Below are 57,500 nucleotides of genomic sequence, written 5' to 3'. Positions count from 1 at the left end.
TGGAGATGGTGGAGGCGTAGGTAGAAGGCCGTCCGATGCCCCGCTTTTCCAGCTCCGCAGTCAGTGACGCTTCGGTGTAGCGCGGCGGCGGTGAGGTTTCGTGGCCCACGGCCAGGATGTCCGAGGCGGTCAGGGCGTCACCCTTGGCGACGTTCGGCAGGCGCCGGGCCTCATCGGACTCGTCGTCTCCGCGGCTTTCGTCCTTGCCCTCTTCGTAGGCGGCCAGGAAGCCGGGGAAGGTGATGACCGTGCCGGAGGCGGAGAATTCCGCGTCCCTGCCGTCAGCTGCAACCGCACCGAGGCGGATCGTGGCCGTGGAGCCCTTCGCATCGGCCATCTGGGAGGCAACAGTGCGCTTCCAGATGAGCTCGTACAGGCGGAACTCGTCACCACTGAGTTGCTTGGCAACCTGGGCCGGAGTCCGGAAGGAGTCACCGGCAGGTCGGATGGCTTCGTGCGCTTCCTGGGCGTTGGCGGCCTTGTTGGCATAGACGCGGGGGCTCTGCGGCACGTACTCGGGGCCGTAAAGCTCAGCTGCCTGGCGCCGGGACGCTGTCAGGGCTTCGTCGCTCAAAGCCGACGAATCCGTACGCATATAAGTGATGTAGCCGTTTTCATACAGGCGCTGGGCAACCTGCATGGTGCTCTTGGACGAGAAGCGCAGTTTACGGCCGGCTTCCTGCTGCAAGGTGGACGTGGTGAACGGCGCGGCCGGCCTGCGGGTATACGGCTTGGTATCTACCGAACGAACACGGAAGTCCGCGTTTTCCAGGCCGGACGCCAGTGACGTGGCGAGTTCCTCGTTGAGGTGCACCACATTGGAGGAGGTGAGTTGGCCGTTGTCATTGAAGTCACGGCCACTGGCTACCTTTGAGCCATCCACTGCGGCGAGCTTGGCCTTGAAAGAGCCGGAATCCGCACCGAACTGACCAGTGAGGTCCCAGTACGACGCTGCACGGAAGGCCATGCGTTCACGTTCGCGGTCAACCACCATGCGGGTGACCACGGACTGCACACGGCCGGCCGAAAGCCCGCGGGCCACCTTCCGCCACAGGACCGGGGAGATTTCGTAGCCGTAGAGGCGGTCAAGGATTCGACGCGTCTCCTGGGCATCCACCAAAGCCGTATCGACGTCGCGCAGGTTGTCCATGGCGCGGTGGATGGCTTCCTTGGTGATTTCGCCGAAGGTCATGCGGTAAACGGGAACCTTGGGCTTCAGGACCTCCAGGAGGTGCCACGCGATGGCTTCGCCTTCGCGGTCCCCATCGGTTGCGAGGTAAAGCGCGTCAGCGTCTTTCAGCTGCGCCTTGAGCTCTGCGACCTTTTTCTTTTTGTCCGGGGAAACAACGTAGTACGGCTTGAAGTCGTTTTCGACGTCGACGGCGAACTTGCCCAGCGAGGTCTTCTTCAGTTCTGCAGGCAGGTCAGAGGGCTGCGGGAGGTCACGGATATGGCCGATCGAAGCCTCGACGATGAAGCCCTCGCCAAGATACTTGGCGATGGTCTTGCTTTTGGCTGGAGACTCCACAATCACGAGTTTCTTGCCGGTTTTTGCCTTGCTGGGCACGGTGCTCCTACAGAAAAAATGTGTCATTGGGCTGGTGCCCATACTGGCCTAGTTCACCATAGTTTGTAGAATCCTGCGTTGTTGCAGGGAAACCAGGGCGGTGGTGCGCGGACCCGGATGGGCTCCTACTGTCCGGGTGCTACGCGGTCATCCGGGATCATTGACCACAAGGTTGCCATACGTTCGGCACCTTCGGGTATTTGGGTAGGGTCCTCGAGTTCGTACTCACGCAGAATTTCACGGATCCGGTCCGAAAGCTCCTTGCGTTGCGGGTTGGTGAGGTACAGCAGGTTGCTCGCCAAAACCACGGCAGCAGGCTCTTCGCCGGAGCCACCCCGCTGGCGGCGTTCGCCACGGGCCCTGGCAAAAGCCGAAGCCCTCCGGCGGAACGCATCGAGCTCCAGGTCAACCACTGCGATTTCCGGGCTGGCTACGCTGCCTCCCGAGATGGTGAAGTCCGTCCCTGCGGCCTTCCAACGCCGTTCACGGGCGTCGCCCGCATTCTCTGCCGGAGCCACAATCCCCCACTTTTGGAGCGCACGGAGGTGGTAGCTCATTGCGCTGGGGGTCAGGCCGGTCCTTGCTGCGAGTTCGGTTGCAGTGTGGCTGACCTGGGTAGCGTAGAGCTCGGAGATGACCTCGATGCGGGCAGCGTGTGCAAGTGCGCGAATGGCCTTGGGATCGGTGATCTCAATCGTCTTTTCGGCGCGCTTGCGCCGGGGAACGTCGCCTGACGCTTGGGATGGCTGGTTGTTCGCAATCACTTCATCAGTGTAGTCAGCGTCACTTCCTTGCGGGCCGGCAGGCGGCACAGCGTCCTTTTTCATGCCGTGGCCTGCCCGGCCGAGGGAAGAAGGAACGAGTCGGGGACCAGGAAGCCGTCCAGGACGAGGTTGGTGACCTCCCGGAGCAGGCCTTCCCGGAAAGAACCCTCGTCGAAGTCTTCGCTGCCGCCCAGGAGGGCTACCAGCGCCGAGGCGATCTGCCCGACCGACAACTGTCCATCGCATGCCGAAACGAAGCCGGCGAGCTCGGTACTGAGCAAGTTGGTTCGGCGGAGGCCTGCGCCCTGGCGCAAGAGGATGACCCCGGGGTGCTCTGCTCCCGGACGCTGGTGGCGTTCCTCCGTGACGTCTTCCGCGACCACCAGATGAGCGTCCAGCAGCGGATTGGCCGCCACCCAGTCTGCGCGTTCCACGGCGGCGCCGAGGTGGGGTCCAATCGGCTGCTCGATGGCGTAGGTGATCTCTTCAAAGCGGTTGATGATGGCCCCCTCGGGGGACACCGGACGGCGGAGCCAGATCATGCCAAAGCCGATGCCCTCGACATTCCGCGACGCGAAGTCCTGCAGATATGCGGCGTAGGCCTCCTTATAGTGGCCGCCCTCACGGTTTTGTGAAGCGTCCTGAAGCCACGTTTCCGCGTACTGCTCCGGCCCAACCTGCTCGCGTTGAATGAACCAGACATCCAGACCCGAGTCATTCAGCCATGCTGTGGGACGGTCCTTCCAGTCAGACCCTGAGGTGACTTCCCAGTTACCGAGCATTTGGGCGGTCCCTCCCGGTTGGAGGACACGCGCCAGGGACTGGACCAGGGAAGCTACGATCTCGTCGCCGGGCAGGCCACCGTCCCGGTAAGTGAACTGCTCCGACGGCGATTCGCCGCCAGTCCGGGGCGTGATCACGAACGGTGGGTTGGACACCACCAAGCCGAACTGTTCCCCTTCCACAGGGTCAAGCAGCGATCCCAACCGCAGGCTTACCCGGCTCCCCAAATCGTCGGGATCCAGGTCCAACTCCCGCGCATTGAGGAGGAGGTTGAACCGGGTGAAGGCAAGGGCCCGCTCGGAGATGTCCGTGGCGGTCACATGGTCGCAATGGTGCAACAAGTGAAAGGTTTGGATGCCGCACCCGGTACCCAGGTCGAGCGCCCGCTCCGTGTGGTGCCTGACCGTGGTTTGGACAAGTGTCGTCGATGCGCGACCGATTCCCAGCACATGGTCGTGCCTCAGTACGCCCGGCTGCTGGTGGGCGGCGAGGTCGCTTGCCACCCAGAGGTCAGCGCCCCCGCTGCCGTCAGGGTTGGCATCCCAGCCGTAGGGCCGCAAGTCGACTTTGGCGTGGACCATCCCGGATTCTGCCGTGACCAGCCCCAGTTCCACCAGTCCTTGCACGCCGGTCCCGGGGACAGCGTCTTCCATTGCGGCGGTGGTTTGAGGGACGGCGAGCAGCCACAGCCGGACCACGGTGGTCAGCGCCCGCACCGCCGAATCTTCAGAGACAGCGAGCCGGTCGCTGGCCAACAATGCGGGGATGAGCTGATCCCTTCCCAGGGCATCTGACGCGGATTGACCCAACAGCTCAGCCACCCCGTCCACGGTGTAGGACATTGCGCGGAGGTCAGCGGCGAGCGCCGTGAGCAGTTCCGGACGGTCGCTGCGCGGAGCGTCGTCAATGTTGCCGGCTGTAAAGAAGGTAGCTGTCTCAGTCACCTTGCAAGTGTAGGTGCGGTAAACCGTGGCTGCGGATGCCAGCCCCACGCTATGTGGACAAAGATCGGTGTCCGAAGCCGGTAGCGTTGAGTTTATGCTCAACTTCTCCTCCACAAGGCGCCACGCGGGCCTTGTTGCCATCACTGCTGCAGTCCTCATGGCAGCCTGTGCTTGCCAGGCACCGGCCAACATCGCGGACGCGGACGTCCCAGCGTGGAAGGCGACTGCTCTCCCGGAAGCCAATGGTGTGGTGCTGGAGGACTCGGGAAAGATACTGAACCGGGACCCGCTGCTGAAGGAAGCGGCAAGTGTCCCCGCTGGAACCTACACCCTGACCATGGCGTGCGACGGGAGCGGCAAGGCCTACTTCGCGGTCTCCGCGGGCGGGAACAAGATCACCGACGCGGCCGCCGCATGCAACGGAAACCGTGACATCGTCAAGATCAAGGTGCCCGTTACCGGCCCCCTCAGCATCTCCACCAGCAGTGTCGACGCCCCGCTGATCTTCGCCTATCACCTGGCTCCCGCAACCAGTTAATCGAGCCCCGCCCCCTCGCGCACTAAAGCCTTCAGCCGCAAGCCATGCGGGCGTAAAGTCAGTGCATGGGGAGCAAGGCAGCTCGCTCGGTGATGGCACGGCGGTCGGCGAGGGCCGCCGTCGTACTTCTCATTGCGCTTGGCGGAAGCTTGGCGGGCTGCGAATACACCGGCGACGGCGGCCCGCAGGCAGATCCCAGCGCTACGGCAGGCAACGTGGTTCTGCCGCCCGATCCCGAGCTGGAAGAAACTGTCACCGGGGATGCGCTTCAAGAATGGGCGAAGTCGGCGCTGCCCGAATCCCAAGGGAAGTCGTTCTTCTCCAGCAGTGGTTACCTCAACGCCGGGGAGTCCAAATCGGAGCAGACGATGCAGTTGCCGGGCGGAACCTACGCAGTGACGCTGGCATGCCGCGGCACCCGACGGGTGATGTTTGCCGTCAAAGTGGGTGAAGCGGAGCTCGTGGACCTGACTCTGGGATGCGCAAATGCGCGGGTCAACGTGGTGCAGCTGGAAACGGACGCGGTGCTGTCCATCACGGTAGGATCCAGGTCGGAAGCCAACTTCGCCTACCGGGTGAGCAAACTGTAGCTCAGCCGGTCATGCGGCGTCGCAGCCCCCGGGGCAGCGCAGGGTTTCGGGGCTGGAAGCACAGTCGGCGCAATAGAGGGTCAGGGTGCGGCAGCTGGGGTTCGAGCAGTTCTCGAACTTGTTCGTCGGTGCTGAGCATCGGACGCATTCTCCAAGGGTTTTGGCTTCGTCGCTGAACTCAACGTGCATGCGCTTGTCGAACACATACAGGGAACCCTCCCAGAGCCCCTTGTCCTTGAACGTCTCGCCGTATCGGACGATTCCGCCATCCAGCTGATAGACCTCTTCGAAGCCGCGGTTAACCATCAAACTGGACAGAACTTCGCAGCGGATGCCCCCGGTGCAATACGTCACTACGGGCTTGTCCTTGAGGTGGTCGTACTTACCCGAATCGAGTTCTTTGATGAAGTCGTGGGTGGTGTCCACTTCCGGAACGATCGCATCCTTGAACTTGCCGATCTGCGCTTCGAAGGCGTTCCGCCCATCGAAGAACACCACGTCTTCGCCACTGGCCTTCTTGGCGTCTACCAAAGCGTGCAACTCCTCAGGCTGGAGGTGCTTGCCACCGCCAACTACACCGCCGGCGTCCACCTTGAGTTCGCCGGGTGCGCCGAAGGACACAATTTCGTCGCGCACTTTGACGCTCAGGCGCGGGAAGTCCGCGGCGCTGCCCTCCGACCATTTGAAGTCGATGTCGTGGAAGCCCCGGTACTCACGGGTCGTTTTAACGTACTGCTTCATGTTGTTGAGCTCGCCACCGACCGTGGCATTGATGCCATCCTTGGAGATAAGGATCCGGCCGGTCAGCCCGAGCTTTTCGCACAGGGCACGCTGCCACAGACGCACGGCGTCGGGGTCGGCAATCGGGGTAAATCCATAGAAGAGCACGATTCGGTTCAAAGCCACTATTCAAGGGTACTTGGTGCAGTAAAATCGGCCCTTCCTGACGCCCGGCTGCCCGTCTACCAGCGGGAAGTCACAATTGCATAAGCAACGTTCCTCCGGCTGGTATCGCTCTGTTGCTTCCCCGGGTGCTGGCATACTCTCTCTACATGAGTCCAGACGCCTTGGTTGAAGACATTGCGCACCTCTTGGAGGTCTGGGTAGCCGGCTGGTCCGGCTGCCGTGGCTATGAGAAACGCAAGGAGGGTCGTTTCCCTGCAGCCCTGCGAGCCGACAAAACCGGTGACTGGGAGTATTTCGCCCACGATCCCTCCGATGAAGAGTTCGCCGGCCTCGCGGCAAAGACCGCGGAATCACCGGCCCGCATCCTGACGGTCCTCACCAATGACGTCCAAAGGTACAAATTCCTCGCGGAACAGCACGGTCTCACGGTGACGTCCGCTTCCCAGACCATGATGATCGTGGACATGGAAACACAGGACGCCGAGGATCCCTGGCTTCCTGATGACGACCTGGAGCTTGCAGTGTCCGAGTCGAACGGCGTCCACCACGCGGTGGTCCACAGCGGCGAGAAAGTCGCAGCCAGTGGCCGGGTTTTCGTGGTGGACGGAACCGCTGTCTTTGACAAGATCGTCACCGAACCGGATTTCCAGCGAAGGGGGCTTGGGACCTTCATCATGAAAGCCCTCGCGGCCCAGGCGTATTCACACCAGGTGGAGAACGGGCTTCTCCTGGCTTCCCTGGACGGACAGAAACTGTATTCGCACCTTGGATGGGACGTCGTGGGCCACGTGCTGATGATGTCGGCCAGCGGAACCGAAGGATCGGACCTTTCGGGCAGCTGACACCTCCTCCCTGAAGCCATGGACGACGGCGGCACCCCTGCGTGCCGCCGTTCGCGGCTCTCAGCCGGGCGACGGTACGAACAGTGACAGAATGATTCGGTGGCTTTACCAAATTCGCTGATCACCTTGCTGGGCCGGACTCCCGACCCCGAGCAGCTGCGCCATGTCCACACCATCCCTGCCCGAAAAGCGGTCAACGAGCCCTGGCCCCAGTGGGTGCATCCAGACATCGTCGACGCCTACGGGACACTCGGCATCCAGGAGCCGTACCGTCACCAGGTCCAGGCTGCCGACATTGCCCACTCCGGCCAACACGTAGTCATCGCCACCGGTACAGCCTCCGGCAAGTCTCTCGCATATCAGCTGCCCGCCCTGGACGCCATCCACCGATCGGAACTGCGGGTCCTCTCCGATCCGGGAAAGATCCACGATGACGGCGCCGTCACCTTGTACCTGTCCCCCACCAAAGCCTTGGCGGCAGACCAACTCGCGGCCATACGCGGGCTGAAGCTGACCACGGTCAGGGCAGAAACGTATGACGGCGATACTGACGTATCCGCCCGCCGATGGATCCGGGACCACGCCAACTTCATCCTGGCCAACCCGGACATGCTGCATTTCGGAATTCTTCCCAACCACACCTGGTGGGCCCGGTTCTTCCGGAGGCTCCGGTACGTCATTGTGGACGAAGCGCACAGCTACAGGGGCGTCTTCGGCTCTCACGTTGCCAACCTCATGCGACGTCTCCGGCGGATCTGCGCTTACTACGGGGCTGGCACGGCTTTTCCGGAGCCCGTATTCATCGCGGCTTCTGCCACCGCGTCGGACCCCGGAGTTTCGTTCGGCCGGCTGATCGGCGCCCCCGTCAGGGAAGTATCTGAAGATTGCTCTCCGCACGGTTCCACCACGGTGGCTTTCTGGGAACCCGCACTGACCGACGTCAGGGGTGAGAACGGAGCCAAGCAGCGAAGGACCGCTGTGGCCGAAACCGCGGATATCCTGGCCAACCTGGTCTCCTCCCGTGTCCGAACCATTGCCTTCATCAAGTCCAGGCGCGGGGCCGAGTCCATTTCCTCCATCACCAAAAGGCTTTTGGACGAGGTCGACCCCAGCCTCCCGGGAAGGGTGGCCGCGTACCGGTCCGGCTACCTGCCAGAAGAACGGCGGTCCCTGGAACAGGCATTGAGGTCCGGGCAGCTTCTGGGGGTCTCCAGCACATCCGCGTTGGAACTCGGCATCGACATATCGGGTCTGGACGCCGTGCTCGTCGCTGGCTGGCCGGGAACACGGGCGTCCCTTTTCCAGCAGATTGGACGCGCGGGGCGTGCTGGACAAGACGCCATCGCGGCTTTCGTAGCAAGCGACGATCCCCTGGATACGTATTTGGTCAACCACCCGGAAGCCATTTTTGACGTATCCGTTGAGGCCACGGTCTTTGATCCGGGAAACCCGTACGTCCTGGGTCCGCATCTGTGTGCGGCCGCGGCCGAGTTGCCGATCGGACCTGCTGAGTTGGAGCTCTTTGGTGCTACGGCCGAAGGTCTCCTGGATCGTTTGGTGGCCCAGGGGTACCTCCGCAAACGTCCAGCCGGATGGTTCTGGACCCACCCCGAGAGTGCGGCCGGAATGGTCAACCTCCGGGCCGACGGCGGCGGACCTGTGAGCATTGTCGACGCCGGAACCGGATCCCTGCTGGGAACAATGGATTCGCCGCAGACCCACTACCAGGCCCACACCGGCGCCATCTATGTGCACCAAGGAGAAAGCTACTTGGTGGAAGACCTCAACGAGGCAGATCATTGCGTGATGGTGCGTCGGGTGAATCCCGACTTCTACACCACGGCCCGTGACGTCACCCAGATCGAAGTGCTCGAAACATCCCGCACAGTCCAATGGGGTGACATCACTGTGCACTTCGGCGATGTCAAAGTGACGACGCAAGTGGTTTCCTTCCAGCGCAAGGCATTAATTTCGAACGAGATCCTCGGAGAGGAACCCCTTGAGCTCGGGGCCCGGGACCTGTTCACGAAGGCCGTCTGGTTCGTGGTGGACAACCGTTCGCTTCATGGCGCAGGGCTGGTGGAAGCCCAGTTCCCTGGCGCCTTGCATGCTGCCGAGCATGCAGCCATCGGGCTCCTCCCCTTGGTGGCGTCCAGCGACCGATGGGACATCGGCGGCGTGTCCACCGCATTGCATGCCGACACCGGAGTGCCCACGATCTTCGTCTATGACGGACACCCCGGCGGTGCCGGTTTCGCGGAACGCGGTTACGAGAAAGCCAAAATATGGTTGTCGGCCACCCGGGACGCCATCAAGGCGTGCGAGTGTGAGGCTGGCTGCCCGTCCTGTGTTCAGTCACCTAAATGCGGCAACAAGAACAACCCCTTGGACAAGGCAGCCGCCGTCACACTTCTGGACGTCTTGTTGAAGGACGCCGTCTAAGCTCCGCCCTAGGGCGGCGGCCCGGCCTGGGGCGGCGGCCCGGCACGGGCACGTCCGGTGGCAGCACCCCAAGCGAAGGGATACGCCAGTTCGGTGGTGACCTCTACCTCGTCGCCGCCAAGAACCTTGCAGGAGGTGAGCCGGGCTTCGTGACGCCCAGCAACATCGCCGGCCACTGCGCAGGGTTCTCCCGAAGCAAGACCCCGTTCAGCATCAGCAGCTGCCAGCGCCGCGAGGTCAGCCGCAGTGGCTGCCCGCGATGCCGTGACGCTAGCCTGGACCAAAAGCAACAGCCCTGCCAGCAAGGCCATCACCACCGCTCCCAGAGCCAAAGCAAGGACCGTCCCGGCCCCGCGGTCGGAGTGGACTTGGCCTGTTGCAGGATGGCGAGCCGTCACTGGCGCTTTCACGGGGAAGCCGACTCGGTCCGGGCCGACGCAGAGGCCGTCAATTTCCACGGGATCAGGTATCCCAAGGCCCCGCCAACCGGAGAGGAGGCCGTGACCGTGCGCCAGCCGCCCTCCTCAGACAAGCCGGGAACCGCAGCTTCCCCAGCCAAACGCTTGACGATGGTTTCCACCGACCCGGAGGACTCACCCCTTGCTGATGCACGCGCCCCCGCCCGGACTGCCTCCTCCAGCCGGACTTGGGTGACGCCCGCAGCGCCACCTGCCAACAGGAGGGCAAGGAGTAACACCACCGCCGGCAAAGCGACGGCAAACTCGGCAGTGACAGCGCCTTGTTGTTTGCCGCAGCGGAGCTCACTCCTGCAGGCAGGCAGCCCTGGCGTCATGGCAGGGACAGTGCCGTGCGGATCAGATTGAGCAGGAAGCCGCGTACCTCTTCGCTGCGAAGAATGACCACCAGCAGCCCGGCCAAGCCCACGGCAGCCAACGTAGCAATGGCATACTCGGCAGTTGCCATTCCCGCTTCCGAACCCAAAACCCGGGCATCAGCCCCGAGACGCCTGTTCCGCCCTCTCCGGCGTTTGAGTGTCCCGACTCCGTAGGGCACAGTGAGGTGAAGGTCAGTTGCAGGGGTCGGAGCCGGAACATCGCCGAATCCGGAATCCATAAACGGCTCCAGTTCGAACTGCTCGATTCCGAAGGGTTCCATTGCATGGCCCTCCTCTGCAGTACCGAATGCCTGACTTGCTCGGCGAAGTTGGGAGCGGCGTCCGGACGGAGCACGAAGAAGTGTTTTCATGGTTGCTTCCTTTCAAAAATGCCGGCGGTTCTGCCGACAAACCTGACTCTTCCGTGGCTGGATCGGAGCTGGTAGGGAACGATTCCCGCAAGTGGATAACCCCGGCTTCGCACGGATTGTGGAGGGACAGTGGCACGGCGGACGGTGGCACGACTGAGCGCCGTCACGATGGCACAACGGGCCCGCAAGGAGCTGTAGCTGTAGGGGCTGACCCGCTCAGCCAGAGGGCACCATGGCGATCAGCACGGGCACGATGCCAAGGCAGATGAAGGCGGGCAACGAACAAAGGCCCAATGGAATGACTAGTTTCACGCCCAACGCTGCCGCCCGCTTCTCTGCGGCACGGAAGGCTTCGCGCCGTTCCCGGGCCGCTTGGGCATAAAGGATCGATGCCGACGGAGCACCCGTGATGGCTGCGAAAGCCAGCGCATTTTTCAACCGCACCACTTCGGGTGCGGGTTGCGTGGGAGTCCGCCAGGCGGTCTCCCAGTCGGCTCCAATTGCCAGTGCCGCAACGACTGGTCTCAGCGACTGCTGGATCGACGGGGAAGCCGCGCGAGAGATGAGCTCCAACGCACGCCCGATGCCCGCACCAGCGTCGAGCATGGAAGCCACCAGCTCCAGCATCATCGCTGTGTCGCGGAGACCGTCGGTTGGCGAGCGAGGATGCTCCGGCCCATCGGAGGCCTCCGGGCCGGGCGTGCCCGCCAAAGCCCAGGGAATTCCATGCGGTGTTCCCAACGGGCCCTTATGATGCCCGGGTCTGGCCCAACAGATGAATGAGGCCAAAGCCAGAACGGCAACCATCAGCATGACTCCGGACATCAGTATCCCCCTGCAGCTGAGGCAACCAGCCGTGACGACCAGACGCGGCCCGCAACGGTCAGCAGTAGCCCCGCTCCGAAGGTTGCAACACCAAGGATGTTGTCCAGCAGGATTCCCAACGGGTCCACCCCCAGGGCCATCCCGAGGAGCAGTCCGAAAACCGGGAGCCATGACAACAGCTTCACTGTCGCTTTGGGACCTGCGAGCGCAGTTTGCCGGGCGGCCTCCGCATCCTCTTCGGCGATGAGTTGGGCTGCGAAGCGGGAGAGGAGGTCCGCCAGCGGGCAGCCGCTGGTTTCTGCTACTTCCAGGCACGCGGCGAGCTCCATCCACACGCGCCGCTCGTTGCTTCCCCGGGCCGTGTAAGACTTGGCTGCTGAGCTGCGGATGGCGAGGGCCGGTGAATTTCCGACGGCGGCCGCTGCACGTGCGGCGGCCAGCACCCTTTGTGAACTGTCAGAAAGCAACGCCGTTTCGGTTGGTGCGACGCGGTTTTCGTCCTGCTGCGCTGCGTGGACCAGCCAGAGTTCTTCCCACAACCGGGAAGGCCCCCGGCCACCCCGCAGCAAGGCGGCAAGTTGCTGGACCAAAACCACCAGGGACAGGGGCGTCGGGCGCTTCTTCCTGCGTAGCAAACCCACTGTGAAGCCTTGGAAACCCCCACCCAGCACGGCCGGCTTTCCCAAGCTGCGCCTGACCCGCCGGCTGTCAGCACGGCTGCCTCGGAGATTCACCCACGCCGCTAAGCCCGTGACGACGACGAATACGGCGATCATCCGTTCCGGCCCATCACCGTCGAAGGGGCCGGAACCTGGATGGTGTGATGCGTTGCCGCCCTCGTCGGGTCGGCAGGGTCCAGCCCGAGTCGGACGGCGAGTCCCGGCCACGCTGGTCCAGGTTCCATTCCGGACGGACTACGTCGGAGCGCAGCCACTACCTTTTGGCCCTCAGGGGTGTCAGCCAGGACACCAATGGATGCCACCTTGCGTCCCCACTGCGTCCGCTCCACGTGGATCACCACTTCCAAGGCGCTCGAAACCTGCAACCGGACGGCCTCCGCGTTCAGCCCTGCGAGCGCGCCCAAGGCGACCAGACGTGCCGGAACGGCCTCTGCGGTGTTGGCGTGGATGGTTCCCCCACCGCCTGTGTGCCCGGTGTTGAGCGCAGTCAGTAGTTCACGGACCTCAGCTCCACGGCACTCTCCAACAATCAATCGGTCAGGACGCATGCGCAGGGCCTGCCGGACCAGCTCTCCGAGGTCCAACGCGCCTCCACCCTCCAGGTTCCCGTGCCGCGACTCCAGCGTCACCACGTGAGGGTGCACGGGGTTGAGCTCCGCCGCGTCTTCTATCAACACCAGGCGCTCCGTCGGACTGCTGAGCCCGAGCAAAGTAGAGAGCAACGTTGTCTTTCCCGAGCCTGTGGCACCACTGACCAGGAAGCTCAGCTTGCGGGCCATGATGGCGCGAAGGACTACCTCCACGTGCTCGGGAAACATGTCCCGCTCCCGCAGTTCCTCCAGCGCGAAGACTTCCTCGCGTCGGATGCGAACGGACAGGAGGGTGCCGGCTGTCGATATGGGCGGGAGCACGGCGTGAATCCGGTAGCCGCCGTTCAGCCTGACGTCCACGCACGGGGAACCGTCGTCCAGCCTCCGTCCGCCGGCCGAGATCAACCGGGAGGCGAGCGACCGGACCTGTTGCTCGTCGTCGAAGCGGATGCCTGAACGTTCAAGGCCTTGGCCGCGGTCCACCCATACTGACTCCGGGCCGTTGACGAAGATATCCGTGACGGCGGGGTCCCGGACCAGTTGCTGGAGGGGGCCAAGTCCGTTCAGCTCCGCATTGATCGACTCGGCCGCTTCCAACGCACCAGCTGCCCCCAGCAGCCTGCCGCTTGCCTGGACTGCTGCCGCAACGGTGGACGGAGTCACGGGCCCACTACCCGCGAGCACTGATTCCCGAACGGTTTCGAGAAGAACCGAGTCCAGCCTCCGGCCATGCCTCCTGCGTGCGGAATCGGGTACGCGATTCATTGGCCTTTTCCATCCAGTTCAAGGACGTCCGCGGCAAAACGATTCACAGGTTTACGACGGCCCAGTTCCAGCAGGCGCCCCAGCTCGGTCCCTGACGCTACTCCCCGAAGCTCCGGAACACGGCCCACCAGCGGCAAACCCAAAGAATCCGCAATCAGTGAGGCGTCGACGGATGTGGAACTGTTTCCGCGGACGAGCAGGGCCGAATCCACTGGCGGGAGTTCTTGCAGGATCCGTGCAGCAGCGACCGCGGACTTCAGGTGGGACAGGGCTTGGAGGAGCAACCTGTCACAGTCCCAGGCGAACGTCGACATTCCGTCACCGTTTCGCCCAATGTCCACCACGATGAGCTCGAAACTCCGGCGCGCGGCATCCATGACGGCAGCCACCGCACCGGCGTCGGGAGTCGGGACTGCGTCCCGTGTTCCTGGCCACGACAAATAGGCGAACCCTCCCGCGATCGGCAGGGACTCCCGGAACTGGGTGGGGTCGATGCTTCCCCTGGTTTCTGCGAAGTCCGGCCACCGAAGGCCGGGAATGTCATCTGCCGTCACCGCCAGTTCCAGCCCACCGCCCCAAGGATCTCCGTCGATGAGCATGGTGCTGATGCCGTGGCTGGCGGCTGCCTGGGCAAGCCAGATCGCGGTGGTAGTGGCACCTGCCCCGCCGCTGCCGCCGATGACACCTACCACGTTCCCGCCCGGGTCAGGAGACCCGGACAGGCTGAGGTGTTCGGCCAACCAGCCAGCTGCTTCAGGCAGTACCGCCACCCGTTCCGCTCCCAGGGCAGCTGCCAACCTCCACAGTCCGTCCCCGTCCGAGGCCCTGCCCAGCAGCACCGTCGGCGCTCTTCGCCGCGGTGGTAACTCCCGCACGTCACTGCCCACCAGGACGACGGCGGCGCTGTCCCACCCGTGGAGGGCTTCCCCGACACCCGCCGCGGTCCGCAGGCTTCCCCCTGCGGCCGCAACAATTCGTTTGGCCTCCTCTTGAAGGTAGTTATCACTGGATACGAGGAGGACTTCGACGGAATCCTGCGGCAGCCAGTTGGCACCTACCTCGACATCCTGGCTCCCGGTTCGTTTTTGCCTTCGATCGTGCTTGCTCATGAACCCCACCATGGCTGCAGGAGACGCCAGCTTGAAGGGCCCATCATCCGTATGTGCATAAAGCAGCGCCGACAGCGGTGTGGAGGACTGGTCGGTCCAAGCCCTGTGGAGAAAGGCCACGTCACACCGCCGCACAAGGCAGAATGGAAACCATGTATTTGCTGCTCGCCGCCCACCAGGAAGGCGCAGCCATACAGAGAATCTCTCCCACGGGAAAAGCGACGGCCGACGCACGCCTTGTCACCCGTGGCGAGCTGCCCGGCGTCGTGCGTGAGCTGGAAACCCAGCGGCCCCGCTGGGTGTGGCACCGCGCCCAGGACTGGTACCCGGAACTCCTGGTTCACGGAGTCGAGCTGGAACGTTGCCACGATCTGGCCTTGTGCGGGGCGATCCTGGCCCATTCGGAGTTCACAGCCCACACGGACTACGCCAAGAACGCCGTGAAGCTCACTCAGGACGACGATGCGACACCTCCCCGCGTCCTGCAACCCCCGCCCCCGCCAGCCGACCAAGGCGCCCTCTTCGATGACATCGTCACCTCAGCTCCGAAAGCCGGCCTGGCTGAACTCAAGGAAGAGTTCACGGCCCAACAGCATGCCGTTGCCCAGGTTTCCACGGACCAGCAGCAGAGGCAGCGCCTCCAACTGCTTCTCGCCGCTGAGTCAGCCTGCGCCATCATCGCCGTCGAGATGCAACACGCTGGTGTCCCTTGGCGAGAGGAACTCCATCAGCAGATCCTGGCGGATGTCCTCGGTCCACGGCCCCAACCAGGACACCGGCCGCCAGCACTTGAGGCCCTGTGCACCGAGCTCCGCAGCATCCTGAACTCCCCTGGTTTGAACCCCGACTCCCCGCAGGACCTCATGCGGGCCTTGCACCGGAACGGTATCGAAGTAAAAAGTACGCGGCAGTGGGAGCTCCAGGAGTCGAAGCACCCTGCCATCCAGCCGTTGCTGGCCTACAAGAAGCTGTCGCGCCTGCACACGGCCAACGGCTGGGCCTGGCTGGACGCCTGGGTAAGTGGTGGCCGGTTCCACCCGGAGTACGTCGTGGGCGGAGTAGTTTCAGGGCGCTGGGCTTCCCGCGGTGGTGGTGCCCTGCAGATACCGCGCAACATCCGGGCAGCAGTCCATGCCGATCCCGGTCATAAGCTCATCGTCGCTGACGCCTCCCAGCTGGAACCCCGCGTCCTGGTGGCATTGGCGCAGGACACCAAAATGGCCGAAGCCGCACGGGACAAGGACCTCTACGCAGGTATAGCGGCGCAAGGGTTTGGTGGTGACCGAGCCAAGGCGAAGATTGCGCTCCTGGGCGCGATCTATGGGGCTACCACCGGCGAATCGGGCAGGCTCATGCCCCAGCTGACGCGCACCTATCCCCGCGCGGTGGGGTTCGTGGAACAGGCGGCCCGCGAGGGCGAAGCAGGGCGGACCGTGACGACGAGGCTCGGGCGAAGCAGCCCACCGCCATCGGCCGGTTGGTTACGGAGCCAGCAATCCACCACCGCGGAGGAGCAGCGACGGGCGGACAACCTGGCACGCTCACGCGGCCGCTTCACCCGCAATTTCGTGGTCCAGGGCTCCGCGGCCGAATGGGCGGCGTGCTGGCTCGCTGAATTACGACGGCGGCTGCGGGCTTTCCGGGCCGACGGATCGCCTTCCGGTGAACTCGTCTTCTTCCTGCACGACGAAGTCATGGTTCACGCGCCTGACGACGCTGTGGACGACTGCATCCGGGCCATCGAAGAGGCGGCGGCAGCGGCGAAGCTGCTCATGTTCGGGCAGGTGCCGGTGGAGTTCCCGGTGAGTGTCGCCGTCGTCGATTCCTACGACAAGGCCAAGTAACCGGAACCGGGCCGGGAGTGCGCGGGCCCATAAAGGGCACCTTCGGTTGTCGTGTTCCTAGAGATCGATGTCGTGGAGCTTGTTCTGGTCCCAAGGTACGGTCCAGCCCAGTTCATCGAAAAGGCCGCTCAGGACCATTCCGGTAAAACCCCACACCAACACGCCATTAACGGTGAAGCCAGGGCTGGTATACGTGCGGCCGAACCGCGAGATGGTGGCGCTGACACGGTTGACCGGGTCCAGCAGGTCCCGGACGGGTACCCGGAAAACCTGGGCAGATTCGCCATAGTCCACCACGCGAACAGGTGATGGGGCATCCCACCAGGCCAGCACCGGAGTGACCCGGAAGTTGCTGCGGATAAGTCCGAGCTCAGGCATCACACCGAGCACACGGACACCGCTGGCATCCAAACCGGTTTCTTCCACTGCTTCCCGCAGGGCCGCGGCAACCACCGATTCGTCCTCCGGGTCCACGCTGCCGCCGGGAAAGGCCACCTGCCCTGGATGGTCGTCAAGGGTGTGCGCCCGCTCCAACAGGAGGACATCAAGGTCGGCCGGGGCGATGGGACGCCCGGATTCTGCGGGCACGTTGTCCAGCACGCCGAACAACATCAGGACAGCGGCGGCACGGTTTGTCTCCTCAAGGACGGGCAGCTGGGCCCACAGCCTTGAGCGCTGTTGCTCCCCGGACTCGTAGCGGGCAACGAGAGCGGACAACTCCTCAAGCGCGGTCACCCGGGCCTCCTTTGCGATTCCATGCGGATTTCCGCGGCCCGATGGGTCTCAGCCAGCAACCGTTCCAGCAATGCTTCATTTCCGGGGGCGAGCTCATACTTCAGCAGCTTGGCCGCTTTGACGGGATCGGTTTCGCCGTCGCCGTAACTCGGGCAAAGGCTGGCGACAGGGCAGGCACCGCAAGCCGGCTTCTTGGCATGGCAGATCCTGCGGCCGTGGAAAACCACGCGGTGCGACAGCATGGTCCAGTCCCGACGCTCAAACAGCTCGGCTACATCAAATTCGATCTTCACCGGATCGTCCGACGCAGTCCAGCCGAACCGTCGTGCCAAGCGTCCAAAGTGCGTGTCGACGGTGATCCCGGGAACGCCGAAGGCATTGCCCAGGACAACGTTGGCGGTCTTTCGCCCGACTCCCGGCAGCGTTACCAGGTCCTCCAACCGACCCGGGACCTCGCCGTCGTACTCGTCCACCAAACGGGTGCTGAGCGCCAGGACATTGCGGGCCTTTGCCCTGAAGAAACCCGTGGGCTGAAGGATTGCTTCAAGTTCAAAAGGGTCCGCTTCAGCCATGGTCCGTGCGTCCGGGTAACGGGCAAACAGGATCTTGGTGACCTGGTTGACCAGGACGTCGGTTGTCTGGGCGGAAAGGACTGTGGCCACGACCAGTTCGAACGGGTTCCGGAAGTCCAGCTCCGCATGCGCGTAAGGGTACTTCTCGGCGAGAACCCTGTTGATCTTGCGTGCCCGGCGTTTGAGTGCGAGGAGCGAACCAGCTTCGGCGGTGGCCACGGCGTCCCCCGCCTAGCCGCGTTCGATGTTGCTGAGCTCCCTGAGGACCCCAACCTTGCCGTCAGTGTCCTGAACCAGGAACTCGTGGCCGCGGTCCTCCAAGGCGAGGACCCATCCGCCGGGTTCGATGGTGAAGGAAGGAGCGCCGGAGTGTTCGTCGTACGCCGTGCGTGGCTGTGCGACAGCGAACCAGAAGGCCTCATACGCGGGGGAATCGGATTCCTCCGGACGGCTTGCCGGGTCCACGGTGGCACCGATGGAGTCGCTGACGCGCCGGGTGTCACCGGAAACGATGGGAGTAGCCATCGTGGCAGCCCACGGTTGCTGCGCCGCTGGCTGGGCCGCCGCTGGCTGGGCCGCGGCTGGCTGGGCGTTGGCCGGCTGGGCGTTGGCCAGCTGGGCGTTGGTCGGCTGAGCCGGTCCTGCCTCCGCGGGCCCCGGCTGCGCCGCGGGCTGAGCGGCGTGCTGGGTAGTTGCCGGCTCCGGAGCAGACGCCGGGGCCTTGCCATCTTCGCTGGACGCAACTGCGCCGTTTGCGGCGGCCGGTTGAGCCACAGGTGTTGCGGGCGATGCACCAGCACCGGAGGCAGCAGGTGCCGAACCGGAGCCGGCGTCGGCTGAATGAACGACGGCGGAGGCCGCGGTCGCAGCTGACGGCTCTGTATTTGCGGAAGCGGTCGGCGCCAACGGGCTGGAACCCGCGGCAGCGGCGGAACCTGCGGCAGCACTGGAACCAGCGGCAGCGCCGGCTGTTCCCGATGAAACTACGGGACCCGGAGCCTGGTATCCGGCAGCCGATCCTTCAAAGCCCGGAGTGGACGGACTTGCGGCCGGCTTGGGCGCTTTCGGCGCCTTGGGAGCGGCAGGCTTACGGCTAGGCACAACCGCTTCACGGGCAACAACGTGCGCCGGCGTCTCGACACGCCCCTTGAAATCGGCGGAGAGCCACGGAAGATGAGGGCCAAGAACTGTCGCAGCCAGGAGGCCCACCGAACCAACCAACCCCAGCAGCACACCACCGTTGAAGGAGTCGGCGATCGTCAGGAAGAACAGCGGAAAAGCGAAGGAAGCCGTGACCGACGCAAACTGGTCGATGGACAGGGAGCCGATGCGCACAACGGTTTTTGGCTGCAACCTGCGGGCTACGAACAGTGCCGTCACGACCAAGGGCAGGATGATGCCGAGCAGCAGGAAGAACAGGTTCCCAAGGTTCCAGAGGTTGTAGCGCTCTCCGAACATCGGCAGGAGGGATGCCACGAACATCAGGAGGGTGGAGCCGAACACGGTGAGGTCCCGGATGGTAAAAGGACCGGCGACAGCGTCGAACTTCGACGGCTTCCCGTCAGCGGTGCCGCTTGCAGGGGTGGCCGTTCCAGCCGTGGTGTCCGGTCCCGTCGGTTGTGAGTCGTGCGGGCCTGGGCTCAGCTGGTTCATCTGTTTCTCCTTCGTACGGCGGCGCCTTGGACAGTCCGGCCCGGTTATCTCCGCAGGAATCTGCAGGAAACCGGACACGCCAGAAGATGGGTTCCAAGGCTTCTTCAGCCTATGCCACCCCACTGACAGGGTTCCAGCGGAAAACGGTCATACGGCTTCGCCCACAGCAAACTCCAAGGTCCCTTACAGTGTTCGCCGCCAAACTCCCGCCCCAACAGCGTGAGCCAGGGCCCGCCGTCGTCGTCATGTAAACGGTTCCTCACGGCACCAGCCGCCATTCGGCGCTAAATGTGCGCCGCTCACGGCCGGGTTTGTGACCACGCACACGTAGGACCTTCCAAAGAGATAGTGTTGTTGGCGGACAGCACTCTGCGGACCTTCCGCGGGACCTGCGCGACGCCGGGGAACGGCTCGCGCACGGACCTATGGAAAGGATCCGCGAAGCAAAGATCGATGAATAATGAGGTTCACCATGTCCCAGGACACCACCGGATCCACACACGTCGAGGCCCTTGAAAACCTCCTTCACGAGAACCGCAAGTTCGCGCCGTCGGCAGAGTTCGCGGCCAACGCCGTCGCAAGTGCTGACGCCTACGCAGAGGCTGAGGCGGACCGCCCCGCGTTCTGGGCCAAGCAGGCCCGCGAGCTGCTGACCTGGGACAAGGACTTCACTGAAGCCCTCGACTGGTCCAACCCGCCGTTTGCCAAGTGGTTCGTCGGCGGCGAGATCAACGCCGCCTACAACGCGCTGGACCGGCACGTGGAAAACGGACTGGGCGACCGCGTTGCCATCTACTTCGAAGGCGAACCCGGCGACACCCGCACCTACACGTACGCGGAGCTGACAGAAGCGGTCAAGAAAGCCGCCAACGCTTTCGAAGCCCTCGGCGTGGCCAAGGGCGACCGCGTGGCCGTGTACCTGCCCATGATCCCCGAAGCGGTCATCACGCTGCTTGCCTGCGCCCGGATCGGTGCCGTGCACTCCGTGGTGTTCGGCGGGTTCTCCGCAGATGCCCTGCGTTCCAGGATCGAGGATGCCGAAGCCAAGCTCGTTGTCACTGCCGATGGTACCTACCGCCGTGGCAAGCCCTCCCCGCTCAAGCCCGCCGTGGACGAAGCCCTCTCCAAGGAAGGTCATACTGTCCAGAACGTCGTGGTGGTCAAGCGCAACGGCGAGGACGTCAACTGGGTGGAAGGCCGCGACCTCTGGTGGTCCGAGACGGTTGACAAGGCAGATACCGAACACACCGCCGTCGGGCATGATTCCGAGCACCCGCTGTTCATCCTCTACACCTCCGGCACCACCGGCAAGCCCAAGGGCATCCTGCACACCACCGGCGGCTACCTCACGCAGGGCGCCTACACCCACAAGGCCGTGTTCGACCTCCACCCGGAAACGGACGTGTACTGGTGCACGGCCGACGTCGGATGGGTCACCGGCCACTCGTACGTCACCTACGCGCCACTCATCAACGGCGCCACCCAGGTCATGTACGAAGGCACGCCCGACTCCCCGCACCAGGGCCGCTGGTGGGAGATTGTGGAGAAGTACAAGGTCTCCATCCTCTACACGGCACCCACGGCGATCCGCACATTCATGAAGTGGGGTCGCGAGATCCCGGACAAGTACGATCTCTCCTCCATCCGTGTCCTGGGCTCCGTGGGTGAATCCATCAACCCCGAAGCGTGGATGTGGTACCGGGACGTGATCGGCGGGAACGCCGGCAAGAACGGCGAGAAGAAGGAACACCCGGCCCCGATCGTGGACACCTGGTGGCAGACCGAAACCGGCGCTCAGATGATCGCACCGCTGCCCGGCGTCACCGCCACCAAGCCCGGCTCGGCGCAGGTCCCGCTGCCCGGCATCGCCGTGGACGTCGTGGATGAGAACGGCGCCTCGGTGGCCAACGGCGAAGGCGGCTACCTTGTGGTCCGCGAACCGTGGCCCTCCATGCTTCGCGGAATCTGGGGCGACCCCGAGCGTTTCAAGGACACCTACTGGTCCCGGTTCGAGGCCATGTACTTCGCTGGCGATGGTGCCAAGAAGGACGAGGACGGCGACGTCTGGCTCCTGGGCCGCGTGGACGACGTCATGAACGTCTCAGGCCACCGCCTCTCCACCACCGAGATCGAGTCCGCCCTTGTCAGCCACCCGTCCGTCGCCGAAGCCGCCGTGGTTGGTGCCGCTGACGAGACCACGGGACAGGCCGTCGTCGCGTTCGTCATCCTCCGTGGCGATGCCGTGAACAACGGCGACGAAACCGTCCTGGAACTTCGCAACCACGTGGGCAAGGAAATCGGACCGATCGCCAAGCCCAAGCAGCTCCTGATCGTGCCGGAACTGCCCAAGACCCGTTCCGGCAAGATCGTCCGCCGCCTGCTCAAGGACATCGCAGAAGGACGCGACACCGGCGATGCCACCACCTTGGCAGACCCCGGCATCATGACCCAGATCGCGGAGTCGCTCCGCAAGTAGCCCGACCAGGATCAACGACGGCGCCGCTCGCCCCACGGGGTGAGTGGCGCCGTCGTGCGTTCCAGCTGGGCGTGGTGCCTTACCGGCCTCGGCGAGTCCCGCGTCCTAGACTGGAGCCAGACCCAGCCCCACTTTTGACGAGGTTCCCAGAAAGGCCCTGATGCTTCAGGCAGCACGCCACTCCGCCATCATCGACGCCGTCCAGCGCGAACGCGTCGTAAGGGTCTCTGACCTCGCCCAACTCCTTGGCGTCTCCCCCATGACCGTGCGGCGCGACATCGAAGCCCTCGAGGAATCCGGCCGGGTGGAGCGAATCCACGGTGGCGCCAAACTGCCAGGTGATGCCAGCACCCACGAACCCGGATTCGAGCTCAAGTCCACGCAGCTGACCGCCGAGAAGCACGCGATCGCCGTAGAAGCAGCTTCCCTGGTGCAGGAAGGCATGGCGATCGGTCTCGGCGCCGGCACCACCACCTGGGCACTGGCGAAGGAACTCGTCAACGGTCCCCGCATCACAGTCGTGACCAACTCTGTCCGAATTGCCGACCTTTTTCATCACGGCGCCTCCTCCGGTCCTGCCCGGTTTGGTTCCACCGTCATCCTGATCGGTGGCGAGCGGACGCCATCTGACGCGTTGGTGGGACCCATTGCTACCGCCTCCTTGAAGCAACTCCACCTGGACGTCCTGTTCCTTGGCGTCCACGGCATGGATGCCCATGCGGGTTTCACCACCCCCAACCTGCTTGAGGCCGAGACCAACCGCGCGTTCATGGCCTCCGCGCGGAGCACGGTAGTTGTGGCTGATCACAGCAAATGGGGCGTCGTGGGCATCGCTTCGATCGCCCAGTTGGAGGAGGCGGACGAACTCATCACAGACTCATTGCTGGGTGAAGACGCCCGGCGGGTGCTGGAAGAGAACGTGGCGAAGCTTCGGATCGCGGAGACCCAACACAGCTAGGCCAGCTCTCATACCGCGGGTGGATGGCTGGCCGCGGAGTTCAACCGGTGGACTGACGCGGGGAGATGTCCCGTTTCGGGATGCTGGATATATGAACGCCATCCTCCACGCCCAGCAGCTCACCAAGCACTATCCCGGCAGCCTCGCCCTGGACCACGTCGACTTCACTGCGAACACCGGCGAATCCATTGCGATCATTGGACCCTCGGGTTCGGGCAAGACTACTCTGTTGCACTGCCTCGCCGGGATTTTGAGGCCCGACGCCGGTTCGGTCACCTTGAACACTCCCTCGTCGCCGCTGCGCCTGGACACCTTGGGTGACGCTGCGTTGTCGCGGCTCCGGAGGGAAGAATTCGGCTTCGTTTTCCAACAAGGCATGCTCCTTCCTGAGCTGACGGCCATCGAAAACGTGGCCCTCGCGCTGATGCTGAACGGCACTGACAGGGCCACCTCCGAATCCCGGGCCGCGGAATGGCTGGCCGCACTGGGCCTCGGCGGGATGGAACAGCGACGCCTGGGCGAACTCTCCGGCGGCCAGGTCCAGCGCGTCGCCATCGCCCGGGCCCAAGTGACCGGCGCGCGGGTGGTCTTTGCCGATGAACCCACTGGAGCCTTGGATTCAGCCACGTCCAGCGAAGTGCTGGACATACTGCTGGGTTCTGTTGCAGCAAATGGCCGGACCCTGCTGGTGGTTACCCACGATCCCAACGTCGCTGCCCGTTGCCGGCGCGTCGTGGAACTGCGGGACGGCCGGATCGTGGCCGACACTGGCGGACCCTCCACCCCAGCCGCGCCCGCAGCAACCAACTTCAAAGGTGCCTTCAATGTCTAGCCTCACCATGGCGCTACGCCTCGCCCCCTATCTCGCCCGGAGCAATGGCAGCAGCTTGCGGGAAACGGGCCTTCGGGACGCCGGCTTGCCTATTCTTGCGTTCGGCACAGTCACCGCACTGCTGCTGACTGTGGCAGGCGGCTCGCAGGTTTTCTGGTCCTGGACTGACGACATCGCCGGCACTTACCAAGCGCTGGCCGTCGTCGCGATGGTGCTGCTGATCATCCCGTTGCTGACCCTTGGCGCCTCGGCCGCCCGACTGGCCGCCCGGCGTCGGGATGACCGCCTGGCCTCCCTGCGTCTTTTGGGCGCGAACAGCGCCACCGTCGTATGGATGACCGTCATCGAGTCGACAGTGCTCGCGGCGGTCGGAGCGCTGGCGGGCGCGGGGCTGTACACCTGCGTTGCACCGTTCCTCGGCCTGATCCAGTTTCGCGGCCAAGCCATCGGGAGCCACGCCTGGCTCTCCGTGCCCTCCATCCTCGGGTGCGTTCTTGCCGTCTGCGTTCTGGCAGCAGCGAGTGCTGCCCTTGGACTGCGGAAAGTCGTGGTGACGCCTTTGGGTGTCCGGACAAGGCAAACGGCCGACGGCGCCCACTGGGTTCGCGGGCTCATCGCGGCTGTTGTTGTGGTCATCGGCGTGGTGGCGATGGGGATGCTCAGCAGCTTCGGCGCGTTCATCGTGATCATAGGAGTCATGGGTGGCTGCTTTGGCCTGGCGTTGCTGGCGTTGAACCTCATGGGCCCGTGGATCCTGCGGTTGCGGGCATCGTCGCAGCTCAAGCGCGCCAAACGTCCTGAGCAACTTTTGGCTGCCAGGACCGTGCTGGAAAGTCCCAAGGAATCGTGGCGGCAAGTTGGGGGCGTCGCGATGACCAGTTTTGTGGGTGTGTTTGTTGGGGTTGGCATGGCCGTGGCGGACACCATGGGCGGCAGCGCCGGCGATGAAACCGCCTTGTTGGTGCGGGACATCAACACCGGTGTGATGATCACCCTATTGGGCTCGTTCCTCATGGTGGCGTGCTCCGCGGGCGTAAACCAGGCCGCGGCCGTGCTCGACCGGGCCCCGATGCTGGTGGCACTGGACCGGGTGGGAATGCCGCGGAAGCTGATGGTGGCGGCCAGGGTCAAGGCCGTGATGTCGCCGCTCTTCCTGGTCGCAGGCATTTCGGCGGCAGCGGCAGCTGTCCTGGTCCTCCCGCTCACGGGTGCCGTGTTGCTGACCCAGCCCGTGGTGTTTGTGACCATCTGCGGAGTGTTCGCGGCAGGGTTCCTGCTGGTGCGTTTGGCCGTCGCTGCGGGTACGGCGCAGATCGGCCAGGTGCTGTCCCGCCCGGAGCGCTACGCGAGCATGGACTCCTAGCCCCCTCCCACCGATGGCCCCTCCCGACCAACCCCTCTCAGTGGGCCGTGAAAGGTGATCGAGCGTCCGACCAAACAGGCGAGTCGGTGATGGAGGGTGCTAGTCGCAGCCGCAGGACTGCCGGATGATCAGCTCGGTGGGCAAGATGTGGTGTTGCGGTTCCTCCGCGCGCCCCTTGCCCACCAACGCACGAACGGCGGCTTCGGCCATCAGTTGGACCGGCTGCGCCACCGTGGTAAGTGCGGGCCAACTGTATTCGGAATCCAAGGACCCGTCGAAGGACACCAGCGCCATGTCCTCGGGCACACGGACTCCGGCCTCGTGGAAGGCCCGGAGGATTCCGATGGCCTGCATGTCGTTACTGGCAAAGATCGCAGTGGGCCGGTTGGCCATGGACAGGAATCGCTTGCCCACTTCGTAGCCGCCAGGCCGGGTGAACGGACTGTGCAACATAGGGCCATCCGGCAGGCCCGCTTCACGCAGCGTGGCCAGCCATCCCACTTCGCGTCCGTCCAGTTGATTGCCGGTGTTGGTGCCGATGGCCAGCCCGATGTTCGTGTGTCCATGGCCTATCAGGTGCTGGACAGCAGCACGGCCGCCAGCTTCCAAGTCCACGCCAACGCTGGCGAAACCCGGCGGCGAGCCTGCATTGTTCAAGAGCACGGAAGGGATCTCCGAGGCTTCAAGCTCCGTGACGTCGGGATCGAACACGCAGCTGGCCAGGAACACCCCGTCCACCTGCCGGGCAGCCAAGGTGCGGATGTTCTTGCGTTCGCGTGTCAGGCTGCCGTCCGAGTTGGTGAGCACCATGCCAAAGCCAAGTTCCGCGGCCGCATCCTCCACGGCGTGGGCCAGCTGAGTAAAGAACGGGTTGGTGTTATCAGGAACCACCACTCCAATGGTCTCGCTGGATCCAAGCTTCAGGGCACGGGCGGCAGCGTTGGGCCGGTATCCGAGGACACGGATGGCCTCGCGAACCTTGGCTTCCGTGGTTGGGGCCACGTTCTTCGGCCCACCGTTCACCACATAACTCACGACGGCGGTACTCACCCCGGCGTACCGGGCCACGTCTTTGCGTGTTACCGGGCCGCGCGAGGTTTGTAGCGCCGAAGGTGTCATGGGGTAAATGCTAGCTACTCCACGGGGGCATCACCGAAGTCGCGGATGGGAAGGCGCTCCCCGCCACGGAGCGCAGACTCGTGAGCGATGATTCCCGGCAGCGTGAACCGGGCCGCAACCCAAGCATTAACGGGTGGGACGCTGCGGTCGTTCACGGCCGTCACGAAGTCATCCACCAGAAATTGGTGGCTGCCTTCATGCCCGTTGGGGGCTCCCAGGAATTCTTGGGGAAGCCTGGACTGGTCATGTACCGGGGCCAGCCCGGAGATGAAAGCATCCCGCAGCTCCGGTGCTACATCTGCAAGGGAGGGATCGTCTGCGGACATGGTCGGTTTGGTTTCCACCTGCTCGGACACGTCCTCAACGGAAGACTTGTCCTGCCAGACCGTGGTGGTGGCGAGCTGCTCAAAACTGGCCTCGGTGCCGAAGAAACGGAAGCGCGATTCCCGGATATGGGAGGGGTACCCCACTCGGCGCATCTCGTTGGTGCGCATCGCGCCGCCGTCGTTCATTTCAAACAGCGCAGTGGCGTTGGAGAAGTCGTTGGCGAACATACTGACGTCCTTGTCGAAGACGCCGTCACCGCGATGGTCCTTCACGCCGATGCAGCTGACGCTGACCGCGTGCCCCGGTACAGCGCCGAGGACTCCCCCGATGGCGTGGGTCGGGTAGAGCATGGGTGGGTAGCTGGCGGTTTCCTTCCAACGCTCTCCGCCGCTGTACTGATAGGCCTCGTAAAACCCCAGGTCCATGTCATGAACGTAGTCGCCCTCGGTGTAGAAGATACGGCCAAACTTGCCTGCCGCATGTTGTTGTCGGGCGAAGACCGTGGCGGGGTTGTAGTAGCTGGTCTCCCCCATGGCGTAGACAAGCTTGGTCTCGCGTACGGCCTCTATGATCCGGGCGATTTCTTCTTCGGAAATGGCCATCGGCACAGCTGAATATACGTGTTTCCCTGCGCGCAGAGCACGCTCAACCAGCGGCCCATGGGTCCACCGCTGCGTGAAGATGGCGACAGCATCGACGTCGGAGTCCAACAACTCCTCGAAGCTGCCCCTGACGCCGTCCAGGCCCCAGCGTTCCTGGGCTGCAGCTGCACGTTCGGGGAGTTCATCCACTGCGTAAACCGCACTGACGCCCGGGTGGAGCTTGAACAAGTGCGCGAACTGGCTGCCGAACTGCCCGACACCCACAACACCGATCGAAAACGTCATTGTTTGCCTTTCCTGAAGCTGCAGGCGCAGCTTGCGAAGCGTCCCTTGTTGGGTTCCACATGAGTCTTCCACCGTGATCTACACGAGTCAACAGAAAGAACAGATCCGAACATTTTTGACCACATTTTGCATTCATGTCTTGTGCTTGCCAAATCTACTCGTGTAGATTCGCCAACAGTTGTTACCCCCATCACAGTCAGGAAAGGGTCGACGATGACCACGCTAACCAAGCAACCCGGGAAAGCTTCGGGGCGTTCCAGGAGCAACCACGGACGCAAGCTTCAACCAGCCAAACGCAGCATGACCAGCCGTCTCGGTGACCTGAAAATCGCCCTGTTCTTTATCTTCCCGGCCGTTATCGGCTTCGTAGCCTTCTTTCTGATCCCCACCATCCGCGGCATCTACCTCAGCTTCACCGAGTACAGCATCCTGGGTGAGCCCACATGGATCGGGATCAAGAACTACACCACCATTTTCGCCGACGAACTTTTCTGGAATGCCATGGGCGTCACCCTGCAGTACGTCGCCCTCAACATAGGCTTCCAGACGGTCATAGCGCTGGGACTGGCCCTGCTGATGCACCGGGTGGCCAAGTCCACGTTCATCCGTGGAGCACTGCTGCTCCCATTCCTGGTGGCCAACGTCATCGTCGCCCTGCTCTGGTTCTGGATGCTCGACTACCAACTGGGCATTGTCAACGAAATCATGAGCTGGGTCGGCCTTCCCCGCGTCGCCTTCTTCGGCAGCGAACAATGGGCCATCCCCACCATCGCGTTCGTCAACGTGTGGCGGCACATGGGCTACACCGCGCTCCTGATTTTCGCCGGGCTGCAATCCATCCCGAACCACCTCTACGAGGTAGCCAACCTCGACGGCGCGTCCCCCACCCGGACGTTCTGGAGCGTCACCATGCCGCTGCTCCGCCCCGTGTTGGTGTTGGTTCTGGTGGTCACCGTGATCGGTTCCTTCCAAGTCTTCGACACCGTCGCCGTCACCACCAACGGTGGCCCCGTCAACGCCTCACGCGTGATCCAGATGTACATCTACCAGAAAGCCTTTGGCGAGTCCGACTTCGGCTACGCCTCCGCCCTGTCCGTGATCCTGTTCGTCATTCTCGCCCTGGTGGCCTTCGTGCAAATGAAGTTCCTCAAGGGCAACGAATCGGACCTGGACTAAGCCGGAAAAGGACCAAGGACACCGCCATGACTACGTCAACCCTGACCCGAAAAGACCGCAAGAAGCCCCTCAACTGGCGCCGGATCGGCGCGTGGGTGCTGGTCGCCGTCGCCCTCGCCATCACCATCGCACCGTTCCTGTGGATGCTGCGGACGGCACTGTCGAGCAACAGCGCGCTGGCCTCCAATGCCGGAAACCTCCTCCCGGCCGACTTCAGCTGGGGCGCGTTCAAACGCGTACTTGGCCTGCAAACCACCGAAGAAGCGATAGCCGACGGCGGCTCCGGTGCGGCCATCAACTTCTGGCTTTACCTGCGCAACTCCATCATCTTCGCCACCATCACCACGGCCGGCCAGGTGTTCTTCAGCGCGATGGCCGCCTACGCCTTCGCACGGTTGCGTTGGCCAGGCCGGAACAAAGTGTTCGCCGTCTTCCTGACCACCATGATGGTTCCCCCGATCTTCACGGCCCTGCCCAACTTCCTGATGATCAAGAACCTCGGGCTGCTGAACACCATGGCCGGGATGTCCCTGCCCTTCCTGTTCATGACCCCTTTCGCCATCTTCTTCCTGCGGCAGTTCTTCCTGAGCATGTCCCGCGAAGTTGAGGAAGCGGCAATGCTCGACGGCGCCAAGCACCTGCGCATCTTCTTCCAGATTGTGCTTCCCAACGCCGCCGCCCCCATCGCCACCCTGGCGCTGCTGACCTTTATCGGCCAGTGGAACGAATACTTCTGGCCGCTGTTGGTGGGCCAGGACGAGAACGTCCGTGTCCTCACTGTTGGCCTGAGTGTCTTCAAGTCGCAGTCCCCGCAAGGCGCCCTCGACTGGTCCGGGCTCATGGCCGGGACCCTCGTGGCAGCGCTGCCGATCTTCCTGCTGTTCATCGCCTTCGGCAAGAAGGTAGTCAACTCCATCGGATTCTCCGGAATCAAATAACCGCACCCTCTGCAAATTCATCCCCGAAAGGTTCGCTATGAAGAAAACCCTCGGCGTCGCCGCTGCTGCCGCCGCCATCGCCCTGACCCTGTCCGCCTGTGGCGGCTCCTCCCCCGCTTCTTCCGAAGCCAAGGGTGACATCAACTACTGGCTCTGGGACGCCAATCAGCTCCCGGCGTACCAGCAATGCGCGGACGATTTCACCAAGGCCAACCCGGACATCAAGATCAAGATCACCCAGCGCGGGTGGGACGACTACTGGACGACGCTGACCAACGGCTTCGTGGCCGGAACAGCACCGGATGTTTTCACCAACCACCTCTCCAAGTACCCGGAGTACGCCGCCAAGAAGCAGCTGCTGTCCTTGGACGAGGCCGTGGAGAAGGACGGCATCAAGCTGGACGCGTACACCAAGGGGCTGCCGGAGCTGTGGGTCGGCCAGGACGGCAAGCGCTACGGACTGCCGAAGGACTGGGACACCGTGGGCCTGTTCTACAACAAGGCCATGACCGACGCTGCCGGGATCACCGCCGAGCAGATGGCCAACCTGGAGTGGAACCCCAAGGACGGTGGCAGCTACGAGAAGACCATCGCGCACCTGACCGTGGACAAGAACGGCAAGCGCGGCGACGAACCGGGCTTTGATAAGAACAACGTTGCCACCTACGGACTGGGGCTGACGGGCAGCGGTGCGGGCCAAGGCCAAACCGAGTGGAGCTTCCTCACGGCGACCACGGGCTGGACCGCAACCGACAAGAATCCGTGGGGCACCAAGTTCAACTACGACGACCCCCGTTTCCAGGAAACCATCGCCTGGTGGGCGGGCCTGGTGGACAAGGGCTACATGCCCAAGTTGGAGACCACCGTCGGCGCCAGCATGCCGGACAGCTTCGGAGCCGGCAAGGCTGCCATCAACACCAACGGCGATTGGCTGATCGGCCAGTACCAGACCTACAAGGGCATCGAAACGGCCTTCGCACCCACTCCAAAGGGCACCGACGGCAAGCGCGCGTCCATGTTCAATGGTCTGGCCGACTCCGTCTGGGCCGGCACCAAAAACCCCGGAGCCAGCATCAAGTGGGTGGAATACCTCGGGTCCACCGCTTGCCAGGATGTCGTGGCCAGCAAGGCCGTTGTGTTCCCGGCCATTGCCAGTTCCGCTGAGATCGCAGCCAAGGCCTTCGCTGACAAGGGCACGGACGTCTCTGCCTTCACCACCCATGTGAAGGATGGCACCACGTTCCTCTTCCCGATCGCGGACAAGGCTGCCAAGGTTGACGGCATCATGAAGCCCGCCATGGATGCAGTCCTCGCCGGCAAGAAGCCCGCCTCCTCGCTGACCGAGGCGAACAACCAGGTCAACAACCTCTTCAAGTAGGACAACCCGCCCTCACCCACACGTTGTGAGGCCTGCTCTGCGCGTTATTTCCTTCGCGAATCCCGCAGAGCGGGCCACACAACACCCCATACGATCCGATATGAAAGCGACTTCACACATGCACCCGCTCCATCTCCGTTCCGCAGGTACCAGCCTGGTGATCAGCACCCACCGCGGCGAGGCTGAGATAAGCCACTGGGGAGCTGACCTGGGCGACACCCTTCCGGACCTGGCCATCCTCAACGAGCCCATCCCTCCGTCTTCGATCGACGCCAACGTCCCCGCCGGGCTCCTCCCCCAGGCTTCGTCGTCGTGGCAGGGCAGGCCCGGACTTCGCGGCCATCGAATCACCGACGGCGTACCCGGCTTTGATTTCTCAGTCAGCCTTCGCGTAGTGAGCGCGACGACGGACGGCACCACAGCGGCCATCGTCCAGGCAGATGCCGATGCCGGTATCACCGTGACCAGCAACCTCACCCTGCACCCGGGCGGGCTCCTCGAACTGCGGCACACGGCCACGAACGACGGCCCGTCACCTTTCCAAGTGGATGAACTGGCGACGATGCTCCCGGTGGCGCCGGACGCCGTCGAGCTTTTGGACCTGACCGGGCGCTGGTGCCGCGAACGTCACCCGCAGCGCCGGGCGATCCAGCAGGGAACGTGGGTCCGCACCGGGCGACACGGCCGTACCGGGCACGACTCGTCGCTTCTGCTCGCCGCGGGAACGGCCGGCTTCGGCAACAGGCACGGCAAGGTTTGGGCTACGCACCTGGCCTGGAGCGGCAACCATGAGGAGTTCGCGGACAGCGTCGCTGATGGGCGCACGATGATCGGCGGATCTGAACTCTTGGGGCCGGCTGAAGTAGTCCTGGAACCCGGTGACAGCTACACCACTCCTGCACTCTTTGCCGCTTATTCGAACCAGGGGCTCGACGGAATCTCTGCAGCCTTCTACAGCTGGTTCCGCTCGCGGCCCCACCACGTGGGAGCGCTCTCCGGCAAGCCCCGTCCAGTAGTCCTCAACACGTGGGAGGCAGTTTACTTCGACCACAACCTGGACGCACTCGTCGAGCTCGCTGAGTCTGCTGCCGACCTCGGCGTTGAGCGTTTCGTGCTCGACGACGGTTGGTTCCGCGGGCGCCGCGACGACCGGGCCGGGCTGGGCGACTGGTACATCGATGAGACCATATGGCCCGGCGGTCTGACGCCGCTCATCGATGCCGTGACGTCCCTGGGCATGGAATTCGGGCTCTGGGTGGAGCCGGAAATGATCAACCTTGATTCCGACGCAGCCCGGGCACACCCCGAGTGGATTGTTGGCCCCTCCGCTGATTCATACAAGGACGGCGGCAGGCTGCCCCTCGAGTGGCGGCAGCAACACGTCATCGATCTGGTGAACCCGGAAGCGTGGCAGTACATCTACGACCGCATCGACACTTTGCTGCGTGAGAACACCATCAGCTACCTCAAATGGGACCAGAACCGGGATCTTCTGGAGCATGGGCATGCCGGCCGGGCGTCAGTCCACGAACAGACCTTGGCGGCGTACCGGCTTTTTGACGCGCTCCATGCGGCCCACCCCGGCGTAGAGATCGAAAGCTGCTCCTCCGGCGGTGCGCGCGTTGACCTGGGGATCCTTGAGCGTACCGACCGTATTTGGGCATCTGACTGCAACGACGCACTGGAACGGCAGACAATTCAGCGATGGACGGGAATCGTGGTTCCGCCCGAGCTGGTGGGCGGACACATCGGACCAACCACATCACACACCACTGGGCGGACGCACGACCTCTCCTTCCGCGCCATCACTGCGCTCTTCGGACACTTCGGCATGGAATGGGACGTCCGCTCCGTCACTGGCGCGGAGCGCGCGGAACTCAAGCGCTTCATCGGCCTGTATAAGGAACACCGGGCCCTGATCCACAGCGGACGAGTGGTGCGCGCCGATGCGCTGGACGAGTCGCTGATGGTGCACGGCGTTGTTGCGGACATCCACGACGGCGGCATCGCCGGAGCCACGGCCGCGCTTTTTGCTGTCGTGAAGACGCGAACGGGCTTCGCCGAGCAGGTGGGTCGCGTAGCGCTCCCGGGGCTCGATCCGTCGCGTTCATACCGGGTGGAGGCAATCTTCCCCACACCTGGTGACGCCGACTACGGGCACACGTTCATCGAAGCGAAGGCGGCGCCTTGGTTGGCGTCCGGGGCGGAAGCCACTGGCCGGTTCCTGGGCGAAGTGGGCCTTCCGATGCCCGTCCTGAACCCGGAGCACGCCATCCTGCTGCGCCTCACAGCCCTCTGACGCTCTCTCACCTACCGCAGCGTTCCCGGGGATCCCCTCTCACCAACGAAGGGTTTCCCGGGAACGCTCGCTCACCTACCGCGTGCTCTGTACCGCGTCCGCCAGGTAGTCGATGGCCAGCTTGTACCCGAGTACGCCGGCACCCACGATGATCGCCCGGCAAACGCCCGACAGGTACGAGTGGTGCCGGAACTCCTCGCGCTGGTGGACGTTAGTGATGTGGACTTCGACGGCGGGGAGCTGCACCGCCGCCAGGGCGTCACGAAGTGCCACGGAAGTGTGCGTGTACGCTCCGGCGTTGATCACGATGCCCACTGCACTTCCTCGCGCTGCGTGGACGGCGTCGAGAAGGTCGCCCTCGTGGTTTGACTGGACGCAATCCACGGTGAGGCCATGGGCGGCCGCGGCCGTCATGGCGAGTTGCTCGACGTCGGCCAACGTGGACGTGCCGTACTTTTCGGGCTCCCGGGTACCCAGGAGGTTCAGGTTGGGGCCGTTGATCACAAGGATGGTGCCGCGACCGGCTTCGGTGGCGGGAGTGGCTTCAGTCATGGCTCCCAATCTATAGCCGGGCAGAAGTCTCAGGGAACTCCGCCCACCAGGTGAGCGAGCGTTCCTCAAAAACCGCCATCATATGAGAGAGCGTTGGCCAAAGACGGCCGGGATGTGAGAAAGCGATGGCCTACTTACGCGTGCACTGGCCGGCCGAAACCGCGTTGTTGAGGCCGGGAGCCTGGGCTGCAACGGGCTCCAGGTCTTCCATGGTGAGTGCAAAACCAAGTGCGTCATTAGTGGTTGTCTTGGCGAAGATCAGCCCCGCCACTTGCCCCTGCGTCGTCAGCAGTGGCCCGCCCGAGTTCCCCGGCTGGACGTCGCCGGCGAGCTTGTACACAAGCTCCGGTGACGGGTTATTGCCGTAAATATCCGGAACCAGAATGGTGGAAATACCTTGCACAGTCGCTGGTTTCGACTGGAACGGACCGCCATGCGGGTACCCTGCGAAAGCCGCCGAAGAGCCGCCCGGCAGGTCGGCGCTGAGCGGCAACGGTGCGGACCTAAGGCCGTCAACGGCCAGGACTGCGATGTCCCGCTGGGAGTCGAAGTAGACCACGCGACCCGGCAGCGCACCGCCGTCGGGAATCTCCACTACGGGCTGCGATACGCCCGCGACGACGTGCGCGTTGGTGACGACGCGCCCGGGCGAGACCACGAATCCGGAACCGGTCTGGTTTTGCCCGCATTCGTAGGCCGTGCCGGCGATCTTCAGGACAGACTGGGCGGCTTTGTTCAGCGCCGGAGTGTCGGTTGATTCGTTCGGGATGGTCAGCGGGGTGGCGGGCCCAATGCCCTCGATAAGCTTGGGAATCCCATCGCCGATCACCGTCGACCTGAGTTGCGCCATGGTGCTCTTGACCGGCGTCGGCGTCAGATTGTCGATGGAACGAATGACTCGCGACTCCGCGATTTGCTGCGACACGAACGGCACGCCCAGCGAACTGATGCTGAACGCGAGCATGGACATCACCAGCGCCGCGACCACTACGCTCACCAGGCCGCCGATCAGCCGATCAACCGCGTGCAGGGGCTTGATCCTCACGGCGTGGCGGATTCGTCGCCCAATCATGGTTCCCAGCCCATGGCCGACAGCAATAAGTACGACGGCGGCACCCACCGTGGCGGTAAGCCTCCAGCCGCTGTCGCTCACCCAGCCGCTGACGAGCGGGACCGCCACGAAGGCAGCGATGGCACCCACCACGAAACCGGCAATTCCGCCCAACGTGACCATGAAGCCGTTGCGCAGGCCGTAGATCAGGTACGAGAGCAGCATCAGGATCAATGCCAAATCCAATATCGTCAAGCCAAACACCAGTGCTCCTCATAGCCGGGTAGCGACAAGTCTAGTTGCGGACCCTGACAGCCAACCGTTAGTCACATCACGCCGGATGACGCATTTGGACTGATTCCTGGCCAGAGATGGGTGCTGAACGCCCCAAACCCGCGCCGTTTCAGCGTTTCGCATGCCAAGTACGTCACAGAAGCCCAAAAATTCTGAAACAATGGCTGAAGCGCCACGACCGAAACTTATACTCAGGAGATTTCATGGACATCGAGGTATTGCGCCGCGCACCCCTCTTCGCCACCCTTGACGACGACGCATTCCGCCTGCTGACGGACGAACTCACCGAGGTGGACCTTTCACGCGGGGCTTCCGTTTTCCGCGAAGGTGACCAGGGTGACCAGCTCTACTTCATCGTTTCCGGCAAGGTGAAGCTCGGCCGCACCTCCCCCGACGGCCGCGAGTCCCTGCTCGCCATCCTCGGCCCGGGTGAGCTTTTCGGCGAAATGGCTTTGTTCGACCCCAGCCCGCGCACCGCCACGGCCACAGCCGTCTCCGAGACCCGCTTGGCTGGCCTCAAGAACGAGAGCCTCAACGCGCTCCTGCGCACTCGCCCCGAGGTTTCCGCGCAGCTGCTTCAGGCCCTGGCCCGCCGCCTCCGCCGCACCAACGATTCCCTCTCGGACCTCGTCTTCTCTGACGTTCCGGGCCGCGTCGCCAAGGCGCTCCTGGACCTGGCTGACCGCTTCGGCCGCCCGGCCACCGACGGTGTCCTGGTTGCCCACGAACTCACGCAGGAAGAACTCGCCCAGCTGGTTGGCGCTTCCCGCGAGACCGTGAACAAGGCACTGGCCGAGTTCGTCCAGCGCGGCTGGCTCCGCCTCGAGGCACGCGCCGTGGTCATCCTCGACATGCAGCGCCTCCGCCAGCGCTCCCGCTAGAGCATTCAAAAAAGCCGCCCCGGTTGATGACCGGGGCGGCTTTTTGTTGCCTTGGTGAGTGAGCGTTCGGCTCAAGCAGGCGGAACCTGAATGAGCGTTGGGCTCAAGTAGGCGGAACCTGAATGAGCGTTCGTCAGCGTTCGCGCTGGGGCTCTCCGGCTATGGTCTTGGCGGCTTCGACTTCGAGCATCAGGATTCCGCCCTCGTCCACAAGCTTCGCCTGGTACACGTGGGCTTTGCGCTTGTAGCTCAGGTACGCGATGCAGCCATTGGCGGCGGCCATTTTCTCGAGCATGATTTCGGAGCCAGGCACCAGGAGTTGGCCCAACGTGAGCCCAACAGTGTTCGGCTGCCCGATTTCGTCGCCGAGCGCAGGAGTGTCGCGCAGGGAGATAGCCTCGGCAGCGCACACCCAACGGCCCCAGACACCCTTGCTTCCAAGGATCGAAGGCTGCTGGTTCACTGGGACCGTGGCGGCGAAGTACCGGGTGTTGAAGCGGGTGTGCGCAAAGTCCGGGCTCAGCCAATTCACCAAGGGCTTCAACAGATCGGTCCGCAGCGAGAGTCCACGTTTGGACAGCATCTCGGTGAAGGACTTCTCCTGCGCCGCTACTGCTTCCCGGGCCCGCATCCAGTCCACCGTGGAGTTCGACTCAACTGTGGAGGAGGCGTCCGGCCCAGCGAGCAGGACGCCGGTCTCTTCAAAGAGTTCGCGGATGGCGCCCACCACGTGGCGGCGGGCGAGTCCGACGTCGTCCGTTCCCATCTGCTCAGCCCAATGCTGGGGTGAGGGGCCCAACCAACCCACGGGGTCGTCGTCGGACGGGTCCAAGGAACCGCCCGGGAAAGCGACAACACCCAACGGCGAAGATCCTGGCCTGTAACCAAGCCAGGTCTCCAGACCGGTGGGCGAGTCCCGCAAAAGGACAACAGATGAGGCGTAGCGGGCGGCCCTGGGGGTCCGCTCGCCGAGATCAAGCCAGTTTCGTGCTGCCCCTTCGAGTTCGGGGGGCAGAACGAACAGACGGCGTGCAAGCTGCGGCAATTGGGTGAACCGGTTCCTTAGCTGAATTCAGCAATGAGCTCGACCTCTACGGGAGAGTCGAGCGGCAACACAGAAACGCCGACGGCGGAACGTGCGTGCTTGCCGGCCTCGCCCAAAACCTGGCCGAGGAGTTCGGACGCACCGTTGATGACGCCGGGCTGGCCGGTGAACGTGGGGTCGGACGAAACGAAGCCGACCACCTTAACGATGCGGGTGATGCGGTCGAGATCGCCAATGACGCTCTTGACGGCCGCAAGGGCGTTGATGGCGCATACGGCGGCGTAGCGCTTGGCGTCCTCGGGGTCGACGGTGGGTTCATCGGAGGTACCCAACTCGCCGAGAGAGACCTTGCCCGTAGCTTCGAGTTTGCCATTAATAAAGGGCAGCTGTCCGGACGTGTAAACGTAGTTGCCGGAGACAACGGCGGGTACGTAGTCAGCTACCGGGGCGGCGACCTCGGGGAGGGTCAAACCGAGCTCGGCGATCCGCTGCTCAACGGCAGACGTCGGGGCGGCGGATTCCGCGGCAGACGTGGTTTCTGCGGGGGTGGTCATAGTTACTGCTTCTCCCTCTTCAGGTATGCAACAAGGCCTTTGCCATCGGGTCCACCGACGACCTGAACAAGCTCCCAGCCGTCCTCGCCCCACTGGTCCAGGATCTGCTTCGTGGCGTGGATAATGAGCGGAATCGTGGCGTACTCCCATTTGGTCATGACAGAAAGCCTAGCCCTTGCCGGTAAAGTGGAAAACATGGTGACTCGCAAGAACCCACTATTCGACACTGCCACCACCCTCGGAAAGATTCTAGGTTTCCTTGGCGTGAGTGCGATCTGTGGCGTCCTGGTAGCGGGCCTTTTGGTCCCCGCCGCGGCCGTCTCAGGCAGTGCCGCAAGCGGTTCAATCCAGTTCTTTGACACTCTGCCGGCGGAACTCCAGGTGGATCCGCCCAGCCAGAATACGACGATCCTGGCGAAGGACGGTTCGCCGATCGCCTCGATCTACGCAGAGAACCGGACCAAGGTTCCGCTGGACCAGATGAGCCCGTATATCAAAAACGCTGTCATCGCTATCGAGGACAGCCGCTTTTACGAGCACGGCGGCATCGACACCACCGGTATCCTGCGAGCCATCGTCAGCACCGCGCGCGGCAACAAGCAGGGTGCGTCCACCATCACGCAGCAGTATGTGAACAACGTCATCAACGAGTCACTGGTGGCCTCGGGCAACGACTCCGACGTCAAGCTCAACGGTGTTAACAAGGGCGTGGGCGACAAGCTTCGCGAAATGAAGCTGGCCATCGCACTGGAGAAGAAGTTCTCCAAGGAACAGATCCTTGAGGGCTACCTCAACATCGTGTTCTTCAACCGCGACGCGTACGGCATCGAAGCTGCGGCAAAATTCTTCTTCAGCACCTCGGCCAAGGACCTTACCCTCCCCCAGGCTGCACTGCTGGCGGGCTTGGTCAACAGCCCATCCGCTTTTGACCCGATCACCAACCCGGACAACGCCAAGGTCCGCCGTGACCTGGTTCTTGCCGCGATGGTCAACCAGAACAAGATCACCAAGGCCGAATACGACGCCGCTGTGGCTACGCCGGTGACCACCAAGGTCACCCCGGCCCGCCAGGGTTGCGCTTACGCCACCATGGCCCCGTACTTCTGCGACTACGTGCTGCACCTGCTCTTCAACAACCCGGCTTACGGTGACACTCAGGAAGAGCGCATCAAGCGCGTCCAGCGCGGTGGCCTCACCATCAAGACAACCCTGGATCCCACCGCACAGGCTGTGGCCCAGCAGCAGGTTGACGCTACGGCAGGCGCCAACCCGGACAAGTGGGGCGCCTCCATCACCTCCGTCCAGCCGGGCACCGGCCAGATTGTCAGCATGGCCCAAAACACCGTGTGGCTGCCCCAAGAGGGCAAGTTTGATCAGACCCAGAATTTCAACGTTGATGTTTTGGACGCCAATGGCAACGACCTCAACGGCATCGGCGGCTTCCAGCCTGGTTCCACGATGAAGCCCTTCACGTTCGCTGAATGGCTGAACGAGGGCAAGTCGATGAACACCACCATCAACGCGTCCCGTCGGACCTACCCACAGAATTTCCCCTGGCGGAACACTTGTCCAACGCCGGTCAATGGTTTCTACGACAAGAGCGTTCCCGGCAGCTTCGATCTGCAGAACTCCGACGAAGGCTACTACCGGAACATGACCGTCCTGTACGGCCTGATGAACTCCATCAACACGGCCACCTTCGCCTCGGCATCCCAGGTGGACCTCTGCGGTATCCAGGGAATCGTTGACGCTACGGGGATCCACGGAGGACTTCCGGCCCGCGATGAAAACGGCAAGATCACGGACCCGAACCCCAAGGTCACCATGACCACGCTGGCCAACCTGATTGGTTCTACTCAGACGGCTCCGCTGACCATGGCCGCTGCGTTCGCTACGTTCGCTGCTGACGGCAAGTACTGCGAGCCGATTGCCATCACGTCAGTGAAGGACCAATCGGGTGCTGATCTGCCGGCCCAATCATCGAACTGCAAGGACGCCATCAAGCCCGAGGTTGCCCGCGGTGTGGCTTACGCGATGCAGGAAGTGCTCAACGCTGGTTCTGGTTCGCTGATCCGGCCCGCGCTTTCAACGCGCAACAACTTCCCCGTTGCCGCAAAGACCGGTACCAACGACTCCAACGGCTCCACCTGGGTTGTCGGTTACACCACCGGCCTTGCAACTGCTTCCTGGTTCGGCGATCCGCTGGACAACCAGCTTCGTCCGGGTCGGAACATCACCGTCAACGGCAAGTTCTACCCATCCATCGACGGTTACATGATCGCTGGTCCGCAGTTCACCAACTACATGCTGTCCGTGGCTCCGGCCTACGGAACCAACCCGTTCCTAGCACCGCCTTCCAACCTTCTGGGTGGTGCAGCGCCCCAGCGCACAACTACGCCGGCACCCACCACGCAGAACGCGCCTCCCGCTACAGATAACGGGAACAACGGCAACGGCAACGGTCCGGGCAAGGACTAACCAGGTGTCGTTCGGAGATTCACTGGCAAACCGCGTCCGCAGTGTGGGGCGCGGTTTCGCCGTCACCACAGCAATCGGGGCAACGGCAGGCGCGGCGGCAGCTGCCTACGGCTGGTGGGAGAAGGATCAATTCGAGGTTCGCTACGAGACCCTTCCCATCCTCCCGGAGGGCTTCGGTCCGCTCAAAGTCCTGCACCTGAGTGACATCCACTTCGTGCCCGGCCAGGAGAAAAAGGCCGAATGGCTGAAGTCCCTCGCCGAGCTCAAGCCGGACCTGGTTGTGAACACGGGCGACAACCTGAGCCATGCAAAAGCGATCGATCCCCTGGTCCAGGCACTGAGGCCCTTGTTGGAGTTCCCGGGCGTCTTCGTCCCAGGATCCAATGACTACTATGCGCCGAGGATCAAGAACCCTGCGGGCTACTTCCGCGGTCCTTCCAAACCGAAGAATGAGCCGAAAAAGCTGGATTGGCCCAAGCTCCGGTCCGCGTTTGGCATGAGTGGCTGGATCGATCTCACCAACCGTGCCCAGTCTGTTGTGTTGAATGGCCTGCGTTTCGATTTTTCCGGGGTCGATGACCCCCATCTGAAGCGAGAACGCTACGCGGGCTGGCCGCGCGGCACGGTTAACCAGGACGCCCGCCCGCACCTGAAGGTCGCCGTCGTCCATGCACCGTATCAGCGTGTGCTCGACCACTTCACCCAGGCCCAAGCAGACCTCATCATCGCCGGCCACACCCACGGCGGACAGATCTGCATCCCCGGCTACGGCGCTTTGGTCTCCAATTGCGACCTGCCAACCTGGCGCGCCAAGGGCCTCCACGACTGGGAAAGCAACGGATTCATGACGCCGGTGAACGTCTCCGGCGGCATCGGCACCTCGCGCTTCTCACCGGTCCGCATCGCGTGCCGCCCGGAAGCGGTCCTGCTCACCCTCACGGCACGCAGCTAAACTCCGGCCCACCATTACGATCCTCAATAACTGGGTCAAACATTTCACCGGACCTCCGCGCTTCTGTGAAACGAATCACGGCATGGCATAGGGTAGTTGCTACGGGAAACTACCTCCGCACCATCTGAAGATCCAGCTGTTGAGAAGCGGGCATGTCCAAGCAAACCTCATTTTTCACCTCCGTCGGCCGCCTGTACCCCCATGTGCGGCCCATCATCCCCCGACTACTTATGGGCCTCATCTGCGCCCTGCTCGCGAGCATTGTCGCCTTGACCATCCCGCAAGTGCTGCGGGTACTCGTCAACAACTCCCTGCAGCCGGGCGGTTCCACGGACGCAGTCTGGATTGCCGCCGTCGTGATCCTTGGCTTGGGTATTGCCGAAGCCGGGCTGGTGGCGCTGCGCCGCCAATTCGTCATCAACCCGGCCACCACTGTTGAGACCAGGATGCGCGTGACACTGTACGGGCACCTCCAGGAGCTCACAGTCGCATTCCACGATCGCTGGGGTTCGGGCCAGCTCCTTTCGCGGGCCATGACGGATCTCAGCTTCCTTCGCCGCTGGATGGCGTTCGGTGCGATCATGCTGGTGGTCACGACGTTGACGGTGATTATAGGCGTCGGCGTCATGTTCTCGATGAGCTGGCAGCTCGCCCTGATCTTCCTCGCCGCTGCTGTGCCGATCATGATCAATTCCTTCCGCTTCCGCCGCCGCTTCAGCTTGGTGGCACGCCTCAGCCAGGACCAGGCAGGCGACCTCGCCACCACAGTTGAAGAATCCGTCCACGGCATCCGCGTGCTTAAAGCGTTCGGCCGCAGCCGGGAAGCGCTGGAGAACTTCAACGGCCAAGCCGAGGAACTGCGCCAGACCGAGATCGCTAAGGCCAAGCAGCAAGCGGGGTTCACCCTGGTGGTTACGTTGCTGCCGGAGCTTGCCCTGGGCGTCGGACTGGTGGTCGGCATCATGCTGGCGGCCAGCGGGCAGCTGAGCATTGGCTCACTGGTGGCGTTCTTCGCAACCGCCGCTGTGGTGGCAACGCCGGTGGAATTCTCCGGGATGCTGCTGGCCATGGCACTGACGGCCAAGACTGCGCTGGATCGCCATTTCGAGGTCATGGATACCGAAAACACCATCACCTCCCCGGACATAGCCGTGGTGCCGGAAGCCGTCAAGGGCGCCCTCCGGTTTGAGCATGCGGGTTTCGGGTTCGACGACGGTGGCAGCCTGCTGCACGATGTCACCCTTGATATCCGCCCGGGTGAGACCATGGCCCTGGTGGGGATCACAGGCAGCGGAAAGAGTGCACTGCTCCAGCTGGTCCCGCGCTTGTACGACGTGACCGAGGGCGCCGTAACCATCGACGGGGTGGACGTGCGTGATTACGACATCGACGAGCTCCGACGGATCGTTGCGGTCGCTTTCGAGGACACCACGTTGTTTTCGAGCTCCGTACGTGACAACGTCCTCCTTGGCGCCCCGGATCCCAGTAATGCCGCTCTGGACGAGGCCTTGGACGTTGCCCAGGCGCAGTTCGCCTACTCTTTGCCGGACGGTGTGGACACGCTGATCGGCGAGGAAGGGCTGAGCTTGTCAGGCGGCCAGCGCCAGCGCATTGCCTTGGCCCGGGCCATCGCCGCAAAACCCAAAGTGTTGGTCCTGGATGACCCCCTTTCCGCGCTCGACGTGAATACCGAGGAACGCGTGGAAGCCCGTTTGCGCGACGTCCTCAGCGACACTACGACGTTGATCGTCGCCCACCGACCTTCCACAGTGGCCCTGGCTGACCGGGTCGCCTTGCTCGAAAACGGAACCATTACCGCCGTCGGGACCCACACGGAACTGTTGGCCGAAAATGACCATTACCGGTACGTCATCGCCAGCCTTGACGCCGGTCCAAAGGATCTGGACAGCGAACTGGACGAGCTCGAAGAAGCTGAGGAGGCCCGCCGGTGAGCGCCACAACATTTGGAACCGCCAACGAGGACAACACGCACCTCACCAAAGCGGACAGCAAAGCCGTACGACGCCGGTCCCTCGCCTTGCTTGCCTCGCTGATCCGCCCGGTACGGTTGCGTTTCTGGATGACGATCGTGATGGTGGTGGTCTCGCAACTCACCCGCGTGGCCGGGCCTGCCCTGATCGCTTTCGGGATCGACCATGCGCTGCCGGCATTGCAGTCCGGCGACAACGGCCCACTGGTTCTGGCCGGTTCGCTGTATTTGGCAGCGGCGATTGCGACGGCTGGAATGACGGCACTGTATGTCACCTCCACTGCCAGGCTGAGCCAGGCGATGCTCCTCGATCTTCGGCTTCGAGTGTTCCGGCACACCCAGCGGTTGAGCTTGGAATTCCACGAGAAATACACCTCGGGACGCATCATCGCCCGGCAGACCTCCGACCTCGAGGCGCTGCGGGAACTGCTGGATTCCGGTGTCAGCTCCCTCGCGTCCGGCATGCTGTTCATGGTCTTCACGGCTGTCACTGTTTTTGCCTTGGACTGGCGCAGTGGCCTGATCATGCTTGCAGCCGGGGTCCCCATGTTCTTCCTGGCCCGCTGGTACCAGAAGCACTCACAAATAGCTTTCCGCGAATCACGGGTGGTTTCAGCACGGCTGATCGTGCATTTCGTGGAAACCATGACCGGCATCCGTGCCGTAAAGGCCTTCCGCAAGGAGCGCGAGAACGCCGCCCAGTACGGCCAACTGGCTGAGGACTACCGCAAGAACACCGTCCGGTCCATCAACCTCAACGGCATTTTCCAGCCCGGCCTGGTATTGATCGGCAACGTCTGCGTCGCCGTCGTCCTGCTCTTCGGCGGCTTCCGGGTGCTGAGCGGTGACCTCGCCGTCGGCGTCCTGCTGGCCTTGATCCTGTCCACCAAGCGCTTCTTCCAGCCGGTGGACCAGATGGCCATGTTCTACAACTCGTTCCAGAGTGCCCAGGCGGCGCTGGAAAAGGTGTCCGGCCTCCTCGAGGAAATTCCTACCGTCCGGCCGCCGAAGAACCCCGTGCCATTGAAAAGTCCGCGCGGCGAGATCGATTTCAACGAGGTGGAGTTCGGCTATAACGACGGCAGCATTGTTGTCCCGCGCCTGGACCTGCATATCCCCGCCGGACAGACCGTGGCCCTGGTGGGGCAGACCGGTGCCGGAAAGTCCACTTTGGCCAAGCTCGTGGCGCGCTTCTACGACGTCACGTCGGGAGCGATCACCCTGGATGGTGTCGATTTGCGGGACCTCGCCACCACCGATCTCCGCCGTGCCGTGGTGATGGTCACCCAGGAGGCTTTCCTGTTCAGCGGATCGGTGGCCGACAACATCGCTTTGGGTCGGCCCGAAGCATCCCGTGCTGAAATCGAAGCCGCCGCCGCAGCGGTGGGGGCGCACGAGTTCATCATGAGCCTCCCCGAAGGCTACGACACTGACGTCAACAAGCGTGGTGGACGCGTGTCGTCAGGCCAGCGCCAACTCATTGGCTTTGCCCGCGCCTTCCTGGCGGCACCCGCCGTGCTGATCCTGGACGAGGCAACGTCTTCCTTGGACATCCCCTCGGAACGCATGGTCCAGCAAGGGCTGTCCAACTTGTTGGACGGAGTGGCCGGTGGCAGAGGAGCCCGTACAGCCATCATCATCGCCCACCGACTCTCCACCGTGGAAACAGCCGACCGGGTCCTGGTGGTGCACGACGGGCGAATTGTGGAAGACGGAACACCCGCCGAACTGATCAGCGGCGGTGGCCGGTTCGCCCAACTGCACGGGGCTTGGCGGGACTCGCTGGTGTAGCCCTTCTTGCTTGGATGCTGTGAGGAGCGACACCCGGTCCTCGATTTCGCATCACGGGGCTATTCAGCTATCCTTGAACAGTTGCTTTCGCAGCGGATCGGGATGTAGCGCAGCTTGGTAGCGCGCTTCGTTCGGGACGAAGAGGTCGCAGGTTCAAATCCTGTCATCCCGACCAAACACGAAAATGGCGTCGAGAAATCGGCGCCATTTTTGTTTGCCCAAATGAGGGCAAGAAGAAACCCCCGGGGCCTCGCTCGTCACGCCCCGGGGGTTTCTTCACTACACTGGATTTACATAGGATCCGGCCAGTTGCCAATGGACATCGGCGTGTACGTGGTATCCGCTGACTTAGTTGGCGCCGCCACGCGCATGGGATCGGGCCAGTTGCCGATAGCACTTACCGTGCTGGAGTCTCCTGCCGAAGCAGCGGAGACGACTGCGGGAGCCGCGACTGCCAGCGACAGCGCGCCTGCCAAAGCCGCTGAAGCGATGATTTTCTTGAACATGGTATTTCCCCAATGCGAGTCGGATTCGTTACGGAAATTGCGTGGTCCCTGTTGACATACATTGTAAAATGTTTTCCACAGAGACTGTCAAGGTTTTGGTCAAAAGACACCTGTAGGAGGAACCCCGTGGGAAACGGATTCGGCGAGAAGCTACGTGCCGAACGGCTCGAACGTGGGTTAACGCAGGCCGAGCTCGGCAAAAACCTGTATTCGCCCAGCTACATTTCGCTGTTGGAGACTGGACGCCGGGAACCCACTGCCGAGGTCATCGAAGAGCTGGCCCGGCGGCTGGAACTTGCTCCCAAAGCCCTTGAAGCGTGGAGCCAGCCCGTCTCCGTGAGCGACGCGGAATATGTCCTGGCCGGTCTCTACGCCCGGCAGGCATGGGACCTCCGCGACTACCAACTCGCAGCCAGCCACGCCGCCACCGCAGCGCAGATCGCCCTTGAAGCCAAGAACAACAGCGCCTGGTGGAACATGACCTACATGCAGGCCGAGTGCGTGATGAAGCAAGGCCACCTCAAGGAATGCCAGCAGATTGTTGAGCACCTCCTGGAACACCCCATGGCCACGGAGTCGGCAGGCCTGGGAGTGCGTGCATGGCAGATGCTTGCCGCTGTGTGCCACGGACAAGGTCAGCTGGCCACCGCCGTCGAGCATGCCAAGCAAGCGGTCAAGCTGTGTGAGCAGCTGCCCAAGGGCTCAACTCTCATCATTGGTGCGCACCGCGCGCTGATCGGTGCCCTCGCAGAGAGCGGCAAGCTGGACGAGGCATGGACGTACTGCCTGGCCATGATTGAGCACATGGACGAGCACTCCATGTCGCAGCTTGCCGGCGAGGTCGCGTGGGTTGTGGGCAACGTAGCGTTCATGCGCCACGACTATGTGGAAGGCATCAAGCACCACGAACGCGCAGCCAAGCTCCTCTCCCCCGCCAACGACATCGAGCTGTGGGCCCGGTTCAATAAGGCTTCGGCCGCGGTGCGGTTGTCCTCCGGGATTGTGGAGCCGGAAACACTGTCCGCCATCGAGCGTGCGGAGCTGGCCCTGTCCATCGTGGGCGGCAACAAGACAGACCAGCTCGAAGTGGCTTTCATCAGGGCCCGCTGGCTCTACCTGACCGGCGACATCCTCGCTGCGGTGGAGAAACTGCGCGAAATTTACGCCGACCGCAAAGTCCTGGCCCGGCACACTGCAGGCGAGGTTTCGCTGCTGCTGGGCAAGTCCCTGAAAGCCGCAGGCGAAACCACCGAGGCACTGCATTACCTGGAAGAGGCCCAGCACGACTTCAGTGCCGCCGGAGCCTCGGATCGGGTTCAGCAGGCCATGGATGCGGTGCTGGAGATCCGGCTCGCCGAGCGCCGCGCCGCTGCAACACACCCGGAACATTCTCAGGCCTGATCAACCAAAAAACCAGGGGACAACACACGCTCTACTGCATATTCAGTAGAGCAGGTGCTGTCCCCCAGTTGGGTGGGCTACGCGAAGGTGCGGCCCGTGAGCTTTTCGTAGGCCTCGACGTAGCGGGCGCGGGTGCGCTCAACAACGTCGGCGGGCAACGCCGGCGGCGGGGTGTCCGAGGACTTGTCCCAGCCCGACTCCGCCGAGGTCAACCAGTCTCGGACGTACTGCTTGTCATACGACGGCTGGGACTGGCCCGGCGCGTACGTGGATGCATCCCAGAAACGTGAAGAGTCCGGGGTGAGGACCTCGTCACCCAACGTGATCACGCCGGTGGCAGCGTCGATCCCGAACTCCACCTTGGTATCGGCAAGGATGATGCCGCGTTCGCGTGCGATCTCCTCGGCACGGGTGTAGATCTTCAGCGTGAGCTCGCTCAGGCGGGCGGCGATGTCGTCACCCACCATGGCCACGACGTCGTCGTAGGTGATGTTTTCGTCGTGCTCGCCCACCTCGGCCTTGGCCGAGGGCGTGAACAGCGCCTTCTCCAAGCGCGAGCCGTCAACCAGGCCTTCGGGCAGCGGGATGTCACACACCGTGCCGGATGCCTTGTACTCGGCCAGCCCTGAACCTGTCAGGTACCCGCGGGCGATGCACTCCACGGGGAACATGTCCAGCTTCTTGCAGATCATGGCACGGCCTTCAACCTCGGCCGGGACGCCGCCCTCAACGGTGGAAGCGAGGACGTGGTGCTCGACGTCCAGCTGGTCGAACCACCACAGGCTCAGCTGGGTCAGAACACGGCCCTTGTCCGGGATCTCGCTGCTCAGCACGTGGTCGTAAGCACTGATGCGGTCGCTGGCGACCACCAGGACGCATTCCTGGCCCACTTTTTCGGTGATGGACTCGTCGGCCGGGACGTAGAGGTCACGGACCTTGCCGGAGTAGACGTGCGTCCAACCAGGAAGCTGCGGGGCCTCGGTTTCCAGGCCGCCTGTGGGAAGGGAATCAGTCATGTCAGGCCTTCACTTTCGGGATGGTTCCAGTGCCCGCGAAGGGAACCCGGATTTCGCCGCGGGCGGCCTTGCCTCCGATGTCCGTACGGAACTGCGAGCCTTCAAGCTGAACCAGCTCCACGCCGTCGTAAGCTTTTTCGCGGGCTTCCACCAGATCGGAACCGAGCGCCACAACGGCCAAGACGCGGCCGCCAGCGGAAACCACCTTGCCCTCATCATCCAGCTTGGTTCCGGCGTGGACCACGTGGACGCCATCCAATTCGTCAACCTTCTTCAGGCCACGGATCCGGTCACCCGTGCGGGGCGCGTCCGGATAGTTCTCGGCAGCAACGACGACGGCGACTGCCGTGTCCTTGGACCAGCGCAGCTCTTCGGCGGTGTCCAGTTCGCCCTTGGCAGCTGCCAGCAGCAGCGCGCCGAGCGGGGTCTTGAGGCGGGCCAGGACCGCCTGGGTTTCAGGGTCGCCGAAACGCACGTTGAATTCGATGACGCGGGTGCCACGGGAGGTCAGGGCGAGGCCGCAGTACAACACGCCGATGAAGGGCGTGCCGCGGCGGGCCATCTCGTCCACGGTGGGCTGCGCCACGCGGTCGATGACTTCCTGGACCAGGCCCTCGGGCGCCCACTCAAGCGGGGTGTACGCACCCATGCCGCCGGTGTTGGGGCCTTCGTCGTTGTCGAAGATTCGCTTGAAGTCCTGCGCCGGGGACAACGGAACGGTGGTGCGGCCGTCGCACAGGACGAACAGGGAAACTTCGGGGCCGTCAAGGAATTCCTCGATGACCACGGTTCCACCGGCGTCGAAGCACGCCTGGGCGTGTGCCAGTGCTTCGTCGCGGTCGTTGGTGACAACCACACCCTTGCCGGCAGCCAGTCCGTCGTCCTTGACCACATGCGGCGCACCGAAAGTGTCCAGGGCGTCCGCGGCTTCTTCTGCGGTGGTGGCAACGCGGGCCATGGCCGTGGGAACGTTGGCTTCGGCCATGATCTGCTTGGCGAAAGCCTTGGAGGCCTCCAGCTGGGCCGCTTCCTTGCTGGGACCGAACACCGGAATCCCGGCCTCACGGACAGCGTCGGAAACACCGGCAGCCAGCGGCGCCTCGGGTCCTACGACTACCAGGTCCACGCCCAGCTTGGTGGCGAGGGCAGACACGGCTTCCGGGTTGTTCCCGTCGATCGCGTGGGTGGGAACGAGTTTGCTGATGCCCGCGTTGCCCGGGGCCGCGTGGACCTCCGAAACGTTGGGGTCTTCAAGCAGAGAGCGGACAATGGCGTGTTCGCGGCCGCCTGGGCCAATGACGAGTACCTTCACGGCTTCAAGGGTACTTTGTGAAGGGCGAGCATCCTAAGCTGTGTCACGCACCGGACCCCGAGAGAACCCCAGTAACCACGGCGCCCCATAGACTTACTGCATGCCAATGAGTTCGCACGAAACCTTCAACGTAGACTCCGCAGTGGAACTGGCAGTGATCGAACGCAGCGGCTTCATCGAGTCCCGGCATGTTGGTGCTGCCGTGGTCCTGGCCGGTGATGGTTCCGTAGTGACCCGGCTGGGTGACATTGATGCCCCCGTTTTCGCCCGCTCCACCCTCAAACCTTTCCAGGCGTTGGCTTCCATGCAGTCCGGCGTCCCGCTGCGTGGCGCGCAGGTGGCCGTGGCGTGCGGTAGCCACACCGGCTCCCTGGAACACATGGATGTGGTGGAAGGGATGCTCAAGGCCGCCGGCGTCCGCGAGGAAAACCTGCACTGCCCCACGGCGTGGCCGCAGGATGAGACGGCCCGTAACTGGCTGGTACGGTCCGAGCGGGGCCAATCCAAGCTCGCTTTCAATTGCTCCGGCAAGCACGCAGCCTTCCTGTGGGCTTGCACCGAGAACGGCTGGGACCTCCGCAGCTACCTCGAACCGAACCACCCGCTGCAGCAGCGCGTTCGTTCCGTCATAGAGGAATACAGCGAAGAGACGATCTCCCATCTGGGCATCGATGGGTGCGGCGCGCCGGTAGCAGCGCTGTCGCTCACCGGTCTTGCGCGCGCCTACTCCAAGCTGGCCAAGTCGCCCGGCGACTCCTCTTCCAACGCCCGTGCAGCCACCATCGCCACGTCCATGCTGGATTACCCCTGGGCCGTTCAAGGCAAGGGCGAGTCCAACACGGTGGTCATGGAGGAACTGGAAGTCCTGGCGAAGATTGGCGCCGAGGGCGTCCTTGTCCTGGCAACGCCCACCGGCGCCACTGTGGCGGTCAAGGTTCTGGACGGCAATCTCCGTGCCACCACCCTGGTTGGGCTGACGCTGCTTGCCGTCAGCGGTGCAGTTGACATCCCCGCGGTTTCCAACGTCCTGGAACGCGTAGTGGAGCCGGTGCTCGGCGGCGGACGTGCGGTAGGCAGGATCCGCCTGGGCCATGCCGTCTCCGCACTGCTCGACTAAACCCGCACAGGATAAGGAATACCCATGGCTGTTGCACGACGCCGAGTCAACATCGAAGAAGGCCGCGCCGCCCTGGCAACCTGGCAAACCGCCGTCGAACGTTCCGAAACCGCCGGTGGGACAACCGCCGACGCCGGGACGCCGACGCCGCGCACGTTGATTGCGACGGCGGTCCGCTACTCGCTGGAGGAAGTCACCGCCCGCGCGCCCGGCAATTCGGTGGAGGTCCGGGTGCCGCCGTTCGGCGTGACCCAGTGCGTTGAAGGGCCCCGCCACACGCGAGGCACTCCCCCGAACGTCATTGAGTGCGACGCCGACACCTGGCTTTCGCTGGTGACGGGCCGGATCTCGTGGGCGGATGCGGTGTCGTCACACAAAGTGACAGCCTCGGGTTTGCGGGCCGACCTATCCGGCTTGCTGCCCCTTTAAACAGGTGATGCCCTCCGGAGCTTTCCGGAGGGCATCACCATTCACGTCAGTCGGGGCAGATCGGGTCCTGTGATTTGCCCGGCTTGCTCATCTCGAATTGCGGGATCTCATCGGAGGTGGGGCCGCCACGGAATTTCGGAGACGGGTTCTGGCCGCTGCTGATGCGTTCCAGTTCCTGTTGCTCAAAGACATCTTCCTTGCCGAGCATGATGGCGGTGTCCTCATTGGTGATCTCACCGTTGAACGCGCGGACCATGACGCTGCGGTCGAATTGGCCCTCCCATTTGGCGACGACGAACGTTGCCACACAGTTGCCGAGGAGGTTCACGACGACGCGCATGGAGTCCATGAGGCGGTCGGCGCCGAGGAGGAGTGCCACACCGGCGACCGGGAAGATGCCCAAGGCTGCAGCGGTTGCCGAAAGTGCCAGGAAGGATGAGCCCGGGACACCTGCCATTCCCTTGGAGGTCAGGAGCAGCACGCCAAGGGCAGCCAACTGCTGGCCGAGGTCCAGGTTGTGACCGAAAGCCTGGGCCAGGAACAGCAGTGAGATCGAAAGGTAGATCGCGGCGCCGTCGAGGTTGAAAGAGTAGCCCGTGGGAACGACCAAACCGGTGGTGGCCCGGGAGCACCCGGCGTTGGTCAGCTTGGTCATGATGCGCGGCATCACGGCTTCCGTTGAGGCGGTGCCGAGGGCCAGCAGGAACTCTTCGCGGGTGTACTTGAGGAACTGCCACAGTGGAACCCGGGCGAAGCCCCACGCCACCAGGAACAGCAAGCCAATGAAGATGATGGCCGCTCCGTAGCAGGAGGCGATCAACAGGGCGTAGGTCCCAAGCGTCCCCACACCGTACTGGCCGATGATGAAGGCCATGGCACCAAAGGCACCGATCGGGGCGACCCTCATGATCCAGGACATGATCTTGAAGATCAGCTCCAGGACAGTCTCCATGAGGCTGATGACCGGCAGGCAACGTTCCCGGCCGATGACGACGATTGCAGCGCCGAAGAAGACGGAGAAGAACAGGACCTGCAGCAGGCTGTTGCTGGCGAAGGCACCGATGACGCTTGAAGGAATGACGTCCAGGATGAAGGCGGCCGCGTCCTTGGGGACCGCGTGGCCGGTCTTCGCGTCGAGCGCCTCCTGGGAAAGCGTTGAGGGATCGATGTTCAGCCCGGCACCCGGCTGGACGATGTTTCCTACGATGAGCCCGAAAACGAGGGCGAAAAGCGTGGCACCGGTGAAGTACAGGAGCGCCTTGACCCCAACCCTTCCGACCGCCTTGACGTCGCCCACTGCCGAGATGCCCGTGACGATCACGAGGAAAATCAGCGGGGCAATGATCATTTTGATGAGTTGAATGAATCCATCACCCAGTGGCCGGAGGGCGGACCCGATATTCGGCCAAAAATGACCGATGAGCACACCTGCGACGACGGCGATCAGAATTTGAAAAAAGAGCGACTGATACAGCCGCTTTTTCTTCTGCGGGGCCGAACTCGCCTTCAGCGCCGCGGAGTCTGGGATCTTCATTGATCTGAACCAATCAGTTTGGGAACAGCCCCTCGTTTTGGGGGGATGTTTTCAATGTAAGCCGGGTCACATCATTCCGCAAGGGGAAAATGAGTTTCCATATTATGGAAGTCACAATCGGTTGGAAGGCCGCGGACGGGCGTCCCTAACTCGCTAGCCGCGGCCCACGAACGGCATGCCGGCAGCCGTGACCACCAGGGATCCAACACTGGCCGACGCCGGCATGTTGGCCATCATCAGCACGGCACGGGCTGCGTCGTCCACCGGGAACATCGGTTCCACCTTGCGGCTACCGTCGGCCTGCAGGGCACCGGAGCCCACGCCGATGGTGTCCATGATTTCGGTCCGGGTATTGCCGATGTCGATCTGCCCGCACGTAATGCCAAAAGCCCTCCCATCGAGCTCAATGCTCTTGGTGAGGCCGGTCATCGCGTGCTTGGTGACCGTGTAGGCAACGGACCGCGGCCTGGGCGAATGGGCCGAGATGGACCCGTTGTTGATGATCCGCCCGCCTTGGGGTTCCTGGGCCTTCATGGTGCGTACCGCTTCAGCCGCGCACAGCATGGAACCGGTGACATTGACCCTCAGGGTCGCTTCCCATTCGTCCACGTCGATCTCGCCGACGTCGCCCGCAGGACCAAAGATACCGGCGTTGTTGAACAGCACATCAACCCGGCCCCAGCGCTGGCGAACCGCCGCGAAAAGGCGGGCGACGTCGTCGGGCACTGTCACGTCACACGGAACCGCAAGCGCGTGCGGATGATCGCCCGCAGTCTCAAGAAGCTGGGCCTCACGACGGCCGGCCAGCGCCACCCGGTAGCCTTCGGCGAGCATGAGACGGGCGACCGCCCGCCCAATGCCGGAACCCGCCCCGGTAACGACGGCGACCCTTGAGTCTGCGGGCAGGCTGGAGTCAGTCATGTGGTTGCCTTTCGGGAAATACTGTGGGCAGCGTCAGCGTGCGGCTTCTTGCTGGGCTGCTGAATGCTGGGCTGCGGTTATCGGCCAGCCTATGACAGTCTTCGGGCGCGGCGTGGCGTAGGTTCGCACCTTGGACGTGGACAGGCCAAGGCGGACCAGTGACTCGGCGATGGTGACGGCCGAGGCTACGCCATCCACCACGGGAACGCCGGTCCGCTGTCGGATCTGCTCATCCAGCCCCGCCATCCCGCCGCAGCCAAGGACGATGACCTCGGCCTTGTCATTCCGGACGGCCTCTTCGGCCTGGCCAACGATCGCTTCGACGGCCCGCTCGGGGTACTCCTCCAGTTCCAGCACAGCCATGCCGCTGGCCCGGACCGAAGCGCAGCGGGCGTCCAGGCCGGCCAGCTTGAGCCGGTCCTCGATGAGGGGCACCGCGCGGTCAAGGGTGGTGACCACCGAATATTTGTGGCCGAGGAACATCGCCGTACTGGCAGCGGCTTCGGTGATGTCGACGACGGGCACGTCCAGGAGTTCCTGCAGGCCTTCGCGGCCGTGTTCGCCATAGCCGGCCTGGATGACGGCGTCGAAGGGCTCGGGATAGTTGACCACGGCATCCATGACGGCGATCGCTGCAAGGTAGCTTTCGAAGTTTCCTTCGCAGGAATCGGCGCCGAAACGGGGTGTGATGCCGATGATTTCGGTGCCCGGAGCAGCCGCTGCCCGCGCCTGGGCAGCGATGGAGTCTGTCATGGATTGGGTGGTGTTGACGTTTGCGACAAGGATGCGCATGGAAATCCTCTCAACGGCGACGCCCACCCCCGGGCAACTGGAGCGAAGTCCGGTTGTCGGCGAGGGTGGGCTTGGCCTGTGGGGCTGGGTTTACTAGTGGGTGCTGGCGACGGCGATCGGCTCACCGGACACGTCGTCGTGAAGTTGCTTCTTGTCAGCAACGGCAAAGAACGTCAGGGCGCCGACGCCTGCTCCGATGAACCATGCGAACGGTGCAGCTGGTGCAAGTGCCGGGATGAATGCGATGGCAACGGCGATGGCAGCGGCCGGGATCAGGGCGATGATGGCCTTGGGATTCACGCCGCGCTTGTAGAAGTAGGCTCCCTTGGGATCGTCCGTGTACAGCTCGGGAACGTTGACCTTACCCCGGCGAACCAGCCAGTAATCGGCCATGATGACTCCGAACAGCGGGCCGAGCAAGGCGCCAAGTCCGCCCAGGAAGTACACGATCACGATCGGGTTGTTGTAAAGGTTCCAGGGCAGGATGACCAGGCCGATGGTGCCGCTGACCCAGGCTGCCTTACGGAAGTTCAGGTGCCGCGGGAAAAGGTTGGTCAGCGCATACACCGGCGCCACGAAGTTGGCCATCAGGTTCACGGCCACGGTCAGGATGAGCAAGGCCAGGCAAGCCAACACCAGCAGGAGCGTGTTGGGGATGCTCTGGACAATGTCCGATGGGCTTTCGATGACCGTGCCGTTGATCTTGTACTGCCCGCCGGCCATGACCACCACAATGGCGCCGAAGACCAGCATGTTGATGGGGATGCCCCAGAAGTTGCCTTTGACGATCGACTTCCTGGTGGTGGAAGAACGGGTGAAGTCGCAGAAGTTCAGTACGAAGGTTCCGTAAATGGATACCCACAGCGCTCCGCCGGCGAAGATGGTCAACCACATTTCGCCGCCTTCGAGACCCTTGATTCCGGACCACTGGATGGCTCCGCCGGCTTCGACGAAAACCCACACGGCGATCGCGGCCATGGTGACGAGAATGACGGGACCAGCGAACGCCTCGTACTTACGGATCATTTCCATGCCGAAGCTCACGATGACCAGCTGGACGATCCATAGGGCGACGAAGGAGAACCAACCCAAGGTGGAAAGCCCCAGGATGGAGTTGCTGTCCAGGTCCTTCAGGCCCGGTGCCATGGCAACGAGCATGACGCGCAGGACCACGGATGCCAGGTAGGTCTGAATTCCGAACCACGCCACGGCAACGGCGCCGCGGATCAGGCTGGCAATCTGCGCACCCCGGATGCCGAAGCTGATGCGGCTCATGACAGGGAAGGGGACGCCGGTCTTCTGGCCCATGAACCCCGAGAAGTTCAGGAGGGCAAAAAGGAGGACGGCACCAATTCCCAGGGCCACCAGGATCTGCCATCCGCCCAATCCGAGCGAGAAAAGACCAATGGCGAAAGCATAGTTACCCAGGCTGTGGACGTCGTTGGCCCAGAGGGTGAAGATGCTGTAGCTGGTCCACTTGCGGCCCTTGGCCTTTGTGGGGGCCAGGTCGATGTTGTAAAGGCTGGGGCTGATGGTACGGCCTGATGCTTCGGACGCGATTGCACACAATTCTGTATTGCCAACCACACGATGGTTGGGGCCACCCTGCGGTTCGTCCGGAGTCTCAGTGACGCCGACTGATGAAGTCGTCTGCATCGTGGATCTCCACTTCGTACTGCTTCCACATTGCGGAAACTAGTTATTGAATAGTGAAAGCAATCTATGACGCAGGTCACTCGCGGTCAAGGTGCTCCCGGTGTATGCAGGGTCACATTTGGTTGCCTGGCGACAGGATTGCCAGTTGACTGTTGCGGACAGGCGATCCGTGTTGACGCTGCCCATCGGTAGACGTAATCTCGAATTGCAGAATTTTATTCTCACAATACGAAATTCCTTGAGCGCCCCCCACAGAGCAAGCGCCCAGACATTCAATGAAGAGAGGTTGGACGTGGCTGTAGGAGAAGAGACCTCACACATCCTCAGCGGGTTGACTGCCCAGCTGCCTGATCGTGATCCGGAAGAGACTGCGGAGTGGATTGAGTCCCTTGATGCGTTGATCGCCGAGCAGGGTACTGAGCGTGCGCAGTTCATTATGCGTTCGTTGTTGCAGCGTGCTGGTGCCCGGTCGGTGGGTGTGCCGATGGTGACGACCACTGATTATGTGAACACGATCCCGGTGGACCAGGAAGCGCCGTTCCCGGGGAACGAGGAGTTCGAGCGCCGGTATCGGGCGTATATGCGCTGGAACGCTGCGGTGATGGTTCATCGTGCGCAGCGTTCCGATATTGGTGTGGGCGGGCATATTTCCACGTATGCCGGTGCCGCGACCCTGTACGAGGTGGGCTTCAACCACTTCTTCCGCGGCAAGGACCACCCCTCGGGCGGGGACCAGGTGTTCTTCCAGGGTCACGCGTCCCCGGGGATGTACGCGCGGGCGTTCATGGAAGGCCGCCTCAGCGAAGAGGATCTGGACGGGTTCCGTCAGGAGAAGTCCAAGGAAGGGCACGCGTTGTCCTCGTACCCGCACCCGCGCCTGATGCCGGATTTCTGGGAGTTCCCGACCGTGTCGATGGGTATCGGCCCGATGAACGCGATCTACCAGGCCCAGTCCAACCGGTACCTGCAGAACCGTGGGATCAAGGACACCTCGGACCAGCAGGTCTGGGCGTTCCTTGGTGACGGGGAAATGGACGAGCCCGAGTCCCGTGGTTTGTTGCAGCTCGCCGCGAACGAGAACCTGGACAACCTGAACTTCGTGGTCAACTGCAACCTCCAGCGCCTGGACGGTCCCGTGCGCGGTAACGGCAAGATCATGCAGGAACTCGAAGCGTTCTTCCGCGGTGCGGGCTGGAACGTGATCAAGGTCGTCTGGGGCCGGGAGTGGGACTCCCTGCTCGAGGCCGACACCGACGGGGCGTTGGTGAAAATCATGAACGAAACCCCCGATGGTGACTACCAGACCTACAAGGCCGAGTCCGGCGGGTTCGTGCGGGAACACTTCTTCGGGAAGAACCCGGCCACCAAGGACATGGTCGCGGACCTGACCGACGAACAGATCTGGGGCCTCAAACGCGGCGGCCACGACTACCGCAAGGTCTACGCCGCCTATAAGGCAGCGACCGAGTTCAAGGGCAAACCCACCGTGATCCTGGCCAAAACAGTCAAGGGCTACGGACTCGGACCGCACTTCGAGGGCCGCAACGCGACCCACCAAATGAAGAAACTGACCATGGAAGACCTCAAAGCCTTCCGTGACCACCTCCGGATCCCCATCAGCGACGAACAACTCGACGCGGACCTCTACCGGCCCCCGTACTACCACCCCGGCATGGACGCCCCGGAAATCCAATACCTCATGGAACGCCGGGCCGAGCTCGGCGGGTTCGTCCCCGAACGCCGCCGCACCCACACCCCCGTCACCCTCCCGGACCCGAAGTCCTACGACGTGGCCAAACGCGGGTCCGGGAAACAACAAGCCGCGACCACCATGGCCTTCGTGAGGCTCCTCAAAGACCTCATGCGCGACAAAAACTTCGGCGCACGCTTCGTGCCCGTCGTCCCGGACGAATCCCGGACCTTCGGCATGGACGCGTTCTTCCCGACCGCGAAAATCTACAACCCCAAAGGCCAGAACTACCTCTCCGTGGACCGCGACCTCGTCCTGGCCTACAAAGAATCACCCGCCGGACAACTGATCCACCCCGGCATCAACGAAGCCGGAGCCGTCGCAGCGTTCACCGCCGCCGGAACCTCCTACGCCACCCACGGCGAACCCC

Annotated in this window: 50 protein-coding genes and 1 tRNA gene (1 of these 51 running past the window's edge); 23 read left to right on the top strand and 28 right to left on the bottom strand. The window is 63.3% G+C overall.

Going from position 1 to position 57,500, the window contains the following annotated elements; genetic code table 11:
- From topA to QRM57_RS08500, 3 genes are all read right to left on the bottom strand, one after another.
- Positions 1 to 1,567 carry the 5' portion of a type I DNA topoisomerase gene (gene topA / locus QRM57_RS08510; RefSeq protein WP_284986273.1) on the bottom strand. It extends 1,157 nt beyond the left edge of the window, so the window shows 1,567 of its 2,724 coding nt (coding positions 1-1,567); its start codon is at positions 1,565 to 1,567; the stop codon falls past the left edge of the window.
- A gap of 125 nt (positions 1,568 to 1,692) precedes the next feature.
- Positions 1,693 to 2,394, bottom strand: a complete 702-nt coding sequence (locus QRM57_RS08505) for an ArsR/SmtB family transcription factor (protein WP_284986272.1) — start codon at positions 2,392 to 2,394, stop codon at positions 1,693 to 1,695.
- Positions 2,391 to 4,058 (bottom strand): DUF7059 domain-containing protein, encoded by a 1,668-nt coding sequence (locus QRM57_RS08500; RefSeq protein WP_284986271.1) that lies wholly within the window; start codon positions 4,056 to 4,058, stop codon positions 2,391 to 2,393. Before QRM57_RS08500 ends, QRM57_RS08505 begins: the two co-directional genes overlap by 4 nt.
- Before the next feature lie 94 nt (positions 4,059 to 4,152).
- Between QRM57_RS08500 and QRM57_RS08495 the strand changes: the two genes are divergently transcribed.
- Entirely contained in the window at positions 4,153 to 4,596 is a 444-nt protein-coding gene (locus QRM57_RS08495; RefSeq protein ID WP_284986270.1) for a DUF6023 family protein, read from the top strand.
- Between the two features lie 65 nt (positions 4,597 to 4,661).
- Positions 4,662 to 5,186, top strand: coding sequence for a DUF6023 family protein (locus QRM57_RS08490; RefSeq protein ID WP_284986269.1), 525 nt, complete (start codon positions 4,662 to 4,664; stop codon positions 5,184 to 5,186).
- 9 nt (positions 5,187 to 5,195) lie between these two features.
- Here QRM57_RS08490 and trhO read toward each other — a convergent pair whose 3' ends face one another.
- Positions 5,196 to 6,092 (bottom strand): oxygen-dependent tRNA uridine(34) hydroxylase TrhO, encoded by an 897-nt coding sequence (gene trhO / locus QRM57_RS08485; RefSeq protein ID WP_235517402.1) that lies wholly within the window; start codon positions 6,090 to 6,092, stop codon positions 5,196 to 5,198.
- Positions 6,093 to 6,238: 146 nt separating this feature from the next.
- Between trhO and QRM57_RS08480 the strand changes: the two genes are divergently transcribed.
- Positions 6,239 to 6,934 carry a GNAT family N-acetyltransferase gene (locus QRM57_RS08480; protein ID WP_284986268.1) on the top strand — a complete coding sequence of 232 codons (696 nt, stop codon included), beginning with the start codon at positions 6,239 to 6,241 and terminating at the stop codon, positions 6,932 to 6,934.
- 99 nt (positions 6,935 to 7,033) lie between these two features.
- Positions 7,034 to 9,376 carry a DEAD/DEAH box helicase gene (locus tag QRM57_RS08475; RefSeq protein WP_284986267.1) on the top strand — a complete coding sequence of 781 codons (2,343 nt, stop codon included), beginning with the start codon at positions 7,034 to 7,036 and terminating at the stop codon, positions 9,374 to 9,376.
- A gap of 8 nt (positions 9,377 to 9,384) precedes the next feature.
- Here the strand turns inward: QRM57_RS08475 and QRM57_RS08470 are convergent, their stop codons facing one another.
- From QRM57_RS08470 to ssd, 7 genes are all read right to left on the bottom strand, one after another.
- Positions 9,385 to 9,774, bottom strand: a complete 390-nt coding sequence (locus tag QRM57_RS08470) for an Rv3654c family TadE-like protein (RefSeq protein ID WP_284986266.1) — start codon at positions 9,772 to 9,774, stop codon at positions 9,385 to 9,387.
- An 8-nt stretch (positions 9,775 to 9,782) separates the two neighbouring features.
- Complete coding sequence (locus QRM57_RS08465; protein ID WP_284986265.1) at positions 9,783 to 10,169, bottom strand: TadE family type IV pilus minor pilin; 387 nt, start codon at positions 10,167 to 10,169, stop codon at positions 9,783 to 9,785.
- Complete coding sequence (locus tag QRM57_RS08460; RefSeq protein WP_284986264.1) at positions 10,166 to 10,492, bottom strand: DUF4244 domain-containing protein; 327 nt, start codon at positions 10,490 to 10,492, stop codon at positions 10,166 to 10,168. Before QRM57_RS08460 ends, QRM57_RS08465 begins: the two co-directional genes overlap by 4 nt.
- A gap of 306 nt (positions 10,493 to 10,798) precedes the next feature.
- The gene (locus QRM57_RS08455) at positions 10,799 to 11,293 is read right to left on the bottom strand and encodes a type II secretion system F family protein (RefSeq protein WP_416405251.1); all 495 of its coding nucleotides are present in this window, start codon (positions 11,291 to 11,293) and stop codon (positions 10,799 to 10,801) included.
- Positions 11,294 to 11,406: 113 nt separating this feature from the next.
- The gene (locus tag QRM57_RS08450; RefSeq protein WP_284986262.1) at positions 11,407 to 12,183 is read right to left on the bottom strand and encodes a type II secretion system F family protein; all 777 of its coding nucleotides are present in this window, start codon (positions 12,181 to 12,183) and stop codon (positions 11,407 to 11,409) included.
- Positions 12,180 to 13,442, bottom strand: a complete 1,263-nt coding sequence (locus QRM57_RS08445; protein WP_284986261.1) for a TadA family conjugal transfer-associated ATPase — start codon at positions 13,440 to 13,442, stop codon at positions 12,180 to 12,182. Before QRM57_RS08445 ends, QRM57_RS08450 begins: the two co-directional genes overlap by 4 nt.
- Positions 13,439 to 14,551: a septum site-determining protein Ssd gene (gene ssd, locus QRM57_RS08440; protein ID WP_284986260.1), complete on the bottom strand. Its 1,113-nt coding sequence runs from the start codon at positions 14,549 to 14,551 to the stop codon at positions 13,439 to 13,441. The genes QRM57_RS08445 and ssd overlap by 4 nt, the downstream gene beginning before the upstream one ends.
- Before the next feature lie 152 nt (positions 14,552 to 14,703).
- On the opposite strand from ssd, the gene QRM57_RS08435 reads away from it, so the two are divergent.
- On the top strand, positions 14,704 to 16,395 hold the full coding sequence (locus tag QRM57_RS08435; protein ID WP_284986595.1) for a bifunctional 3'-5' exonuclease/DNA polymerase: 1,692 nt from the start codon (positions 14,704 to 14,706) through the stop codon (positions 16,393 to 16,395).
- Positions 16,396 to 16,452: 57 nt separating this feature from the next.
- Here the strand turns inward: QRM57_RS08435 and QRM57_RS08430 are convergent, their stop codons facing one another.
- Genes QRM57_RS08430 through QRM57_RS08420 form a run of 3 tightly spaced genes read right to left on the bottom strand, consistent with a single transcriptional unit; the run spans position 16,453 to position 19,355 of the window.
- On the bottom strand, positions 16,453 to 17,130 hold the full coding sequence (locus QRM57_RS08430) for an NUDIX hydrolase (protein ID WP_284986259.1): 678 nt from the start codon (positions 17,128 to 17,130) through the stop codon (positions 16,453 to 16,455).
- The gene (gene nth / locus QRM57_RS08425; protein WP_257370930.1) at positions 17,127 to 17,921 is read right to left on the bottom strand and encodes an endonuclease III; all 795 of its coding nucleotides are present in this window, start codon (positions 17,919 to 17,921) and stop codon (positions 17,127 to 17,129) included. Before nth ends, QRM57_RS08430 begins: the two co-directional genes overlap by 4 nt.
- Before the next feature lie 12 nt (positions 17,922 to 17,933).
- Positions 17,934 to 19,355, bottom strand: a complete 1,422-nt coding sequence (locus tag QRM57_RS08420) for a hypothetical protein (protein WP_284986258.1) — start codon at positions 19,353 to 19,355, stop codon at positions 17,934 to 17,936.
- A gap of 472 nt (positions 19,356 to 19,827) precedes the next feature.
- Between QRM57_RS08420 and acs the strand changes: the two genes are divergently transcribed.
- The 4 genes from acs to QRM57_RS08400 all read left to right on the top strand — a co-directional run bounded on the left by acs (position 19,828) and on the right by QRM57_RS08400 (position 24,984).
- Positions 19,828 to 21,831, top strand: coding sequence for an acetate--CoA ligase (gene acs, locus QRM57_RS08415; RefSeq protein WP_284986257.1), 2,004 nt, complete (start codon positions 19,828 to 19,830; stop codon positions 21,829 to 21,831).
- A gap of 160 nt (positions 21,832 to 21,991) precedes the next feature.
- Entirely contained in the window at positions 21,992 to 22,789 is a 798-nt protein-coding gene (locus QRM57_RS08410) for a DeoR/GlpR family DNA-binding transcription regulator (RefSeq protein WP_284986256.1), read from the top strand.
- Between the two features lie 91 nt (positions 22,790 to 22,880).
- Positions 22,881 to 23,621, top strand: a complete 741-nt coding sequence (locus QRM57_RS08405) for an ABC transporter ATP-binding protein (protein ID WP_284986255.1) — start codon at positions 22,881 to 22,883, stop codon at positions 23,619 to 23,621.
- A gap of 7 nt (positions 23,622 to 23,628) precedes the next feature.
- Positions 23,629 to 24,984: an FtsX-like permease family protein gene (locus tag QRM57_RS08400; RefSeq protein ID WP_350309840.1), complete on the top strand. Its 1,356-nt coding sequence runs from the start codon at positions 23,629 to 23,631 to the stop codon at positions 24,982 to 24,984.
- A gap of 99 nt (positions 24,985 to 25,083) precedes the next feature.
- On the opposite strand, the gene QRM57_RS08395 is transcribed toward QRM57_RS08400, so the two are convergent.
- Together QRM57_RS08395 and QRM57_RS08390 are read right to left on the bottom strand one after the other, a co-directional pair.
- The gene (locus QRM57_RS08395; RefSeq protein ID WP_257370936.1) at positions 25,084 to 26,103 is read right to left on the bottom strand and encodes a LacI family DNA-binding transcriptional regulator; all 1,020 of its coding nucleotides are present in this window, start codon (positions 26,101 to 26,103) and stop codon (positions 25,084 to 25,086) included.
- A 14-nt stretch (positions 26,104 to 26,117) separates the two neighbouring features.
- Positions 26,118 to 27,317: a Gfo/Idh/MocA family protein gene (locus tag QRM57_RS08390; RefSeq protein ID WP_284986253.1), complete on the bottom strand. Its 1,200-nt coding sequence runs from the start codon at positions 27,315 to 27,317 to the stop codon at positions 26,118 to 26,120.
- 213 nt (positions 27,318 to 27,530) lie between these two features.
- On the opposite strand from QRM57_RS08390, the gene QRM57_RS08385 reads away from it, so the two are divergent.
- The 4 genes from QRM57_RS08385 to QRM57_RS08370 all read left to right on the top strand — a co-directional run bounded on the left by QRM57_RS08385 (position 27,531) and on the right by QRM57_RS08370 (position 33,108).
- Positions 27,531 to 28,493: a carbohydrate ABC transporter permease gene (locus QRM57_RS08385; protein WP_374111542.1), complete on the top strand. Its 963-nt coding sequence runs from the start codon at positions 27,531 to 27,533 to the stop codon at positions 28,491 to 28,493.
- Between the two features lie 26 nt (positions 28,494 to 28,519).
- Complete coding sequence (locus QRM57_RS08380; RefSeq protein WP_257370938.1) at positions 28,520 to 29,431, top strand: carbohydrate ABC transporter permease; 912 nt, start codon at positions 28,520 to 28,522, stop codon at positions 29,429 to 29,431.
- A 37-nt stretch (positions 29,432 to 29,468) separates the two neighbouring features.
- Positions 29,469 to 30,809 (top strand): ABC transporter substrate-binding protein, encoded by a 1,341-nt coding sequence (locus QRM57_RS08375; RefSeq protein ID WP_284986251.1) that lies wholly within the window; start codon positions 29,469 to 29,471, stop codon positions 30,807 to 30,809.
- 118 nt (positions 30,810 to 30,927) lie between these two features.
- Positions 30,928 to 33,108, top strand: coding sequence for an alpha-galactosidase (locus tag QRM57_RS08370; RefSeq protein ID WP_284986594.1), 2,181 nt, complete (start codon positions 30,928 to 30,930; stop codon positions 33,106 to 33,108).
- A gap of 75 nt (positions 33,109 to 33,183) precedes the next feature.
- Here the strand turns inward: QRM57_RS08370 and aroQ are convergent, their stop codons facing one another.
- Together aroQ and QRM57_RS08360 are read right to left on the bottom strand one after the other, a co-directional pair.
- Positions 33,184 to 33,660: a type II 3-dehydroquinate dehydratase gene (aroQ, locus tag QRM57_RS08365; protein WP_284986250.1), complete on the bottom strand. Its 477-nt coding sequence runs from the start codon at positions 33,658 to 33,660 to the stop codon at positions 33,184 to 33,186.
- Positions 33,661 to 33,790: 130 nt separating this feature from the next.
- Entirely contained in the window at positions 33,791 to 34,975 is a 1,185-nt protein-coding gene (locus tag QRM57_RS08360; protein ID WP_284986249.1) for a MarP family serine protease, read from the bottom strand.
- A gap of 233 nt (positions 34,976 to 35,208) precedes the next feature.
- Here QRM57_RS08360 and QRM57_RS08355 point away from each other — a divergent pair, with 233 nt between their 5' ends.
- Positions 35,209 to 35,886: a Crp/Fnr family transcriptional regulator gene (locus QRM57_RS08355; RefSeq protein ID WP_011775987.1), complete on the top strand. Its 678-nt coding sequence runs from the start codon at positions 35,209 to 35,211 to the stop codon at positions 35,884 to 35,886.
- 133 nt (positions 35,887 to 36,019) lie between these two features.
- Here QRM57_RS08355 and QRM57_RS08350 read toward each other — a convergent pair whose 3' ends face one another.
- From QRM57_RS08350 to sp36, 3 genes are read right to left on the bottom strand one after another with little or no spacing between them, the layout of a single operon-like run.
- The gene (locus QRM57_RS08350; protein WP_257370942.1) at positions 36,020 to 36,931 is read right to left on the bottom strand and encodes an NUDIX hydrolase; all 912 of its coding nucleotides are present in this window, start codon (positions 36,929 to 36,931) and stop codon (positions 36,020 to 36,022) included.
- A gap of 17 nt (positions 36,932 to 36,948) precedes the next feature.
- Positions 36,949 to 37,485, bottom strand: coding sequence for a RidA family protein (locus QRM57_RS08345; RefSeq protein ID WP_257370943.1), 537 nt, complete (start codon positions 37,483 to 37,485; stop codon positions 36,949 to 36,951).
- A gap of 2 nt (positions 37,486 to 37,487) precedes the next feature.
- A complete protein-coding gene (gene sp36 / locus QRM57_RS08340) occupies positions 37,488 to 37,643 on the bottom strand; it encodes a Sp36 family protein (RefSeq protein WP_011775990.1) in 156 nt (51 codons plus the stop codon).
- Here sp36 and QRM57_RS08335 point away from each other — a divergent pair.
- The 5 genes from QRM57_RS08335 (at position 37,642) to QRM57_RS08315 (ending at position 44,871) form a co-directional block, all read left to right on the top strand.
- Positions 37,642 to 39,963 (top strand): transglycosylase domain-containing protein, encoded by a 2,322-nt coding sequence (locus QRM57_RS08335; RefSeq protein ID WP_284986248.1) that lies wholly within the window; start codon positions 37,642 to 37,644, stop codon positions 39,961 to 39,963. The two genes, sp36 and QRM57_RS08335, sit on opposite strands and share 2 nt — an antisense overlap.
- A 4-nt stretch (positions 39,964 to 39,967) precedes the next feature.
- Complete coding sequence (locus tag QRM57_RS08330) at positions 39,968 to 40,915, top strand: metallophosphoesterase (protein ID WP_284986247.1); 948 nt, start codon at positions 39,968 to 39,970, stop codon at positions 40,913 to 40,915.
- Positions 40,916 to 41,067: 152 nt separating this feature from the next.
- The gene (locus QRM57_RS08325) at positions 41,068 to 42,867 is read left to right on the top strand and encodes an ABC transporter ATP-binding protein (protein WP_284986246.1); all 1,800 of its coding nucleotides are present in this window, start codon (positions 41,068 to 41,070) and stop codon (positions 42,865 to 42,867) included.
- On the top strand, positions 42,864 to 44,696 hold the full coding sequence (locus tag QRM57_RS08320; RefSeq protein ID WP_284986245.1) for an ABC transporter ATP-binding protein: 1,833 nt from the start codon (positions 42,864 to 42,866) through the stop codon (positions 44,694 to 44,696). The genes QRM57_RS08325 and QRM57_RS08320 overlap by 4 nt, the downstream gene beginning before the upstream one ends.
- 98 nt (positions 44,697 to 44,794) lie before the next feature.
- A tRNA-Pro gene (locus tag QRM57_RS08315) sits at positions 44,795 to 44,871 on the top strand.
- 115 nt (positions 44,872 to 44,986) lie between these two features.
- Here QRM57_RS08315 and QRM57_RS08310 read toward each other — a convergent pair.
- Positions 44,987 to 45,202 (bottom strand): hypothetical protein, encoded by a 216-nt coding sequence (locus QRM57_RS08310; protein WP_211710492.1) that lies wholly within the window; start codon positions 45,200 to 45,202, stop codon positions 44,987 to 44,989.
- Between the two features lie 126 nt (positions 45,203 to 45,328).
- On the opposite strand from QRM57_RS08310, the gene QRM57_RS08305 reads away from it, so the two are divergent.
- Positions 45,329 to 46,603: a helix-turn-helix domain-containing protein gene (locus QRM57_RS08305; RefSeq protein ID WP_257370949.1), complete on the top strand. Its 1,275-nt coding sequence runs from the start codon at positions 45,329 to 45,331 to the stop codon at positions 46,601 to 46,603.
- A gap of 77 nt (positions 46,604 to 46,680) precedes the next feature.
- Here QRM57_RS08305 and QRM57_RS08300 read toward each other — a convergent pair whose 3' ends face one another.
- Both QRM57_RS08300 and purD read right to left on the bottom strand, forming a co-directional pair.
- On the bottom strand, positions 46,681 to 47,619 hold the full coding sequence (locus QRM57_RS08300; protein ID WP_284986244.1) for a phosphoribosylaminoimidazolesuccinocarboxamide synthase: 939 nt from the start codon (positions 47,617 to 47,619) through the stop codon (positions 46,681 to 46,683).
- A 1-nt stretch (position 47,620) separates the two neighbouring features.
- Positions 47,621 to 48,931 (bottom strand): phosphoribosylamine--glycine ligase, encoded by a 1,311-nt coding sequence (purD, locus tag QRM57_RS08295; protein ID WP_257370951.1) that lies wholly within the window; start codon positions 48,929 to 48,931, stop codon positions 47,621 to 47,623.
- Positions 48,932 to 49,031: 100 nt separating this feature from the next.
- Here purD and QRM57_RS08290 point away from each other — a divergent pair, with 100 nt between their 5' ends.
- Positions 49,032 to 50,048: an asparaginase gene (locus tag QRM57_RS08290; RefSeq protein ID WP_235517436.1), complete on the top strand. Its 1,017-nt coding sequence runs from the start codon at positions 49,032 to 49,034 to the stop codon at positions 50,046 to 50,048.
- Between the two features lie 24 nt (positions 50,049 to 50,072).
- A complete protein-coding gene (locus QRM57_RS08285) occupies positions 50,073 to 50,477 on the top strand; it encodes a sterol carrier family protein (protein WP_284986243.1) in 405 nt (134 codons plus the stop codon).
- Positions 50,478 to 50,523: 46 nt separating this feature from the next.
- Here QRM57_RS08285 and QRM57_RS08280 read toward each other — a convergent pair whose 3' ends face one another.
- From QRM57_RS08280 to QRM57_RS08265, 4 genes are all read right to left on the bottom strand, one after another.
- Positions 50,524 to 52,011, bottom strand: coding sequence for a cation:dicarboxylate symporter family transporter (locus QRM57_RS08280; protein ID WP_257370953.1), 1,488 nt, complete (start codon positions 52,009 to 52,011; stop codon positions 50,524 to 50,526).
- Positions 52,012 to 52,164: 153 nt separating this feature from the next.
- On the bottom strand, positions 52,165 to 52,932 hold the full coding sequence (locus QRM57_RS08275) for an SDR family oxidoreductase (protein ID WP_284986242.1): 768 nt from the start codon (positions 52,930 to 52,932) through the stop codon (positions 52,165 to 52,167).
- Positions 52,933 to 52,965: 33 nt separating this feature from the next.
- Entirely contained in the window at positions 52,966 to 53,724 is a 759-nt protein-coding gene (locus QRM57_RS08270) for an aspartate/glutamate racemase family protein (RefSeq protein WP_284986241.1), read from the bottom strand.
- Between the two features lie 93 nt (positions 53,725 to 53,817).
- Positions 53,818 to 55,380 carry an NCS1 family nucleobase:cation symporter-1 gene (locus QRM57_RS08265; RefSeq protein ID WP_284986240.1) on the bottom strand — a complete coding sequence of 521 codons (1,563 nt, stop codon included), beginning with the start codon at positions 55,378 to 55,380 and terminating at the stop codon, positions 53,818 to 53,820.
- A 292-nt stretch (positions 55,381 to 55,672) separates the two neighbouring features.
- Between QRM57_RS08265 and aceE the strand changes: the two genes are divergently transcribed.
- Positions 55,673 to 57,500 (top strand): pyruvate dehydrogenase (acetyl-transferring), homodimeric type (aceE, locus tag QRM57_RS08260; protein ID WP_284986239.1); only part of this gene is annotated, 1,828 nt, incomplete at its 3' end.

The organism is Arthrobacter sp. fls2-241-R2A-172 (assembly GCF_030208885.1).
GTDB lineage: Bacteria > Actinomycetota > Actinomycetes > Actinomycetales > Micrococcaceae > Arthrobacter.
This window is presented reverse-complemented; position numbering and strand designations above follow the sequence as displayed.

Excerpts from the sequence above, each read along its gene's own strand:
- QRM57_RS08505 (WP_284986272.1), bottom strand. The coding sequence starts at position 2,394 with ATGAAAAAGGACGCTGTGCCGCCTGCCGGCCCGCAAGGAAGTGACGCT.
- QRM57_RS08495 (WP_284986270.1), top strand. The coding sequence starts at position 4,153 with ATGCTCAACTTCTCCTCCACAAGGCGCCACGCGGGCCTTGTTGCCATC.
- QRM57_RS08490 (WP_284986269.1), top strand. The coding sequence starts at position 4,662 with ATGGGGAGCAAGGCAGCTCGCTCGGTGATGGCACGGCGGTCGGCGAGG.
- QRM57_RS08480 (WP_284986268.1), top strand. The coding sequence starts at position 6,239 with ATGAGTCCAGACGCCTTGGTTGAAGACATTGCGCACCTCTTGGAGGTC.
- QRM57_RS08465 (WP_284986265.1), bottom strand. The coding sequence starts at position 10,169 with ATGACGCCAGGGCTGCCTGCCTGCAGGAGTGAGCTCCGCTGCGGCAAA.
- QRM57_RS08460 (WP_284986264.1), bottom strand. The coding sequence starts at position 10,492 with ATGGAACCCTTCGGAATCGAGCAGTTCGAACTGGAGCCGTTTATGGAT.
- QRM57_RS08450 (WP_284986262.1), bottom strand. The coding sequence starts at position 12,183 with ATGATCGCCGTATTCGTCGTCGTCACGGGCTTAGCGGCGTGGGTGAAT.
- QRM57_RS08445 (WP_284986261.1), bottom strand. The coding sequence starts at position 13,442 with ATGAATCGCGTACCCGATTCCGCACGCAGGAGGCATGGCCGGAGGCTG.
- ssd (WP_284986260.1), bottom strand. The coding sequence starts at position 14,551 with ATGAGCAAGCACGATCGAAGGCAAAAACGAACCGGGAGCCAGGATGTC.
- QRM57_RS08435 (WP_284986595.1), top strand. The coding sequence starts at position 14,704 with ATGTATTTGCTGCTCGCCGCCCACCAGGAAGGCGCAGCCATACAGAGA.
- QRM57_RS08420 (WP_284986258.1), bottom strand. The coding sequence starts at position 19,355 with ATGAACCAGCTGAGCCCAGGCCCGCACGACTCACAACCGACGGGACCG.
- acs (WP_284986257.1), top strand. The coding sequence starts at position 19,828 with ATGTCCCAGGACACCACCGGATCCACACACGTCGAGGCCCTTGAAAAC.
- QRM57_RS08410 (WP_284986256.1), top strand. The coding sequence starts at position 21,992 with ATGCTTCAGGCAGCACGCCACTCCGCCATCATCGACGCCGTCCAGCGC.
- QRM57_RS08405 (WP_284986255.1), top strand. The coding sequence starts at position 22,881 with ATGAACGCCATCCTCCACGCCCAGCAGCTCACCAAGCACTATCCCGGC.
- QRM57_RS08400 (WP_350309840.1), top strand. The coding sequence starts at position 23,629 with ATGGCGCTACGCCTCGCCCCCTATCTCGCCCGGAGCAATGGCAGCAGC.
- QRM57_RS08395 (WP_257370936.1), bottom strand. The coding sequence starts at position 26,103 with ATGACACCTTCGGCGCTACAAACCTCGCGCGGCCCGGTAACACGCAAA.
- QRM57_RS08390 (WP_284986253.1), bottom strand. The coding sequence starts at position 27,317 with ATGACGTTTTCGATCGGTGTTGTGGGTGTCGGGCAGTTCGGCAGCCAG.
- QRM57_RS08385 (WP_374111542.1), top strand. The coding sequence starts at position 27,531 with ATGACCACGCTAACCAAGCAACCCGGGAAAGCTTCGGGGCGTTCCAGG.
- QRM57_RS08380 (WP_257370938.1), top strand. The coding sequence starts at position 28,520 with ATGACTACGTCAACCCTGACCCGAAAAGACCGCAAGAAGCCCCTCAAC.
- QRM57_RS08375 (WP_284986251.1), top strand. The coding sequence starts at position 29,469 with ATGAAGAAAACCCTCGGCGTCGCCGCTGCTGCCGCCGCCATCGCCCTG.
- QRM57_RS08370 (WP_284986594.1), top strand. The coding sequence starts at position 30,928 with ATGCACCCGCTCCATCTCCGTTCCGCAGGTACCAGCCTGGTGATCAGC.
- aroQ (WP_284986250.1), bottom strand. The coding sequence starts at position 33,660 with ATGACTGAAGCCACTCCCGCCACCGAAGCCGGTCGCGGCACCATCCTT.
- QRM57_RS08355 (WP_011775987.1), top strand. The coding sequence starts at position 35,209 with ATGGACATCGAGGTATTGCGCCGCGCACCCCTCTTCGCCACCCTTGAC.
- QRM57_RS08345 (WP_257370943.1), bottom strand. The coding sequence starts at position 37,485 with ATGACCACCCCCGCAGAAACCACGTCTGCCGCGGAATCCGCCGCCCCG.
- QRM57_RS08335 (WP_284986248.1), top strand. The coding sequence starts at position 37,642 with ATGACAGAAAGCCTAGCCCTTGCCGGTAAAGTGGAAAACATGGTGACT.
- sp36 (WP_011775990.1), bottom strand. The coding sequence starts at position 37,643 with ATGACCAAATGGGAGTACGCCACGATTCCGCTCATTATCCACGCCACG.
- QRM57_RS08325 (WP_284986246.1), top strand. The coding sequence starts at position 41,068 with ATGTCCAAGCAAACCTCATTTTTCACCTCCGTCGGCCGCCTGTACCCC.
- QRM57_RS08310 (WP_211710492.1), bottom strand. The coding sequence starts at position 45,202 with ATGTTCAAGAAAATCATCGCTTCAGCGGCTTTGGCAGGCGCGCTGTCG.
- QRM57_RS08300 (WP_284986244.1), bottom strand. The coding sequence starts at position 47,619 with ATGACTGATTCCCTTCCCACAGGCGGCCTGGAAACCGAGGCCCCGCAG.
- QRM57_RS08290 (WP_235517436.1), top strand. The coding sequence starts at position 49,032 with ATGCCAATGAGTTCGCACGAAACCTTCAACGTAGACTCCGCAGTGGAA.
- QRM57_RS08285 (WP_284986243.1), top strand. The coding sequence starts at position 50,073 with ATGGCTGTTGCACGACGCCGAGTCAACATCGAAGAAGGCCGCGCCGCC.
- QRM57_RS08280 (WP_257370953.1), bottom strand. The coding sequence starts at position 52,011 with ATGAAGATCCCAGACTCCGCGGCGCTGAAGGCGAGTTCGGCCCCGCAG.
- QRM57_RS08275 (WP_284986242.1), bottom strand. The coding sequence starts at position 52,932 with ATGACTGACTCCAGCCTGCCCGCAGACTCAAGGGTCGCCGTCGTTACC.
- QRM57_RS08270 (WP_284986241.1), bottom strand. The coding sequence starts at position 53,724 with ATGCGCATCCTTGTCGCAAACGTCAACACCACCCAATCCATGACAGAC.
- QRM57_RS08265 (WP_284986240.1), bottom strand. The coding sequence starts at position 55,380 with ATGCAGACGACTTCATCAGTCGGCGTCACTGAGACTCCGGACGAACCG.